This window comes from Flavobacterium xylosi, assembly GCF_042787345.1.
GTDB classification, from domain to species: Bacteria; Bacteroidota; Bacteroidia; order Flavobacteriales; family Flavobacteriaceae; genus Flavobacterium; species Flavobacterium xylosi.
This window is the reverse complement of the sequence record NZ_JBHZPZ010000001.1, coordinates 173,014-230,684: the sequence shown is the minus strand read 5'-3', so window position 1 is coordinate 230,684 and position 57,671 is coordinate 173,014. Positions and strand designations below refer to the sequence as shown.

Below are 57,671 nucleotides of genomic sequence, written 5' to 3'. Positions count from 1 at the left end.
AACCGGGCAGCGACCCAGTATTGATAAAGTTTTTCCTGATTTGAGAATTAATATCCATATTGACAAAGACCAAGTTTCGGTTGCATTGGATACTTCTGGAAATTCTTTGCATCAACGTGGATATAGAACGGCGACGAATATTGCTCCTATAAACGAAGTTTTAGCAGCAGGAATCTTGTTGCTTTCGGGTTGGGATGGTCAAGGCGATTTCTTGGATCCAATGTGTGGTTCCGGAACTTTTCTGGCTGAAGCAGCTATGATTGCATGTAATATTCCAGCAAACATTAACCGTAAAGAATTTGCTTTCGAAAAATGGAACGATTGGGATAATGATTTATTTGATAGCATTTCGGATAGTTTGTTGAAAAGAGTTAGAGAATTTCATTACACTATAAAAGGGTACGATAAAGCACCAAGTGCGGTTCAGAAAGCCAAAGACAATATCAAAAATGCGAATCTTGATGAGTATATAACCATCGAGGAAAAGAACTTTTTTGATACCGAAAAAACATCTCAAGGAAAATTGCATATGGTTTTCAATCCGCCTTATGATGAGCGTTTGGATATCCATATGGAAGAGTTCTACAAAAATATTGGAGATACGTTAAAGAAAAATTATCCGGGTACAAATGCTTGGTTTATCACAGCAAATCTTGAAGCACTGAAATACGTTGGCTTAAAACCTTCGAGAAAAATCAAACTTTTTAACGCCAGTTTAGAAGCGAGATTAGTGAAATACGAAATGTACGAAGGAAGTAAGAGAACGAAATTTCAAGTTGAGGATTTAGGTAGCACCGATCAGATTTCAGATAGCAGTTTGTAGTAATTAAATGGTTGCAACTTTAACTTTTTTAAACCTTTAACTTTAAACACAAAAATGACCAAATTACAAGTACGTGCCTTTTTATATCAATTAGGTTCTTTTGCAATATTTTTTATATCCTTTCGATATTTGGTGGATCGATATACAATGTTAAACGGTTTTTGGATTCCATTTACTGCTTTTGTAATTGGAACAATTTTAGCTCCAAAATTCCAAGCTGTAAAAACCAAAGACGGAGAGAAATTATTTATGAAATGGATTTTTATAAAGGGAATCAAAGAAATAGGGTAGAGTAGAAATTACGGATCTTCAGTTTTAAACATTTTTGGACTATTGACCGCTAATTCGCTAATTTTTTACATAAAAAAAAATTAGCGAATTAGCGGTTATTTTTTACTGTTGGATTTTTTAGAAACTACAAGAGGTTTTACCTTTTTCTTGTAAATAGGTACAAAATACGTAACGGTATAATTGAATCCTACTCCAAAATCTCCATTATAAGTTCTGTTGAATCCAGGAATGTATAAGTTTTCGAAATTATCAGGCTCTTTATTGCTGACTAATCGTTTCAATTGCAGACTAAAGCCCACAAACACATTATCAAAGACTTTTGCTTTTACGCCAGCTACCACTTCAATCCAGCTGGCTGTTAATCCGTTGAATTTTTGTCCGGAAGGAATTGGAGGTACTTCTCCAAAATAAGGATTGGCATTGTAAATCTTGTAGGAATTCAATTGTTGACTAAAAGTGCTAAAACCATAGCGCAGACCTACAGAAATTATATTTTCCATATTTAGCCAGTTCTGGTAGGCATTGTAATCAAAACCCGCTTTTAGATAGGAACCTTTTGTTGTTGAATTCAATCGGGTATCATCGGTAGTTTTATTTTCATTTCCGAGTTCGGCAGCCAAAAAATATTTTTTGGTCAACCGATAATCCCCTACAAATTCAATTCCTTTATAATTTTTGTCATATAAAGCTCTCGTCAATTTGTATAAATCAACACCCACACGCACGCCATAACGATCCGTTTTAACAGGAACAATAACAATGGAATCCTTTGTTTTTGCTGTTAAATCAACATTTTTAAAAGATTCAGGATTTTCAGGAATTACACCATCTGTTTTTGGTGTAGGCTGTTTCGTCAGCTCCCCTTTTGGTGTCGTGTCTTGTGCTTTTGCCAAAGAAATGGACAAAACGAGGCAAAAACTAAAAAAATATTTTAATGTGTGTTTCATTTTCGTTTTCTATATTACTTTTTTCAACCGAGATGTATTTTATCCATTTATCGGCGGCAATTGTATGTGTATAAGGATTTGTTGGGTTTAACGCAAATATCGTCTTAAAACCGCAAGCTCTAGATACAAAAACATCGCTTGTGGTGTAATCGAACTTTATGTTGTCAACATTGACTAATGCCGGATTCGAGTTTCCAGAATTCAAGGTGAAGGTATAACTCGTGGTAACATCTTTTGTTTTTAACGGAATCGAAATCTTGTTTCCGCTGGTGAGGTATTTTGAAGCATCTGTCGCACTGGCATTAAAAATAATTCCAACCGTCATTCCTTCGCCAACTACTTTTAAATCATTCACGTTTTGCAAAACCGAAGGATTTAAAATACTGTAAAAGCTAATCACCACACGAGGCGTTGTGGGTGTATTTGCATCGCAAATGTCATCTTTCTCACAACTGGAGAAGGATAATGTTACAACGAATATAAGTAAAAGTAATTTTTTCATAAATCTTAAAAATAGGAATGGCAATGGCAAAAAATAATTTCAACAACAACTGCTAACTGCGACTGAACACTGAATACTAATCTCTTCTTTCCAAAAGTACAACATTTTCCACATGATGCGTTTGCGGGAACATATCTACGGGACGCACACGAGTCACTTTGTATTTCTCATCCAACAATGCTAAATCTCTAGCTTGGGTGGCCGAATTACAACTTACATAAACCACTTTTTCAGGAGCGATTTTCATAATTTGTTCGATTACATCTTTGTGCATTCCGTCTCTTGGAGGATCTGTGATAATTACATCAGGATGCCCGTGTTGTGCGATGAAACTATCATTAAACACGACTTTCATATCTCCTACAAAGAACTCACAATTGGTAATTTCATTGCGTTCTGCATTCAGTTTAGCATCTTTAATCGCTTCGGGAACACTTTCTACACCAATTACTTTTTTGGCATTTTTCGAAACAAATTGCGCAATCGTCCCAGTTCCGGTATACAAATCGTAAACAACTTCACTTCCTGTTAAGCCAGCAAAATCTCTCGTTATTTTATATAATTCGTATGCTTGATCAGAGTTGGTTTGGTAAAAAGATTTCGCATTAATGCTGAATTTCAAACCTTCCATTTCTTCCAAAATGTAATCTCTTCCTTTGTATAATTTAATATCGGTATCGTATAAAGTATCGTTAGCTTTATTATTGATAACGTATTGTAGTGAAGTAATCTGAGGGAATTTTTCGTAAATATGATCCAGAAGTAATTCTCTATTGGCTTTGTCATTTTCAAAAAACTGAATCAAAACCATGATTTCACCAGTAGAAGCAGTACGCAACATTAAAGTACGCAACAAACCTTCGTGTGCTCGTGGATTAAAGAAAGTCAGTCCGTTTGCATTTGCAAAATCCCTAACTTCATTACGAATCGCATTCGATGGATCTTCCTGCAAATGACATTTGTTGATGTCCAGGATTTTGTCCCACATTTTCGGAATGTGAAAACCAAGTGCATTTCGGTTTCCTAAATCTTCGGTGCTGTCAATTTCCTTTTCGGTCAACCAACGGCTATTCGAAAACGAAAATTCCATTTTGTTTCTGTAGAAAAACTGTTTTTCCGAACCTAGAATTGGTTCAAATTCAGGAAGTTCTACTTTTCCTATGCGTTGCAAATGGCTTTTTACCTCATTTTGCTTGTAATACAACTGTTGGCTGTATTTCATATTCTGCCATTTACAACCTCCACAAACACCAAAATGCTCGCAAATAGGTTCAACACGATGCTCAGAATATTCGTGAAAATGAATCGCTTTTCCTTCGTAATACGCTTTACGTTTCTTGAACGTTTGCACATCAACCACATCGCCGGGAACGACATTCGGGATAAAAACTACTTTACCATCGGGAGCCTTTGCTACCGAAACGCCTTTTGCACCAGCATCAAGGACTTTTATTTGATGAAAGACAACTTTGTCTGTATTTTTCTTAGCCATAGCGCAAAAATAAGCGTTTGAATGGTTTTATAAATTCAAATTGTGAAATATTTTCAAAAAGCATTGATTTTTATTTGGGCCCAATCCCGCTTTCCGCTACAAACCCGCAAATCCGCAAGCAGGAACACTAAGTCCGTAAAGGGACTTCCTTTGTTAGCTCTTTACCGGCAAGAGTTCCAAAGCTTTCGGTGCTGCAGGTTTTTCGCTGCAAACAAAGTCACTGAACACATCTAAAAAATAATAATTAAGTGAAGTAATCGGGGGCAGTATTTCGTTTACAATTCGAATGGAGCAATCAGGAAACCGGATTGTCTTTTTTCTTGATTAATTCATAGTTAATTATCGTAGGCAGGTAGAAACATAAATCGGCAGTGATTTTCCCAAGAATAATTCCGAGAAAATAATTTCCGGTTAGTATGGGCATCCAATACATACAAGACGGACGAATAAAAAAGAAATCCAAAATAGCAGGATAGCCAAATTCCAATAACAAATTCTTTACCAATAAAAGTGTTTCCTTTAAAGTGGTTTTCTGCCCCAGTTCTTGATTCTTTTTGGTTAGCTTTTTATAAGATTGTAAAATAATAATTCCGTAAAATGTCAAATACTCTGCAAACGTAATCAAATAGGCTGTTGTCAAACCGCTGAGAATTCTGCTGAATTGGGAACTCAACAAAGCCGAACTTGTGGCCGCTAATTCTGCGTATTTGTATCGGTCAAACCATTCTTTAAAATTCGATTTATTAAACATCGAGGAAGTATTTATTTTTTATTAAAAAACAACCCAAAAAGGACGATTCTTAATTATTATTGTTTGTGAGTATGGATTGGAATCAGTGCGATTCTTGTGGTTTGTATTGTTGTTTTTTAATTGTCTGATTTGATTTTAGCAAACATAATCAATTATGCGCAAAATTAGAAGAAAGACTGGCTTTTTACCAGTAATCATGATTTAGTAAAGCTTCTATTATCTAAAAACACAAAAGCCCAAATCAATTGATTTGGGCTTTTGTGTGCGTCTTTTAAAATAACGTTATTTTAAAAATGCTAAAGGTGTTTGTACTTTAATTTTTATAGCATCAAAGTTATTAGAGTTTATTCCAACTAGACCATAAACAGTTTCTCCTTTTTTAATTGTTTTTCCATTGATATTGTAATCATTCAAATCAGCATTAAATTTTTTGTTAGCGGAACTAGCAACAATCATATTCCCACCTGCAATTCCAGGTCCAAGAATTAAACCTACAGGAAAAGAACTAGTCGTTCCAGGATTATTATAGGAATTAGTCTCGGTTTTGTAAATCTGTAAAGGTGATAAAAGTAAAAACCATAAATAAGAGGCTGGACTCTGTTTCAACGTTTTGTAAAGCGTTTCTTTTTCCATTAAATACAGAGTGGCATCATTTTCATAACTAAGCGAAATGTCTGTACCAAAAACTAAATCTCTGTCGCTGTTATTGGTAACTTTGATAGCAATCAGTTTTACGGTTTTACTCTTTTCTTTTTTGGCGTATTTATTATCTAATAAATCATATTTATATTCTAATGTAACGGAATTATTTATGTTTTTTGAAACGTAATTGATACTGCTGGGATTTATTGATTTGTAACCCGATGCACAACTGTTTAATAATAATGCGCAAGATGATAAAAAGATAATCTTTAAAATTTTCATAATTAATTTAGTTTTGTAAGTCCAATTTTGGTGGCGCAAACTTAGTAAATTTCTTAATAAAAAAACGAAGTTTAAAAATAAATATTGAATTATTTGTAGGGTTAATTAGATTTTGTTTGTTAAAATTATTTCGACTTCAAAACCAAAGCTATCGCTTTATCGACAAGTGGCTCCATTACCTGATAACCTGTTTTGTTGGGATGCACTCCATCATTGGAATAAGCAACTGTTAATCCTTTTTGTTCATCAACCATTGCCGAATAATAATCGACATACACGATTTCATTAGCAAGAGCATACTTCTGCAGGATTTCGTTCAATGCTTTGATTTTAGCAATCGGTTCTTGATTGGGTTTCCAGGGAAAGTCGTAAGCCGGCAAAACGGAACATAGAATTACTTTAATGTGGTTTGCTTTCGCCAATTCAATCATCGAGAAAATATTATCCCGAATCATTTCAATGGTCATAGGGCCTGTGTTTTCTGCAATATCATTGATTCCTGCAAGAATTACAACAGCAGTGGGTTGTAAGGCGATGACATCGGCTCTAAAGCGCAGTAGCATTTGTGGCGTGGTTTGTCCGCTAATGCCACGATTAACATACGGTTTGCCTGAAAAATATTCCGGATCAACGGTACTCCAAAATTCGGTTATGGAATCCCCCATAAAAACAATCCTTTTTTGTCCCGCTTCTGCAGGTTTTAAAACAGTGTTTTCATGATGGTAACGATTTAAATTAGGCCAGTCCTGAGCCTTTACTTTTCCTCCCATAAAGATTGATACTAATAGTAAACAGTAAAATAATTTTGTTTTTCTCATTTGTAACTAGTTTCGATAGTTATAAATTAATACGCGTTAGGTCTACCAAACGTAATGAATCTATATTTGGAAACCTAAGCAAAAAGAAACGGATCATCTTCAGGTTTTTAATTTAATCTTGCTCATTCAGACGCAATGAGTTTTATAAAATATTTTTTAAATTTTCGTTAAAAAAATCAGTTTCTGAAGGTGTTTTTTGACAAATGAACTAAATTTGAGTAAATTAAAAAATAGAATTATGAAAAGAAATGCAACCGCAGTTTGGAATGGTTCACTAAAAGAAGGAGCCGGAAAATTAACGACACAAAGTAAAACTTTAGAAAATACTCAATATTCATTCAAATCCCGATTTGAAGAAGGAGTAGGAACAAATCCTGAAGAGTTAATAGCAGCGGCGCACTCGGGCTGTTTTACGATGCAACTTTCGGCATATATTACTGAAGCCGGTTTTGAAATTGAAAATATCGAAACTAAATGTGATATTGATTTAGTAGATGGTACGATTGTAAGTTCTCATCTAACCGTGAGCGCCAAAGTCGAGGGGATTTCGGAAGATGCTTTTCAACAAGAAGTTACTAAAGCTGAGAAAAACTGTCCCGTCTCTAAAGTATTGAACGCAGCCATTTCTACCACTGCGACTTTAGTATAAAAATATAGATATATGTCAAAAAGGCTCGATTAATTGGTAAATCGAGCCTTTTTTAATTTTATATAAATGATTGATTAGTCAAATAAATCCGAAGACAAATAACGATCCCCGCGATCACAGATAATCGCCACAATCACTCCCGACTCTAAAGTGTTGGCAATCTTTATAGCTGCAGCTACAGAACCACCGCTGCTCATTCCGGCAAAAACACCTTCTTCTAGCGCCAAACGCTTGGTCATGTCACGGGCTTCTCGTTCTGTCACTTCAATAATCGTATCCACTTTTGAGGCATCAAAAATTTTCGGCAAGTATTCTTGAGGCCATTTCCTGATTCCAGGAATTTGGGAGCCGTCACTTGGTTGTGCTCCTATGATTTGAATGGCTGGATTTTTCTCTTTCAAATAAGTCGAAGTTCCAATTACGGTTCCTGTTGTCCCCATTGCAGCAACAAAATGAGTCACTGTTCCCTCAGTGTCATTCCATATTTCTGGTCCTGTCGTTTTATAATGCGCTTTCCAGTTGTCTTCATTTGCAAATTGATTGAGCATAATATAACCTCCTTCGGCCACTTTTTTATCCGCATAATCTCTGGAACCTATAATTCCTGTACTTGCTGGAGTTTGTATCACGGTAGCTCCGTAAGCACGCATGGTTTGGGTACGTTCTTTGGTTGAATCATCAGGAAGCACCAATTCAATTTCTAAATCGAATAATTGGGCTATCATCGCCAAGGCAATTCCGGTATTTCCGCTGGTCGCTTCTATAAGTTTGTCACCTTTTTTGATTTCTCCTCTTTCAAGGGCAGATTTAATCATGTTGTAAGCGGCTCTGTCTTTTACGCTGCCACCCGGATTGTTTCCTTCTAACTTCAATAAAAGTTTTACATTTTTATTTTGTACTAAATTGACACTTTCCACCAAAGGTGTATTACCAATGAGGTCTAATAATTTTTGTGGTTTCATATTATTTTATCTCTTTTATTTTTACTTCGGTGGTAGTAGTATTCAGCACGATTGATTTTGCAGGAATTGATTTTGTTAACCATGCATTTCCACCGATAATACTGTTTTTACCAATCACCGTTTCTCCGCCCAAAATAGTTGCATTGGCGTAAATGCAAACATTTTTCTCCACGGTGGGATGTCTTTTCGTGTTTTTCATATCTTTACTTACACTTAAGGCACCTAGAGTTACACCCTGATATATTTTCACGTTTTTTTCTATGACGGTGGTTTCTCCAATTACAATTCCCGTGGCATGATCAATAAAGATTGGGGATGCAATAGTCGCGCCGGCATGAATATCAGTTCCTGTGATTCGATGGGCATATTCACTCATCAATCTGGAAAACAATAAAAGATCCAAGAGGTACAATTCGTGACTCAATCTATAGATTGCAATGGCGAAAAACCCTGGGTAGGTCAGATATACTTCTTCGATGCTGTTTGAAGCAGGGTCATTTTCTAAAAAATAATTAGCATCTTGATTCAGTTTTTCAAGAACTAAAGGCAAGGATTCAAAAAAATTATTCCACATGGAATTGCAAAGCGAATGCGGTTTTTTGCAAGCTATGGCTGATATTTCTTTAAATTGTTTTTCGAGTTCCTCAATGCTTTTATTTAGTGGAGCATTGGTGTCAAATAAAGTAAAAAACAACAGCTCAGTAAAAGCCTCCGTTTTTGTTTTGATGCTATAATTGATCGTGAAACCGTTTTTTAAAGCACTGATATTTTTGATAATCAGATCTTTTGTCATGATTATAGAATTGAATTGTTAAATGAGAACCGTAAAAGTAAGGTGTTTTTAAGAAAAAGAAGCAAAAATCAGATAAAGAAATTTTTAGGATTTTTAGTAAATCAGCAGAATTGAAACTCTTTGTGATTATTCAAATTCATCAAATGATTTGAATTTCAATTTCATGGAAAATAAAAGGTTTAAATATGTAAATTAGCAGTAAAAATAATTTGCATGGATAAGAATACTACTTTCATAAGTGATGTCTCAAAAAAGGAATTCCCTATTGCTGATAAAGTTTCCGGAAAAACAATCAGGAATCCCATATTGGCATTAATCCAGAAAGATTATCCAGATTTCGACAGTGATAAATTTCTTGCGATTAGTGAGTTGAACTTGTATCGAGAAAAATATATTTCAAATTATTTATTGGTCGAAATAGGGGAGCTTTCTAATCTGGAAGCTAAGGTTATCGGTTCGTTTGAGGAAGACAAATCCCTGGTAAGTACCGTTGAAGAAGAGATTGGTATTCGCACTTTTGGTCAAATAGTAGCAGATAAAGTTGCTGCTTTTGGCGGAAGCTGGAAATTTATAATCCTTTTTGGAGTATTTATTGTTTTGTGGATTTTGGCAAATATTTATATTCTACTCAACAAGGGATTTGACCCTTATCCTTTTATTTTGTTGAATTTAATTTTATCCTGTCTAGCTGCTCTTCAAGCTCCGGTGATTATGATGAGTCAAAATCGTCAGGAAGATAAAGACAGAGAAAGAGCCAAAAAAGACTATATGATTAATCTGAAATCAGAACTCGAAATCAGAATGCTTCATGAAAAACTAGATCATTTAATTATGCACCAACAAGAAGAATTAATAGAAATTCAAAAAGTCCAAATCGAAATGATGAATGATATTTTGACTCGAATAAGTAAATAGGATTTAGTAGAATAAACCAGTTGGATGTAATTTAAGTTTCTTTTTTAAAACGCATAGAAACATAGTTTTTATATGTTTCTTTCGAGGCGTTTCACTTTATTATAGAAAATCATAACTTTGTGAACCCAAGAATTGGGCTATGCTAATCTTTTGTCTATGTTTCTAAGCGTTTGTTTTATTTTTTTTCTAAATTCGAAATTTTAAATAATTGCACCCAAAGGGTTAAAATAAGATAAAGTTATTTCTCAATAATGTTTGTACAAGTAACCGACAATCATAAAAAGACCATTAATAATTGCCATACCAATTAATAGATTTTTGTAGTTTCTCTTTTTGCCGATGAAGTGTAAACCCAAAATTCCTAAAAATAACAGCGTAGTATAAATGGCTGGATACATCTGAAAAGCAGCTGCAAAATTGCCTTGTAAAAGTAACAGTAATCCTCTCTGAAATCCGCATCCCAAACACTCCACGCCAAAGAGTGTTTTGCTCAAACAAGGAATCATATATTTTTCTAAATTCAATGGTTTTTGTTTTTACAATTTTACGAAAAAATAACAAACGGTTGAGATAATAAATTGATGCAATTTTAAATTTAGTACTTTTGGAAACTGATACGTAAAGAGATGAGAAAATTTATAATTCCAATAATGGTTGTGGCCATAATTATTGCTTTGTATGAGCAGGTGAGCGCCGAAAAAAATGTGTATGTAATGGTAATTGCAATCGTAGTTTTTATGATGGGAATGATGCAATTAAGTGCCAAGATACCAAGTAAAAATCAAGATAAAAAAGACGAAAATGTTTAGTAAAGGCGATAAGGTTTCAGTGCTTGACGAAGCTATAAATGGAGTAGTGCTATCAGTCAAAGATAATCAAGTTGAGGTAGAAACGGAGGATGGATTCACGATGACATTTTTTGTCAACGAGTTAATTAAGATAAACGATTCCAGTAACTTAATGGATTCTATTAGAAGAATTAATGTAGATGAAATTGCGAAAGAGAAAGAGATTCCAAAACCAAGAAGTTTCGTCAAAGAACGTAAAGATAAGCATGAAATTTCAGCTCCGGAGTTTGATTTGCACATCGAAAAATTGGTTCCTAATAAACGCGGAATGTCTAATTATGACATTCTGACTTTGCAAACGGAAACTGCAAAACGACACATTGAATTTGCCATTCGCAATCGCATTCCGAAGATTGTTTTTATCCATGGCGTTGGTGAAGGAATCTTAAAAGCGGAGTTGGATTTCTTATTGGGACGTTACGATAATATCGCTTTTCAAGAAGGAAATTATCAAAAATACGGACAAGGCGCAACAGAAGTTTTTATCAAACAAAACACCAAGTAATATTATTTTAGATTGTTTTTGACAATAAAAAAAACGTCAGTTAGAGTTATTTTCAAACGAAAATAGTCTCTTTAACTGACGTTTTTTTATGCTTAAAATGGAAATTTTTAGAGCTTGTTTTACCTGATATTTGCGGTTAATTAGTGGTGTAAAGATCACCATAAATGTAACTACCTCCGAGTTTAAAATCGTTACTTCCTTTCTTCATCGTAACATTTTTAAGCACTATTGTATGTTTGAATCCGGTGCCAAATGCAGTGGTAGTTACTTCTACAATTCCGCTTATATTCGAAACTCCAGCAACGGCAATCCATTCTTCGCTAACGACAGGAGTCGAAGGAATAATGGTGTTACAGAAATAACTTCCAGTTAGTAACCCGGAAAATAATCGATAAGTAAGCTTGTTGGCAGTATCACCAATAAGTCCGGTTCTTGGCGTATTTAATGGCGTTGCGGCACTTGCAATAAGTGTAGGATTTATGTCTAAAGTAAGCGCTTCACTACTGTTGTAATTATAAATTTGGTTAGATGAACTACATTTTTCTACGGTTTGGTCAAATCCGAAAGGTAATGCGGTTGCTGGGATAACGTAATCGCCAAACGGGAATGTTTCGTAAACCTGAGTTCCGCCATTTTTGGCAAAAGTTACATTCTTGAAAACGATATTGTGATTGTAACCGGTAATTCTCGTGCTGTTGTCCGTTGCGCTTGTAGTTTTTACTGCTGTGGTAAATATTTGTATTTTACCACCGGTAGCAGTCCATTGATCCGTTACAGCAGGAGTTATAGGAGGTATAGTTTCACAGATGTTTGCAGTAGATATGGTTCCGTTATAAAAGCGGTAAACTACTCTATTGGCGCTTTTAATGTCTATTATTGTTGGTGAACCAACCAAACTCGGTTCGTTAGTAAAAGAACTTTCTGGTATTTCAAGAATCAATACTTCTTTATCTTTCAGTTTGTAAATGATATTATTGGTATTGCAACTTTGTGTGGCAACATCTTCAAAACTAATATCTTCTTGAATTAAATTACCGTCGTCGCAACTATTCAGGAACAATGCAACAAACAATAGGCTTACAACTCTTTTCATTTTTATAATATTTGAAACAAAAATAGAATTTTTAATTTGTTCCAATTACATTCCGATTCAAAAACATGGAATTTAACAACATATTGGGTTTTTAAATTTCAAAGAAAGGCTGTTGAAGCTTTATCGAAATGGATGGATTACGGTAATTCAAAGCGAAAACAAATCAGTATCTTTGCCACAATTTATAGCATATATGAGACCTAACAAATATTATTTAGCCGCTTTTTCTGCCTTTTTTATTTGGGGATTTTTTAGCTTGGCCTTAAAACCTCTGCAGCATTATCCTTCTTTGGATATTTTATTTTACCGCGTTTTTTTTAGTGTTGTTACAATGCTATTGATTAACCTTTGCTTTAGAAAAAAAGTGCTGAAAAAAGACTGGAAGCAGTTCAAAAGTATGACCGCGAAACAAAAGCGAAGTGTTGTTGTATTGACACTCGGAGGTGGCGTATTTTTGTCTTCAAATTGGTTTGTTTTTATATATGTAATGAATCATATAAGTGTAAAAGCCGCCTCGTTAGCTTATTTAATATGCCCAATTTTAACTACGATATTAGCTTTTTTTATATTGAAAGAAAAACTGAGCAAGTGGCAATGGTTTGCTGTAATGATAAGTGTTTTTAGCTGTGTTTTATTATCATTAAACCATTTTGAAGATATCTTTTATAGCCTTATAACAGCAGTAACTTATGCTTTATATATTATCAGTCAGCGAAAAAATAGTGAAATGGATAAATTTTTGGTATTAACGATTCAGTTGGTCTTTACGGCCTTGATTTTGATCCCTTTTTATCCAAATTATAGCGGCTCGTTACCCACAGAATCTTTGTTCTATGGTTGTTTGTCAGTAATAGTAGTTTGTTTTACAATTATTCCTTTATTTTTAAATTTATACGCACTCAAAGGAATTAATTCTTCAGCCGTTGGGATTATGATATATATTAATCCGATTATTGGTTTTTTGATTGCTGTTTTTTATTACAAAGAACAAGTTACTGCCCTTCAATTGTTTTCTTATTTTCTGATTTTGGTTTCTATCGTGGTGTTTAATGAGAAACTCCTGTTTCCCAGAAAAGTTAAAGTAGTTCCAGCCGAAATAGAAGGCTTAAAATAATTTTATAATTTTCAAATAATGAAAAAAGTATATCTCGATAATGCCTCTACTACAGCCATTCGCCCTGAAGTGATTCAGGAAATGACCAAAGTAATGAGGGAAGATTTCGGAAATCCATCATCAACGCATAGTTTTGGTCGGAATGCCAAGAGCATTTTAGAACTCTCCAGAAAATCCATTGCAAAGCATTTGAATAGTACTGCACAGGAAATTATTTTTACTTCTTGCGGTACGGAAGCCAATAATTGGATTCTTCGTTCGGCAGTCAAAGATTTAAAAGTAAAACGCATCATAACCAGTAAGATAGAGCATCATGCCGTTTTATATACGCTGATGGCTTTACAAAGAGAATTTGAGATTCAAATCGATTATGTTGCGGTTAAACCAAATGGTGAAATTGATATCACTGATTTAGTGGAGTTGCTTTCGCAGGAAACAAAAACATTGGTTAGCTTGATGCACGTCAACAATGAGATAGGAACGGTTCTGGATTTAGAAAGAGTAGGGCGTATTTGCAAGCAATATAATGTGTTGTTTCATTCGGATACGGTGCAATCTTTAGGAAAAACGGAAATAGATTTACAAGCGATTCCTATTGATTTTTTAGTGGCAAGCGCACATAAATTTCATGGGCCCAAAGGCGTTGGGTTTGCTTTTGTTCGTAAAAACTCAGGTTTGCAACCTATTTTTTATGGTGGCGAACAAGAAAAAGGATTGCGAGCAGGAACTGAAGCGTTACACCAAATCGCCGGAATGGCAAAAGCTTTAGATCATTCCTATACCAACTTAGAAACCGAAAGAACTTATATTTCTGAATTAAAAAACTATCTGATTACTCAACTTGAAATTGAATTTCCAGCATTTGCAATAAACGGAACTATCGATGGTTTTTACAATATGTTGAATGTTTTACTGCCTTTTTCGGAAGATAAAACGGCAATGATTTTATTCCATTTAGATATGAAAGGGATTGCGGTTTCCCGCGGAAGTGCATGCCAGTCCGGGACTATAAAGCCATCCCATGTGTTAGCAGAAATGCTTTCAAATGAAGATCTGAAAAAACCAAGTTTGCGTATTTCTTTTAGCCATTACAATACAAAAGAGGATATTGATTTGCTGATAGAAGCATTGAAAAGTATATAAGGAAATTGACTGAAAAGGCTACAGTGTAGGAACAATTTTAAAATAAGACACAGATACAAAGATTAAACTGATTTTTAAATTGATGTTAAAAAGTTAAACACGAATTTCACTGGTTTGCACAAATTAATTCGTGAGAATATGTGAAATTCGTGTTTTATATCCACGGTTTTTATATTTTTATCAAGCAGGTATTACGATTTTTCTTCAGCATATTTTTCCATTATTAATCGGGCTTTAAAATAGCATAAAGTCGATTCTGCACCTTGGTTTATGTTGATGTGTGTATCTTCAAGTCCATCATAAGAAGCTCCATTTTCTGGATTATACATGATCTGTTTGAGATGATTATTTCCTAAAAACCACATAAAAGCCAGTTTAAGCTGTTCTTTGTATTTTTTATTTCTGGTTATTTCGTAAAACAAATCCAATGCAACGATTGTTGTAGCCACTTCAATAGGTTGTTCTCCATAGAATTTTCTTTCATTCTCTTTTTTAAACCATCCTCTATTCGAAATTACTTTTAATTGTCCTTTCATGAAATAATGGGACAATAGAAAATCAAAGGTTATTGTTGCGATTTTCTTGTACTTTTGTTTCTTTGTAACTAAATAACTGTACATCATCGCTTCGGGTAAAACATTGTTGGCATAGGTCATGTAGTCCTCATACCAACACCAATTTTCTTCTGAATTAATATTATAATGATTCAATAATTTATCTGCCAGTTGTTCAATATTGGTTTTTATATTTTCGCTTTTATATGCTGAATAGTAATTGTAAAGTCCTTTTAAGGCGTATGCAATCGCTCTGGGTGAAACAATATTATTGATCCTTTCTATTGACTTGTTCCAGCATCTTTCTGCTCGTAATACCATTTCTATCGGTAATATCTCTCTATGAGCTATTACAGTACCTAAACTCCATAAAGCTCTTCCATTTGCATCTTCCAGATTGACTTCTTCATTTTGCTTTGTTAATTCATGCTCAAAGTTCTTGTAATTATCGAACAAACCATTGTCTTGCTGAATTCCTTCTATAAAATTTAAATAGATATTTGCCAGTTTCAATACACCGGCATCTGGGTAAATTTTATAATACAGAATCATATTTATTAGCGCTCTCGCATTATCATCCAGCGTATAACCTGATTCGGGGTCCGGAAGACTAAATTTTGAAAATTGAAGAATTCCATAATCCGTCGTGAGTTTCTCAATGTGGTCTAATTTTATTGGAGGAAAATTAAACCTCAAATCTTCTTCTCTGTTTGTCAATTGGTCAAATAATAACCGATATTGAATAGCGATATTTTCCCATGTTGTGGCATGCGCCAATAAAAAAGCATTTTTTGCCATTGCAATTCGTTCCTCTTTATTTTCAATGAGATGCTGAATAGCTTGTTTAAATTCATCGGGTTTCTCAAAGTGTTTTAACAGTATTCCGTTGCCATTCACAAGTACTTCAACTGCGTGAGGTATTGGGGTAGAAATTACTGTACAGCCACAACTCATGGCGTACGCAAAGGTTCCGCTCACGGCCTGATTGGGGTCTTTCGAAGAAAATAAATAAATTTCGGACAAGGTTAAATATTCAAGCAGTTGTTTTAATTCAAGATATTCATCTATAAAAACAACATTATTTTCCAGATGGAGTTCTTTTACAATATTGATAAGCGTTTCTCTATATTTTTCACCTTCTCTTTTAATTACTTCGGGATGTGTTTTTCCAATCACCAAATAAATGACATCGGGATATTTAACAACTATTTCCGGTAATGCATTTAATACGGTTTCAATATTTTTATTCTGGCTGATTAATCCAAATGTGGACAATACTATTCTGTTATTGAATCCATATTTAGTTTTTAATTTTTTCTTTTGTTCCCAAAGTATGCTGTGAGTGCCATGAGGAATCACTATTGTTTTAGATATAGGGCAATCATAAAAGTTTATCAGAATCTCTTGGGATTTTTTTGTGAGTACAATAATCTGATCCGATAAATCGGTTATGGCGTGAACCACTTTTTTTCTTTTCTCATCTGGATTGGGAAGCACAGTGTGAAAAACAGTTACAATAGGTTTATTTAATGCCAGTATAAAAGACAGTATGTAATCGCCATATTCTCCGCCAAAAAGCCCAAATTCATGCTGGATGCAAACTAATCCAATATCATTTCGTTCGTTTATTTTTTCAGCAACCAGCCGATAATTATCTAAAGAAGATACCGGTAAAATATACTTAACCTCATCATCATATCGAAAATGATGTTCATTACTTTGCAAAGCGCATACTTCAATTGGCAGCGTATTGCCAAAAACTTTTTTCACTGCATTTACAATGTCATTTGAAAAAGTAGCTATTCCGCACTCCCTAGGCGGATAAGAACTTACAATTAGCATTTTTATTCCTTTTTCAAACTTCATGGTCATTCTTTTTTAAGGTTGTTTTCTCAATTCAAGAAGTAATTCGTTGATGTCTAATTTTGCTACAGCTATATATTTGTCTGCGGCGCCATAATATATGTAGAGATCATTTCCGAATAATGCGTGGCCAGTAGGGAAAACAACATCGCTGACTTCACCTTCAATTTCCCATTGTTTCGTAGGTGAAAAGAGCGGATAAGGTAACCTTGCTATTTCAATTTCCGGATTGTCCAATTGTAATAAAGCAGCCTTGGCATGATATATTTTTCCTGTTGTCGTTTCTTGAACGCCGTGATAAATCATCAACCAACCAAACTCAGTTTCTATAGGAGGACCACCTGCTCCAATGTAATTTACTTCAAATAGGTCTTTAGGATCAAGAACAATATGATAAGCCAAATTTTTAAGATAATCTTCCCAAAATGCTTCATTTAATTCTTTCCAATCCTCAAACTTTACAATCTGAATCCCTGGCCAAATGCGATGCAACATCACAAATTTGCCTTTTATTTTCCTTGGAAATAAGACAACATCTTTGTCTCTGAGTAATCGAAACTTGTCTTCCACTAATCCAATTTGTGAAAAAAGATTGTAATACTCATGATATTTAGGGTTTAGTTTGTCTTTGTAACAAATCACATAATTTTCATACTCTTGGTAATTGACGTGAGGTGTAATTAGTCCTTGTTTTTCAAAATGAATTAAATCTTTTGAAGTGGCAAGAGCTCCCATTGCATTAATGCCATCAAAAGCAGTGTAGGTTATATAATAAGTATCCTCAATTTTTACAATTCGGGCATCTTCCATTCCCTGTTTCTCATAATCAAAGTCCCGAATAATTAAAGGCTTTTCCATTCTTTCCACTATTTTCATAGGGCCTTCTGTCCTTGCATATCCAATCGTAGAGAAATTTCCTTGTTGTGTTGCTCGGTATAAAATATGAACGGTATTACCCTCCTGATAAATACCAGGATTTAAAACCCCTTTGTTTTCAAATTCTTTGTCCGTGGGGCTAAGGATAATGCCCAGTTTTTCTACTGTGACCATGGTTTGATATTCTTTTCTGATTCAATATTAATGTCATGAATCTATTTTTTTTGCTCTTTCAGTTTTGCTTTTTCCTGTTTTTTAAAATACCCCCGAAATAAGAAATTGTGTTTTAAAGCTTCCATGTTTTCGTTTAAACGGAAACTGGCTTCTTTGATATTTGTCATGGTAGAATCTATTTTAAAAACTAATTTTGGGTCATTTGAAAGATAATTTATAGCCCCTTTTCCTTCTTTAACATTTATGATGGTTGAGTTGAGATTGTTTACCACTTTATCTATTTCTGTACTGGATTTGTCTAAATTGCGTACGATTGTTTTAATATTATTGGCGACAGCCGTATCTTTCATAACACCAATCACATTATTTTTGTTGTCTAATGCGCCAATAAGAGTATTCAATTTTTTTACGGACTCCGAGGTTAATTTTCCTGTTATTTTTAAATAATGCATGGTTTCCTTTAAATCTTTTGCCAAAAGGGAATCTCTAATTAATAAACCTACAGTTCCTTTTCCTTCGGTTATTTCGGTTGTGATTTCAAGTAAATCGGCCGTAAGTTGCGCTGCGTTCCTATTCGTTATTCCTAGAGTATTCAACATTTCATCAGTCCGTACACGGTTTATGGATTTAATTTCGTCTCCAGGTTCAACCGGAAGTGCTGTTCCTTTACCCGGAATAATATTTATAATCACACTGCCCACCAGACCGTCAGAACCTATGATGGCTACCGCGTCTTTTTTTATATGACTAAAAAGGGTTTTATCAATAATCATATCCACTTCTATAACGGAATCGTTTACCATATTAATTCCTCGAACCGTTCCTGAATTTACTCCTGAATATCGCACGTTATTGCCTATTTGTAATCCGTTGACGTTATTGAAGACTGCTTTTAAATGATTTGTTTTTCCAAACATTTTTTGTTTGTCACCAATAAAATAAACTGCTACAATGAAAATTAGCAACCCAATAATTACAAAGAGTCCAAGGCGTATTTTTTGTGATGTTGTTTTTTTCATTTTTATACTTATTTAAAAAATGCTTGTACTTTAGGATCAGTTGAGATCGATAATTCCTCAAAAGTGCCTTCGATATAATTGGCACCATCAACCAATAAAATCATCCTATTCGAAATTACTCTGGCACAGTCCACATCGTGGGTAATTATGATAGACGATGTATTGTATTTTTCCTGAATAGACTTCATTAAAAGCAGAATTTCTTTTGCCGTAATAGGATCTAATCCAGTTGTAGGTTCATCATAAAGAATTATTTTGGGTTGAAGAATTAACGTTCTTGCCAAAGCAATTCTGCGCTTCATTCCGCCCGAAAGTTCTTCAGGCATTAAATTTATAGTATGTGCTAAACCCACATTTTCCAATGCTTCCATAACCAATGGCGTTGTGTCTTTGATGACTCCAAATTTTTTGGTGTGACGTCGCAACGGAAATTCCAAATTTTCTCTAACCGTCATTGAATCGTATAGCGCACTTCCTTGAAAAAGAAACCCAACTTCTGTTCGTAAGTCGTCTAATTCCTTCCGGTCGAGTTCACTTATCTCTTTTCCCATCACTTGAATAGAGCCACTGTCATGCTCTTCCAATCCAATGAGACATTTTATCATCACTGATTTTCCGGAACCAGATTTCCCCATGATAACCAGGTTTTCACCTTCATACAAGACCATGTTAAAACCATTTAATACATGATTTTCACCATAGCTCTTCTTAAGACCTTTGATTTCTATAATGGGTTTTAAATTTGGAATTGTTGTATCCATACTAATTTATAAATCATAAAAAATATCAGTAACAAAAACCGCGATAAAATCAATAATAAAAAGAAGCATCGAAGTAAAGACTACTGCTGAATTTGCTGCTAAACCTACACCTGCTGTTCCTTTTTTACAATAATATCCTTTAAAACATCCTACCAATCCTATGGCAAAGCCAAAGAAGAAGGTTTTAATTGTTGCAGGGATCAAATCGCTAAATTCCAAGGCATTAAATACCTGATTGAAATATAGCAAAAAAGAAACATTTCCCTTTATATTCTCTACCAAATACGAACCGAAAATGGCAATGAGATCTCCAAAAAAAACCAAGATTGGAAGCATAAAAGTGGTAGCCAAAATCCGGGTGACCACTAAATATTTAAAGGGATTTGTTCCTGAAACTTCCATCGCATCAATTTGTTCCGTAACTCTCATGGAACCCAATTCGGCACCAATTCCGGAACCAATTCTTCCCGCACAAATCAAAGCCGTTATGATAGGGCCAATTTCTCTAATAATCGAAATACTTACCATGGACGGCATCCAGGAAACGGCTCCAAATTCCTGAAGAGTAGGCCGCGATTGTAAGGTAAAAACTAAACCTATGATAAATCCGGTTACCGCAACAAGCAGCAAGGAACGATTTCCCATATAAAAACATTGGCGAAGAAATTCTTTATATTCTGAAGGGCGCTTAAATACTTCCTTAAAAAAACGTCCGGCAAAATAGGCGAGCTCACCCACTTCAAGCAGAAAATTTTTGAATAATTCTATTATTTTATAAATGCTATTCATAATTATATGAATTAATTTTTAACAGAAAATGGCTACTCAAATATACAATTATTATACTGATTATCAGTTGTTTTACGTGTTGTTCGTCTACTTTTTTGGTTGCTTTGTCGAAAAAATGACACTAAAAAACACATTGCTTAAATAAAGGCTTTTAAGAAGATGTTTTTTATGTCTAATAATTATTTTACTTTACCCAAACACATTGGTACAATTGAAGGATAGTCATAAAACACATTATATTAGTTGGAAGAAAAAAAGCTAATATTTAAAAAGGAGCATTCCAGAAGGAATCTGTTTTAGAATAGAAAAAAATCGTATTGGTTTTAAACTGAATTTTAAATGGAAAGGGTTGTACTTATTTAAGGAGGGTTTTTATCCATTTCTCCATTTCCACTGCCCAAAAAACAATGCTGGACACAGCCAGAGTTATTGCTAATTCTATATAGGTTAGCGGTTGCGTCTTAAAAACTAAATTAAGAAAAGGCAGATAAATAATCATTAATTGCAAGGAAACGGTTATTGCGATTGCCCCCAACATAGGTTTATTAGAGAATATACCCACTTTAAATATGGATTTCCAGTCCGAACGAGTAGCCATCACATGTCCCAATTGGCTAAAACAAAGCACGGTGAAAGCCATAGTTTGCCAATGTGATTTTTGATTGTGTATTGCCCATGCCTGCATTCCCAATGTTACGATTGTCATTAAAAACCCGACCCACAAAATATGTATTGCCATGCCTCCCGAAAAAATATTTTCCTTCGGATTTCTTGGCAATCGTTTCATGATATTCGCTTCGGCTGGCTTGGAGGCCAATGCTAATCCGGGCAGACCATCCGTTACCAGATTTATCCAAAGAATATTTATGGACATTAGTGGAATTGGCAAACCGAAAAAAGGAGCTAAAAGAATTACCCATATTTCACCTGAATTTCCAGTCATTATATACTTAATGAATTTCAGAATATTATCGAATATTTTTCGTCTATGCTTCACCGCAACAACGATAGTGGCAAAATTATCATCCAGCAAAATCATATCGGAAGCTTCTTTAGACACTTCGGTTCCGTTGATTCCCATTGCTATACCAATATCCGCATTTTTAAGCGCAGGCGCATCATTTACGCCGTCACCAGTCATGGCGACAAAGTGGTTTTTGGATTGTAAGGCATTTACAATGTTTAATTTTTGTTCCGGATTTACACGTGCATAAACGCGAATGTGTTCGACTATTTCGATGAATTCTTGCGGAGTCAATTTAGACATTTCGGGTCCTGTCAATACAAGGTCCTCTTTGGAGGAAATAATTCCCAATTTTTCAGCAATAGCTTTAGCAGTCAATTTGTGGTCTCCGGTAATCATTATGGGAATGATTCCCGCTTCCTTGCATTCTAAAACGGCTTGTTTTGCTTCTTTTCTCGGTGGATCAATCATTCCGGCAAAGCCTATGAATGTTAAGGAAGCTTCTATTTCATCGGGATTAAACTGATCAGGTAGGTAGGGAAGTGTTTTTACGGCATATCCTAATACCCGATACCCTTTTTCTGCCATTTCGTTTGCCTTGCTTTCGATTTCAGCTTTCATTGAATGCTGATTGTTGGCTAATTGTTGGCTAATTTATGCAACAATACATCAACGGCTCCTTTGGTAATCACGAGAATTCCATTTTCGAATTGATGCAATGTGGTCATCGTTTTCCTATTGGAATCAAAAGGTAATTCCGCAATTCTAGGATATTTAGCTTCTAAATTTACTCGTTCTAAATTTTTATTAAATGCAAATTGTGCCAAAGCAATTTCAGTTGAATTTCACAACCATATTCCGTTTTTATCTTTTGAAACATCATTGCTTAAAGCCATGGCTTGGAGCAGTAGATTTCCATTCTCAAAAACGGAACTATAAGCCGCATCGGAAGTTTCATAAATAGCTTCCACTGTCATTTTATTCAAAGTAAGCGTTCCGGTTTTATCGGTACAAATATGAGTCACCGATCCCAATGTCTCAACAGCCGGTAACTTTCGGATTAGTGCATTGCCCTTTACCAATTGCTTAGCGCCAAAAGCAAGTGCTATAGTAACCATGGCCGGAAGTGCCTCGGGTATGGCGGCCACGGCAAGTGAAATAGCTATAATCAACATTTTTAGTACCGATTCGCCTCGAATCCAGCCAATTAAAAAAATCAGGGTACAAATAATAAGTATGACAACCGATAATCGTTTTCCGAAAGCGGTTAATCTTTTTTGCAATGGCGTGATTGTTTCATCAGTTTGAATCATTTTTGCAATACGGCCTAATTCGGTATTCATTCCTGTTGCCACCACATAAGCAAGTCCTTTACCGCTAGTAACAAAGGTTCCTTTAAATCCTATGTTTGTAAGATCACCGAGTGAATATTCAGTATCAGGAAGTTCATCAGTGTTTTTTTCCACTTGGTGTGATTCGCCCGTAAGGGCTGATTCATCTACCGTTATTCGTTGGGTTTTAAAAAAACGAACATCTGCAGGAATGTTGTTTCCGCTTTCAAGAATCACTACATCTCCAGGTACAATATCAGTCACTGAGATATCAATTTTTTTACCTTCACGTAGAACATGAGCATGGTTGGGCACCATGTTTTTTAAGGCTTCCATAGCTTTTTCAGCGCGATATTCCTGAATAAACCCCACAAAGGCATTAATTATAACTATGCAATTATAATAACCGCATCTGTCAGATCACCTAATATACCGGAGATAATTGCCGCTATTATAAGGATGAAAATCATGAAACCCAATAACTGATGCAATAACATCTGTAAAATGGTTTTCTTTTTTTTGTTTACAATTTCGTTTTTCCCATGTTCGGTTAATAGGAGTGAAGCCGTACTGTGATAAATCCCTGTTGGGGTTGTATTTAACAACTTAGCTGTTTCTGAATGAGTGAGTACATGCCAGTTCATCACTTTATTTTTTACTTTTTAGAAGATAGTAAAATAGTATTGGGATTATCAAATCTCAACTTTCATACAACCGCAATCTATTTTTGACAGAAATTAACTCATTTTGTAAATCATCTATTTTTACTAATAGATTCAATACCACATCAATTCCTTCGATATTAACAGCTAGTTCCTGATGCATCCGAATCATTTTTTCGATTTCGTAGATCGCGTCAGGATGAATATATTTGGTTTCATCGATGGTAAGAATCTCGATTAAACCCATTTCATTTAAATTGAAAAAAAATGACATTTCTACATTATAATGATTGTATAATGAAGATAAAGGGATGAGGTTTTCTATATTCATGATTTTCTTAGCTTAGCAAGTTCCGTAAATAATTCTTTTTCTTTTTCGGAAAGATCAGTGGGGATTTTTACCTGATAAGTAATGTATAAATCACCAAATTCCCCTTCTTTTTTATAGACAGGGAATCCTTTTCCTTTCAGTTTAACTTTAGTTCCGTTTTGGGTTCCGGGTTTTATCGTCAGTTTTACTTTTCCGTCAAAAGTATCTGCGGTAATATCGCCCCCTAATAGGGCGGTATATAAATCTAAATCCACAGTGGAGTATAAATTGTGTTTTTCTAACTTAAAGTTAGTATGGTTCTCAACAGTGAACGTGATATATAAATCTCCTTTTGGTCCCTCACCCGAACCTTCACCGCCCATGCCGCTGATTTTTATCTGCTGACCATTCTCTACTCCGGCAGGAATAGTAATTCGGATATTTTTGCCTTTGATGTTTAAGGTTCGCTTGTGGGTGGTGTAAACATCTTTTAAATCAAGATGCAATTCCGTAGTGAAATCTTGTCCTTTGAATTGGGCGCTTCGTCCTCTTTGTTTTCCTGATGTACGACCACTAAACATTGATTCAAAAAAGTCTGAATAATCACCGCCACCGCCAAATCCGCCGCCTTCAAAACCACCTTGCTGCCCGCCTCTTGAATACTGTCCTTGCTGTTTTGCTTTTTCATACTGTTCAGCATGTTGCCAGTTTTCGCCATATTCATCGTATTTTTTACGATTTTCGGTATGGCTTAGTACCTCATTGGCTTCATTAATTTCCTTGAATTTTCTTTCGGCTTCCTTATCGTTTGGGTTTAAGTCAGGGTGGTATTTTCGGGCCATTTTACGATACGCCTTTTTTATCTCGGCTTCCGTTACTTTTTTATCCACTTCAAGGATTTTGTAATAGTCTATAAATGCCATCGTAGATTATTTTAATAATTATCATTGTTGCAATTAGGAGATTTTATTAGTCTGAATTCGTTCTGTTAGAAAAAAGTCTTTCTGTCATGATCTGATAGGAATAATATACACTGGTATTTTTGAATGTCGGACAATCTTTTCAGCTACACTGCCCATAATCAAATGTGAAATTCCGGTTCTGCCATGCGTACCCAAAACAATTATATCTGCATTCCATTCTTTGGCCACATTCAAAATTACTTCGTAGGGTATTCCTTCTTCAACAAAAGTCTTAATCTTGTATTCCTTAAAGACGGTATCAACAAGCATTTGTTGATTTTTTTTGTAGTCGTTTATTGCGAGATCTGCAAATTCCTTAGTAGAGACAGCACCTTCTGTTATGAGCATGGTCAAGTCAACGACACTGAGTAATGCAATCTCGGCATTTAGTTGTAGACCAAGTTGAAAACCATTTAAAGCAACTTTTTCCGAAGTGGGGTCATTGTCAACTGCGATTACTATTTTTTTCATGTTGTCCATGTTCTTTTATTTTTATAAATGCTGTTACAATTCCTTATGATATCCAGAAGTAAAATAAAATGTCCTGCTAATGAACGATTTCTACTATCAAATTTAATCAATTTTTTGTTTTTAAAGTAGGACTTAAGTATTTTATTATTAATCTATTAGTCCTGAAAAAGATGGTTTTTTTAGGACTACTCATGAGAAAAAATTTGTTTTCCAATAATTATTTTAGTCTTTATGATTGACAAGGTTTTTACATTTCATTAGAATAAATTTACTGTTTTGTAAATTCACTATCTGCTTTAATTTTTACTTCATCACTAATCATTGGCGCTGGGAATTTTGAACCGATGTGAAAATCGGAACGTTTAAGAATTCCGCTAAATTGAAAACCGGCGGTGATTGCTTTAGATTGCGGATTTGTTATAGTTCCTCTGTACCACATGTTGATGGTTACTGGTTTTGTTATTCCGTGTAACGTGAGATTTCCCGTTAGTTTGTATTTGCCTTTTTCTTTTCCGATTTTTTTTATAGATGTGCTTTTAAAAGTCATTTTCGGATATTTTTCCACGTCAAAGAATTCAGCACTTCGTAAATGATTATCGCGCATCTCCACTTCGGTATTGATAGAGGCGATCTCTGTTGAAAGTTCAAAGGTGGCGTCACTGAAATCAGCTTTTTTGGCTGTAGCGCTTATCTCAAATGTTTTGAATAACCCGGCGATATCAGAAATGCCGTGATGCACGGTGCTAAAAGTTAATTTTGAATGCATCGGGTCTGCTTTCCATGTGGTTTGTGCCAATAGAAAAGTAGAGAAAAATAAAGTTGCGATAAGGATTGTTATTTTTTTCATGGAAATGTTTTTAAATATCCGACAACGATTTTAAGAAGCTTTAGATGTATCCAAATCAATAATAAAAATGAATGTAATTTTTAGCTATTTGTCTATCAAATTTAATCAATTATTGAATGCTTAAATTAATTAAAGTGCTTTATTTCAGATATTTGCGAATTTTTAAAAAAAATTCGAATCAGAAATTTTTGAAAATTTTAATAATCACAATAATAATCAATTCTCCTTAATCCAGAAGTCGATAAATCGTTATTAGGAGAATAATTCCCATTATTCCGGTGTAGATTAATTTATTATGCTTGGCTAACCAATTAGGAAGATAGATATCAAAATTGTCTTTTGTAGAATCAGAATATTTACGAGCTAAAATAGTCAAAGGGCAAAAGAATTTAAATGCTAATAAGGTGATGCTTTCCAAAACGATTAAGCCATAACCTATCCAAAGCCACTTATCAAGTTTATTTATAATTACGGCATAAAGCATATAAAAAATCACTAAATTGAAAAATACCCAAATCAAAGTATGTATGATTTTAATAAGAATCAGTTTAGTTTTCATTAATTTTATTTTTTAAATATATAATCGAAACTATTCCATCTTTAGAAAATTAAAAAAAAACAAAAATGCTTAACGTGAGCCACAAAAATTGGATTGGCTATTAAACACGAATTTCACGAATTTGCACAAATTCATTCGTGAAAATTAGTGAAATTCGTGTTTGCCATTTTAATACCAACTTAAAAGTAAGTGTAAATCTCCTTAATCAGTGTTATCGGTGTCCTATTTTAGACTTGTTTCCAGACGGTTGCCAAAACGGAGTTTTTTATGATGTCATTTTCTCAAATTAGAAGTGCCGATTATTACATCAGCAATGGTTCGATCTTTTTTTTTTTTAATTCCTGTTTCTTTTTTAAGTCAATCAATATGGCTTTATAGCCAATGAATTCTAGATCTCGGGGGTTTATTTGCAACACAAAATTTATTTTTCCTAACAGATGTTCCAGATAATTCCTCTGGTCAATTTCTTTGTATTCCCGATGTTCGTCTATGCCAAATTTATTGATGTAGTACATGGCTTGTCTTAATTCATTGCGTTTATGAAATGTAACCTGTGTTTTTTCGTTGACTACAATGCCAGTTACGGTTTGACGCATATTGGGCGTCATGAGTTTTGTTTTAGCAGTATTAATATGAAGATCTAAATTTTCAACTATTGCTTTAACTTTTTCCAGCAGTTCCTTTTCGTCAAAATCACCTGAAAAACTCAAGTCATCTGCATAACGGGTATATCTTATTTTTCGTTCTTTGCAAAAATCAGCAATGAGAACATCAGCATCTTTAAAAATCAAATTGGAGAGTGACGGACTTGTTGGCGCGCCTTGTGGCAAAGTTTTATCTCTAGTACATAATTTTGCAAGCAGTCTTGATATCATTCGAGAATAGCCTAATTCAAGAAATACTTTTTCAATTGATTTAGCCGAAATAGAAGGGAAGAAATTTTCTAAATCTAACGTAAATACTTTAGGTTGTTTTTTATGAAATTTTAAGTTTTCTATAAGACCTGAATTTGGTTTATATGCTTTTGCAAAAGGACTTACGGGTATTTTATAAAGTATATTTCGCAAAATCCAGATTTGTATTTCTTTCAAGCTGGGAAGCGGTTCTGATATGGGTCTTTTTGATCCGTTTTTTTTGGCTATTTCAAAATCCCGATAAAAATATTTGGGATAAAGGGATGCTTTTTTGAGATATTTTTTATTGTATCCTACAAGAGTGGAAAGGTGGGTTATGTTATAAATTACCGGAACATCATGTGAAAATAGTACCGAAGCATAATCCAAACAACGTTGGATATTATGTTCTGAGAAGCTATTTTTAGAGGCTTCCTGTATAAAGGCGTCTTTGTAATGTGTAAAATCCATAACTACAAAATCGTTAATGGAGTAGGGACTATTTTGTCCCTAACCCCAATTAAGAATACCGGTTTAAAAGTTCGGAGCTCTGCGGAGGATCTTTTAAACCTGGTGCTTGAAAAAGCGTTCAAATGCAGAACAGTGACTCACGGTTCCGTCAGCTAGACAAGGCTAACTGAGTTCGTTAAAAAATGAACTAAAAGAATAATTCCTTTTGATTGGGAACAAATAGTATTCTCTTGTCCATTTTTGGAATTTTACTTTCTAAATCCTTTCGAATCCATTCCTCTTTTTTCTTGTTTTTTATTTTAGGTGGTTCCATTTTTTAAAGTCTGAATTTCTTTATAAAAAACCTTAATTATCTTGCTTTTAGCGTTTTGTGTTTTTTAATTATACCACTAAAGTTACAAAAAATATTTTATTAATAGTATTAATAATCATAAATTTGTATCCTTAATTATAGAATCGCCTATAGGGTGTAAAAGTGACAATTATTTCTATTATTCTCGTTATATAATAGGATGTCCAATTGATGAATTTGGTAAAAGATGTGTTATTAATCGCAAGTGTTTCAGTAGTTATTTTTTGACATTGAGTAATTATTTGGTTGAGGTGCTCCTGATACATCTTAGAAAATACAGTGGAATTTATTTCAACATTCATTTCGATACTTCCGTACGAACTTAAATTATTTAGGTTAAAAGAACCAATAGTCGTCCAATAATTATCTATCACCGCTGCTTTTCCATGTAAAATAGAATTATTCCATTCGTACAATTCTATATTGTAACCAAGAAGTTTGGAATAAAGATAGCAAGTGGCTCTTCTTGTTATGGGAAGATCTGATATGCCGGATAGAATTAATTTAATTTTCACCTTATTTTTAGCCGCTTTTTTCAAGGCTTGAATTATTTTTCTGCCAGGAAGAAAATAACTTCCCATTATTGTTATTTCTTCTTTTGCATTGCAAATTGATTTGATATAGGAATTACTTATTTCGTTTTTTCTTTTTAACCAGTCATTTTGAAGAATACGAACTGAGATATCCTCCTGAAGATGAAAAACAGATTTTATTTTTTCACTGTGTAATCGTCTTTTCTTTAGAAAAATTGCATTGCAAAGTTGTTGAATGGGTTTGGCAATTTCTCCGTTTAATTGAACTCCATAATCAAGCCAAGGGGCTTCGGTTGCCGTTCCATGATATTTATCGGCAATATTAATTCCGCCTATCAGAGCGACTTTGCGATCCGCAACCACTATTTTTTGATGTAACCGTCTACCCAGATAAAAGGTATAGGCAGAGAATAATGGAGCAAAAAAACGAAAGTTAATACCGCTTCGTTTTAGATCATTTCTAACTTCTGACGGGAATGAAAGAGAGCCCAATCCATCTAAAATAAGATATATTTTAACTTGGCGGGAAGCGGCTTCTTTTAATGCAGTTATAATCCTCTTTCCTGTTGCGTCATTTTCAAAAAGATAAATTTGTATGTGAATTTCAAATTGTGAATTCCGGATAATACTTTCCAGACGGGAAAAATAATCTTCGCCGCTATGCACAAGCGCTATGTTTTCAGATACAACATTGGAATTTTTATTATGCGGCATGGTCTTTTTTCAAATGTACCTCTTTTATTAAAATAAATTCTAAAAGATTCTCTGTGTCCAATGTTCCTATAAGTTCATTGTTTTCCATGACAAGCATTAGCGTTGATTTGTTTTTGTACATATCCTCAAAAACATTTTCTATTAGTGAATCGGCTTCAAGGAAAATCAAATTAGAATCCATTACATTAAGTATCGTTTCATCCTCTCCATTTTTAGCCAATGCCTTTATGATTTGATCTCGATTTAGTGTTCCAACGGGAATGGTGTTATCGGTTACTAAAAAATTCTTGTTTTGGCTGTCAAGTAATAGATCTATAGCTTTTTTTAGTTTTTCATGAGCGTCAATTTTAGGGTATTGTCTCATCAAAACATCCCTAACTTTATAGCCTTTCAAAATGTGTTTGGACTCTATGGAATCAGATTCAACTTGAGCGCCTATAATGACAAATATCCCAATGATGACTAAAAATGGATTGTATAAAAAACCTAACAGAATAAAACCTACCGCTATAAATTGTCCTATTCGGGCAGCGATTTTTGTGGCAACAGTTCTTTCTAGTTTAAAGGACAACAGCGCACGTAAAACTCTGCCGCCATCCATAGGGAAAGCCGGTATTAAATTGAATAGCGCTAACCAAAAATTGACGATGAAGAAATTGAGAAAAAAATTATCTGCATTTACACCGTTGGATAATTGAGCCATTAATTCATTTGAATCACTTGGGATAATAATAAATAGTCCGGTTAGGAAGGCCAAAGCGATATTTACAAGTGGCCCTGCAAATGCCACCACTAATTCTTCTATGGGTTTTTCAGGAATTCTGTCTAATCGAGCCAATCCGCCAATAGGGAGAAGTGTGATGTCTTTTGTGTTTATGTGATAATTTTTAGCGGCTAAAGCATGTCCTAATTCATGCAAAAAAACAGTGACAAATACGCTTAAAATAAAGAGAACGGACCATAGTATTTGTATCGGATTTTGACCGTTTTTATAGTTTGCAAAAATAATGAATATTATAAGCAGAGTGAATGTCCAGTGAACATACAATCCTATACCAGCTATTTTTCCGAGTTTTAATGATCCTTTCATTTTCTTGATTTTTTATAAAAAGTCTTCCGTAATACATTTAGACGAGGACGTTATAAAGATTTTAAAAGCAACAGATTAGAATCTTATAATTGTTGATTTCAACGCAATTCTACACCAAGTTACAAAAAAAAATCGAACTGGAATAAAAATTAAGTTTGAAGGTTAGCCCCTGATTTATTTATCGAAAAAATGAAAAATTGATTATAAAATAGGTTATCTGATTTCATTTTTGCAGATGCTATTATAAGCCCATTGATTTAAATTTGCAATTGTAGTGCTTGCAATTCCATGCAATACTTCTGTGGTCAAAAAGGATTGATGTCCTGTAATTAAAACGTTTGGATTTGAATTCAGTTTTAGGAACAATTCATCATTTATGGGAGTGCCGGTATGGTCTTTAAAAAATATTTCTTTTTCATGCTCATAGACATCTAAACCAGCCGCGGCAATGATCCCGTTATTTAAAGCTTTTAATAAATCAGCGGTATTTACGATACTACCATGAGCGGTATTTATAAAAATGACTTCTTTGCGCATCATTGCAAAAGTAGTTTTGTTAAACAGATGATTTGTTTTGCTGTTTAGTGAACAATGAACAGATATTATATCTGAATTCGAGCATAATTCATTGAATGTAGTATAAGAAATATCAGTTTGGAGCTTCAATTCCTCATCTTTTACAGGGTCAAAAGCTACAATTTTACAACCAAATCCGTGCATGATTTTTGCAAAAGCACTTCCTGTTTTTCCGGTTCCAATAATACCAACTGTTTTTCCATGCAAATTAAAACCTACTAAATGATCCAATCGATAATCGCCCAATTGCATCATTTTTTGACCTAATATCAGTTTTCTGTTCAAAGCTAATAATAAGGCTGTGGCATGTTCCGCAACCGCAGTTGAGGAAGATGTATTAGGGACATTGGCTACCTTAATTCCCAAGGCATGCGCTTTGTACATATCAATATAATCAGAACCTTCAGAGCGTAAGGCAATGTATTTTACATCCAAAGCATGTAATTTTTCCAAGACTATTGCTGAGGCATTATCTGAAGTGAAAATTGAAATGGCATCAAAACCTTTGGACATTTTTACGGTACTTTCATTTAGCGGCAGGTCGGTATAAGCCAAATCGAGGTTCCCATGCAACGCTTTTTCAATAAATGGTTTATCAAAACCGGATATACTATAAATTAAAGTTTTCATTTTTCTGATTTTTTAATATCAATAACCTAAAACACATTCGGGGGAAAGGAATTCAAATGATTTAAAATCAATAAATTAGGTATAAAGTTACATCAATTTAAACCAAAAATTTTATGTAATGGAATAATTTGATCTTGAAAATAAGAATTATTAATTCTAATCCTGGATTGGTTTATTATAAAATCCAATTGGTTAAAATGAACGTGTTCTTAGATTTTATTTTTTAAAGTTTTGATTGAATATTTTTTCCTTACGGCAAAATAAATACTGATGAAATAGGCGATAAAAAAGACAATTACTGTTGAAGTGTCGACAAAACTTTCTGAAAAATTAATCCCGGTTATTTTTAGAATGAGAAAATGAATATAAGAATTACTCTCATCGGTGTATCCTAAAAGTTGACGTACTTTCCAATGCCAATCCGTAAATGGACAATAACCAAACCCGTACCAAATTCCCAGTATGAACCACGAAAAAGCGGTAAGTGATAAAGTGATCAAATTTGCCAATCGCCATCGTGGAATAACCCAGCCAAACACATTGAACAAAGTGAGAACAGTATGAAAAAGAATAAAAAAATAATCAATAAAATACAGAATAAATTTACTCATAATAATGCTGTCATCTCGTCGAGGTTATTTTTTTTTATCCAAAATATAAGATACTAAAGTTTTTTGTGTAATGATTTTTTCATAATCCTGTTCCGGAATTTCAATTCCCATTTTTTATTAAAATACTTCAATTTCAACTAATCACTTTCGCTGATCTATTTTTTCGCTGGTATTGTTTTTTCATCAGTTGAATCATTTATTACTTTTCAAAAGGGTTATTTGTTTTTCCAACGACTTAATGTCGGTAAAATAGTTATGGCTTTTTGTATGGTATATATTGGAAGTTTTAATTTCTTCATTTGTGTTGATACGTTATTTTTCATGTCTTCCAAATTCATGGTTGGTTTTGTGAAAGCACCATCTTCGTAACAATATCTGCAATACTGATTATTCTTCAAACCATTTTGTTCTGTTCCTTTTATTTCTTCATTGCTAAGCGGCATTCCGCAACTTTGACATAATGCTATATATTCCATGGTCTTTTATTTTTAATACGTTCAATTGAATGTTATTCCGATTTTAACTTATGGAATTTTTATTCTCATTGTAAGCAAATTTTGTTAATTGGTTCAGCGGTTCCCAAGTTCCTGCTTGCGCAAAATCGACTGCCAACTTGATTTTAGTTTCTATTTTACATTCAAAGACTTACTTTCAGTAATCCAAAAGATGGTGCGCTATTTTATTTTTGATGCAAAGGATGCTTTTCAGTATTTTAGATTCCAATCGGAGTTTTAGACACGATAATCTCAGGATCCAGCAGTAATGGTGTTTTGATGGCATTAGAAATCAAACACACATTTTTACTCATTTCCAAAATATGTTTGGCTCTTTCCGGGTTTTGAGAATAGGGGATGACCACTTTCGGTTTTAATACAATTTCAGTTAAGGTGTATTTTCCTTTTATAAGTTCAACGGTACATATAGATTTACTTTCATAGCTTAAAAAATCAAGTTTAGAATTTTCGGCAATGGTCAAAAAAGTACTCATTAGGCAACTGTTTATTGATGCAATGAGTAAATGCTCAGGTGACCAGATGCCTTCCATACCTTTGTGATATTCCGGAGGTGTGGCTACTTCAATTTCCTTTGGTAAAATAGTGGAACTTAGAATCCCTTTTGTTTTGCCTGTCCATTTTAGGTTTACTTCGTATGTATGCATGATGCGATATTTTAAGAAAAATTTAAACAGATAGAATTATTGAGCCACAAACCCGCCATCCACGGCCATGGCAAGTCCGGTTATAAATGAAGCTTCGTCAGAGCACATCCATACCACTGCGTTTGCTATTTCTTCAGGCTCACCCATACGTCCAACGGGCTCTAAACCTGTAAACTGATCTTCAGCTTCTTTTTTACTTCCGGTGAGTCGATCCATCATCGGAGTTTTTATGACTCCGGGGCAAACTGCATTCACCCGGATTCCAAGTTTTGCATATTCTAATGCAGCAGTTTTCGTTAATCCGATGACGCCGTGTTTAGACGCTACATAAGCGGGTAAACCGGCAAATCCAACCAATCCGGCTACAGAAGAACAGTTTACGATAACTCCTTTTCCTTGTTTCAGTATTTTGGGGATTTCATATTTCATGCAAAGCCATATTCCTTTTAGGTTTACACCAATGGTTTTATCAAAATTTTCGTCAGTGCAATCCGAAGTCTTAGCTGTTGCTCCCTCGATTCCTGCATTGTTAAAAGCATAATCCAATCGCCCAAAAGCTGCAATTGTTTTTTCGACCATCGCTTTTACGTCAGCGGCTTTTGAAACATCGCATTTGACAAAAATTGCTTCACCGCCCGAAGCTTTGATGAGATTTAATGTTTCCTCATTTTCTATCCAATCCACCACGACAACTTTAGCTCCTTTTTCTGCGAAAGCGAGCGCTGTGGCTCTTCCAATTCCGAAACTGCCACCAGTAACAAGTGCCACTTTATCTTTAAATGTTGTTTCCATGACTTAATATGTTTAGGATTTCAGTGCGTTTTTCTTCATGTTTGGCCTCCGCTTTCAAGATATTTTCTATTCCTTTTATCAAAGCATCGGGATTGAAGGATATGCTACTGATGCCTTTTTCTACTAAAAACTGGGCATATTCAGGGATATCGCTCGGCGCTTGCCCGCACAATCCTACTTTAATTTTGTTTCGTTTGGCTGCGCGAATGGTTTCAGAAATCAAATGTTTAACCGCAGGGTTTTGTTCACTGAATAAATAGCTTACCAAGGAAGAATCCCGGTCGAGTCCCAGTGTAAGCTGAGTCAGGTCATTAGAACCAATAGAAAACCCATCAAATAATTTTGCGAATTCATTTGCCAATATCACATTACTTGGAATCTCAATCATAACATATACTTCTAATCCGTTTTCTCCCTGTACCAAACCATTTTTTTTCATTTCGTCTAACACTTTTTTTCCTTCTTCGATTGTTCTGCAAAAAGGAATCATCAGTTTTACATTATGAAGTCCCATTTGGTTTCTTACTTTTTTCATCGCTTCACATTCTAAGGCAAAACCTTTTCGATAAAAATCGCTGTAATAACGGGAAGCCCCCCGAAACCCAATCATCGGATTTTCCTCAACGGGTTCAAAATATTTTCCGCCTATCAAATTCGCATATTCATTACTTTTAAAATCACTCATCCGCACAATTACATCTTTGGGATAAAAAGCGGCGGCGACGATAGAAACTGCTTCTGACAGTTTATCGATAAAATAATTTTTGCCATCATCATAATCCTTGGTTAATGCTGCTATTTCAGACTGAACGTTCAGATCAGATATTTTTTCGGGTTCACAAAGTGCCAACGGATGAATTTTGATGGTATTCGAAATAGCAAATTCCATACGCATTAAACCAATGCCTTTATTGGGATAATGGCTTAATTCAAAGGCTCTTTCGGGGTCGGCAAGAATGAGCATGGGTTCTGTTTTAGGCATTGATAAGTGACTAAAATCATGTTCTTTTATTTCCCATTTTAATTCACCATCATAAACGTTTCCTTGCTTTCCTTCGGCACAGGATACCGTTATTTGCTGCCCATTTTTTATGATTGAAGTGGCGTTTCCGCATCCCACAACAGCAACGGTTCCCAGTTCACGGGCAACAATTGCAGCGTGGCTGGTGCGTCCGCCTTTGTTGGTAATTATTGCCGAAGCTCTTTTCATTATCGGATCCCAATCCGGATTGGTAAAGTCTGTAACTAAAATTTCACCATCAAGTAACTGATTTCCTTCTTGGGTATTTTGCAGGATTCGGGCTTTACCCGCAGCAATCTTGTCGCCAAGAGCAATTCCTTGGGTTAACAAAGTTCCTTTTTCTTTGAGCTGATAAATTTCCATCACCAGCTTATTTTCTTTGGCATGAACGGTTTCCGGTCGCGCCTGAACGATGTAGAGTTGTTTATTCAAAGCGTCTTTTGCCCATTCAATATCCATTGCTTTTTTATAGTGTTTTTCAATTTGATAACACCATTGTGAAAGCTGAATGACTTCTTTATCGGATAATGAAAACTCGTTTTGTTTTTCCAGAGAAGTTTCCGTGTTTACAATTGTATTTTCTGCAGATTCAGCACTTGATTTTTCAGCATAAAGCATCGTAAATTCTTTTCTTCCGCACTGTTTTTTTAAAATGGGATTCAAATTTTTATTTTCTAAAGTGGGTTTAAAGACCATCCATTCATCGGGGGTAACGGTTCCCTGAACAATATTTTCACCAAGACCCCAAATACTGTTTATTATAATTGCATTTTGAAATCCCGTGTCAGGATCGATGGTAAATGCGACACCGGATGAGGCTTTATCACTTCGCACCATTTGTTGTACGCCCACAGAAATGGCGACATCTAAATTTGCAAACCCCATATCATGGCGGTATTTTATAGCTCGGTCTGTAAACAGTGAAGCAAAGCAGCGATGTATGGCATCCATGACTTGATTCTCACCGCTAATATTCAGGAATGACTGCATTTGTCCCGCAAAACTCGCCGATGGTAAATCCTCTGAAGTGGCGCTGCTTCGTACCGCTACTCCTAGATTCTTCATGCCACATTGTTCACTAAGGGATTGATAAGCGCTGTGAATTTCAGCATAAATTTCCTCAGGAATGGGTGCCGATAAAATTAAGTCTCTTGCTTTCTCTCCAATTGCAGAAAGATTGGAGTATTTTTTTGTATCCAACACAAACAATAAATCATTCAATGGTTTTTCTAAATTATTTCGTTTGCGAAATAGGCGGTAGGCTTTAGCGGTCAGCGCAAATCCGTTAGGGATATTGATGCCTATTGGATTGAGCTGATTGTACATTTCACCCAAAGAGGCATTTTTGCCGCCAACCTTATTAATTGCGCCAATGCTGATTCTGTTGAAAAACAAGATGTATTTATACTTTTCCATTTAGATGTTTTTAAATAATAGCAAACCATTATTTTGTCAAAATAAGACAACAGAAAAATTTTTGGGACAGGCTTTTTTTTAGTTTTTAAAAAATAAAAAACAAGTTGTCCAAGCGTACTTTTAAATTAAAAATCGATTTTGGAGCTAAGACGCGAGAGTAGTAGGATTTCTCTTTTTGATGCAGCTTAATATAGTAAATTTAATAAAATAATGTTTTTATAGGTACAAAATACAACGTTTTTTTTTAATTTAAGTCTTTGTTATACAATGAATTGTGATTTTATTTTAATTTTTGACAGTCGTCGGATTTTTTGGTTCAATCATCGACTTTTTCTGAATTTTTACCTAAAAAATAAATTCAGATTCTGGTGGTTTTATTTTTATCACAAGTAATAATTTAATATGACTTTCCGCTTTGAGGACTAATATTGTTTTTTAAATCTGTAGCCAAAAGTTTTGTTTGGGATTAGTTACGGATAGTCATATAATTAAAAAGCAAAGCAACTTTTTTTGAATTGAATTTAATAAGGGAATTCCGCGAAGTATTTTTTTGGACAAAAAAATAGTGTTAATTGGTAGAGAATGTCTTATCCTATTTTGAGTTTATTACATTTCGATCACAATAATATCGATGCTTGCACCTAAATCCTGCAAGTCGTGGGCAATGCTTTGCACAAACTGGGTTGGTCCGCAGACATAAAAATGCTGCCCAAAGTCGGAAATATGATCAATCAGGTACGCACGATCAATTCTCCTTCCTCTAAAACCCAGCACATTCTCACGGGTGAACAGTTTGATGAAATTGTCTTTCAGCATCTCCTGCAATTCGTCTTGCATAATGACATCTTCGGAAGTTTTGTTGCTGTAAATAAGACTGTTGCCTTCAATCTGATTTTTTTGGTACAAATCACGGAATATTGAAATAAATGGAGTAATCCCAGCACCTCCGGCAATGAAAACACCCGGGCCTTTATATTGAATAGCCCCAAAGACATCATGCAAAATTAATTCGGCACCTGCATTGGTTCTTCCCAACATATTGGTTACACCTTCATGATCTCTGTAAATCTTAATCATAAATTCGAGATAATCCTGTTCTCTCAGGCAGGTAAAGGTAAAAGGACGTATTTGATTCTTCCATAATGGCAGATTTATGGAAACTTCGGTTGCCTGACCCGGAATAAAATTAAACCCAGCAGGTTTTTCAACTGTAAAGCATTTTACATCGTGCGAGATATAAACCGCTTTTATCACTTTAACAATATGCGTATCCATAAGAATTGGTTTAATCTTTTTTTTTAATTAACCGTATTTATGAAGTATAAATTTTTGTTGGGTTCAAAGATTTATTTGGATAAAAATTAGGTCAATAAATTTAATGAAATAAAACCGAATTTGATGCTATTTTATATTTAAGTTGTTGTTTTTAAGTATTTTGTGAGTATGTTTTTTTGTTTTCTGGAATTGAGAATTTGCCCTTTTATATTTTATCTCCGTTAAAATAATTCTACTGTTTTCTGATTGAAGAACATATTAATTAAAAACTTTTGAAATAATGATGATTATTAAGGATATTTAGTATGAAAAGAGACTTATAATTCAAAATTAATTTTATTTTTGTCAAGGTGCCCGATTCTTTTATGATTTGCTATTGCTTTATAAATAAGTAACGTAAGGATTATTGAATAGCTACTCTATCGCTAAATGGATTAGTTGTAGCGACAACTAAAAAAGAATAAACTCCTATAGATGAAAATACCACCATTACCGTTGAATGAATCTGACCGACTTAACGCCCTTGAAAGTTATTCAGTTATGGATTCTTTACCAGAAAAAGAGTATGACGCGATAACTCAACTTGCCTCTTATATTTGTGGAACACCAATAGCTTTAGTCAGTTTGTTAGATAAAGAACGACAATGGTTTAAATCAAGTGTTGGGTTAGGAGTTTCAGAAACACCAAGAGAGTTCTCTTTTTGCCAGTATGCCATTATGGGGGAAGAAGTGTACGAAGTTACTAATGCATTAGAAAATAAATTATTTACAGATAATCCTCTGGTTACCGGAAATTCTGACATTCGATTTTATGCAGGGGCTCCGCTAAAAGATGAAAATGGATTTAATTTAGGTTCACTTTGCGTTATTGATACAGTACCGAGAGAATTGAATGAAGAACAAAAAAATGCATTAAAACTACTGGCAAATCAAGTGGTTTTATTACTGGAATTACGAAAAAAGAATTTCGATCTAATTACTACCCAAAAAGAATTTCAGAATTTTCTTGAACTTTCAAAGGATTTGGTTTGCATTGCCAATGTAAACGGGATGTTTTATAAAGTGAATCCTGCTTTTACAACTGTATTAGGATATTCAAAAGAAGAATTAGAAGGGACACCTTTTATTGATTTTGTTCATACGGATGATTTAGAAAAAACTTTTAAAGAAGTTAAGAAATTGTCAATGGGACACCAAACGATCAGTTTTGAAAATCGGTACCGTTGTAAAAATGGAGAATATATCGTATTAAGTTGGAATACATCTCCGGATCCAATTTCTGGAAATCTATATTGTATTGCACGGGACATGACTTTTGAGAATAAGCAGAAAGAGGAACTGGTTAAAACAAGTGGAGAATTATCTGCCATTCTTAATTCGGCAGAGTTTTCAATTATTGCCACGGATCTTGATGGAACAATAAAAGAATTTAATAGAGGAGCTGAAATATTACTTGGATATACAGCAGATGAAGTTGTAGGCAAAAAAACTCCCGCTTTTATGCACGTTATCGAGGAAGTGGTAAAGCGAGCTGAAGACCTGACTATTGAACTTGATGAAAAAATTGAACCTGGATTTGATGTATTTGTTATAAAGGCAAAAAAATTCGGGATAGCCGATTCCCATGAATGGACCTATGTCAGAAAAGATGGCGGTACATTTCCAATACAATTATCCGTTACTGCTATAAAAAACAGCTTAGATGAAGTCACAGGATATCTTGGAATTGCGAAGGATATAACGAAAGAAAAAGAAGCAGAATTAAATTTAATAAACAGCAACAAATTATTTGATGAATCGCAAAGTATCGCCAAAACGGGGAGCTGGAAATTTGATTTATTCACAAAGGATTTGATTTGGTCAAAAGGGAATTATAAAATTTTCGAATTTGAAGAGTTGCCGGCAAATAAGTTATACGAAGCGTATCGAAAAATTCTTCGTCCAGAAGCCTTAGCTCGATTGGATAAAGCGATAGAAAAAAGCGCTACAACGGGGCAGGATTTTGAGTTTCTTAACAATATTGAATTTTCGAATAACAGAGTAAAATATATTTTAACTTTAGGTCAGATTATTAAAAATGAATTTGGAGACATAGTAGGCGCCCAAGGAAGTACTCAGGATATTACTGAAAAAATGCTAGCCGAACAAAATTTAGTAAATAGCAATAAGTTATTAGATGAATCTCAAAGTATTGCTAAAATTGGAAGTTGGAAATTTAATTTAATTACAAAAGATCTGCTATTGTCTAAAGGGCATTATGCCATCTTTGAATTGAATGATATACCTGCAGATCAATTGTATAAGGCCTATCGAGGCAGAATACACCATGATGATATACAGTTACTGGATAAATTAGATGAAAATGTTATAAAAACCGGTGAAGATTATAAAACCAATTATAGAATATTATTTCCTTATGACAGAATAAAATACATACAGGAAATAGGGCAACCTTTTAAAAATGAAAAGGGTGAGATAATTGGACTGCAGGGTTCTATTCTGGATATTACTGAAAAGGCGCTAGCTGAGCAAAAAATTGCTGAAAAGGCAAAAGAAATAAATGATGTCAGATCCGCATTAGATGAATCCGCGATTGTAACAATTACAGATCAAAAAGGGGTAATCACTTTTGTAAACGATAAATTTTGCTCTGTTTCCAAGTATTCAAAAGAGGAGCTAATTGGACAGTTTCATTATGTTAATAACCCGGAGTATCAATTAAATAAATTCATAAAAAATATCTGGATAACCATAGCCAATGGAAAAGTTTGGAAGGGAGATATTAAAAACCGAGCAAAAGACGGTTCCTATTATTGGGTGGATTCCACAATTGTTCCATTTTTGGATAATCAAGGAAAACCCTATCAATATATAGCCATAAGTTCCGATGTTACAGAACAAAAATTAGCCAAACAAAAATTAGATAACGTGTTAGTAGATCTTGAAAAAAAGAATAAGGAACTAGATCAGTTTGCTTATATCATTTCTCATGACTTGAAAGCCCCACTAAGAGCCATAAATAATCTTTCGGAATGGATTGTTGAAGATATGCCTGAAATGCCGGAGGCAGTAAATGCTAATTTTGGATTATTACGCGGTCGAATCCTGCGTATGGAAAATTTAATCAATGGAGTATTAGACTATTCACGCATTGGCAGGACAAAAATAGAAAAACAAACCACTGACTTGAAAAAAATGTTGTATCTGATTGTTGATTCAATTGTTCCAACGGAAAGATTTGAAGTTTATATTACTGATAATATTCCTGAAATTAAAATTGCAAGAATATTGTTTCAACAGATATTCAGTAATCTTATCAGTAATGCAGTAAAATATAATGATAAACCAATTGGGAAAATAGAATGTCTCTATGAATCGTTGCCTGATTTTCATCAATTCACCATAAAAGATAATGGCCCCGGAATTGCGGAAGAATACCATAAAAAAGTATTCAAAGTTTTTCAAACTATTGAAGCACGGGATAAAAAAGAAAGTACCGGTATCGGATTATCTATCGTTCAAAAGATAATTGAAGAAGCGGGCGGAAGCATTCGCATAGAATCTGAAGAAGATAAAGGAGCAAGTTTTATTTTTACAATTCCTATAGAAACCTAAAATGGCAGAGTCAGAAAAAAGTTGTCAGGATGAGTTAGCAGATCTTAAAAAGGAATATGAAGATTTTGTTTATATTGTTTCTCATGATATAAAAACACCTATGAGGGCAATTTCTAATATTGCAACATGGATTAAAGATGATTTAGGTCCCAATACCAATGTGGATATTTTAAATAATTTTAGTTTGTTAAAAAACAGAGTCTTGCGTCTTGAAAACATGCTGAACGCTTTACTGGAGCTCTCCAGAGTCAATAGAGGTGAAATGGAAATGTATGAAGTAAATATTCCTAAAGTTGTGGAGGAATGTATAGCAAGTTTGGATGACAAAATAAATGTTAAGTTTCATGTAAATTATGATTTGTCCAATGAAAACTGCATTACCTTAGGAAAAAAATTGAATAAAGTGATTTTTAATATTCTCGACAATGCGGTTCGATTTCATGATAAACAAATCAAAAACGTGTTTGTAGACGTCAGTGAAAATGAACTGGATTATGAAATAAAAATAAGTGATGATGGCCCTGGAATAGCAGCAGAATTAACGGAGAAAATTTTTTCCATTTTCTATACCGTTAATTCAAAAGATGTATTAGATTCTATAGGTGCAGGGCTGACCATTAGTAGCAAAATAATAGCAATGGTGGGCGGATCAATTCAATACACACCAGCAGTAAATAACGGTTCAATTTTTAAAATTAATTGGCCAAAAATAATAAGCTTAAAAAATTAAAATTATGATACAAAAATTGGTAAATATCTTATTAGTTGAAGACGATGAGGTTGATGTAATGAATGTAAAAAGAGCATTTACGAAAAACAATATCAAGAATGAACTTTTCGTTGCCGGAAACGGCGTTGAAGCCCTAGAGATGCTACGTGCCAATATTGTTCCATTACCACGAATCATTATTTTGGATATTAATATGCCAAAAATGAATGGTATTGAATTTCTAAAAGTGTTAAGAGAAGACGAAAATCTTAAAAATATATCTGTATTTGTAATGACTACTTCCAATGAGGATAGTGACAAGATTAATGCTTACAATCTGAATGTTGCGGGTTATATTTTGAAGCCATTGTCTTTCGAAAAATTTCTTACATCAGTTGCGACGTTAAAGAATTTTTGGTCTTTATGTGAGATGTAGTTTTTTTAAATCAATATAATCTATGGTAGGTTCAAACATTTTGTTCGTAGATAATTGTAAAACTTTTATCGAAAATGCTGTAAATGCTTTTTCTCAAATCGGCGTGCAATATACTTTGTGTTTTGCAGAAAGTGATACCGAAGCATGGTCACTGCTTCAAGGGGATCATCAATTATCCCCGCTACCCCAAATTATGTTGATTGATATTAATGCTGAAGGTATTAACGGAATTGATTTAATAAATAAAATCAGAAATAATTTTGAACTAAAATCAATTTTGATATTTGTGATTAGCAACATAAATAACAATGAAAACAAACTAGCTGCATTAAACTTGAATATTGCAGGATATATGAGTAAACCATTTGGAAACGAAGAAATTATCAGTTTTTTTTCCACTTTGAATGATTATTGGAATAGTATTGAATTTTCAAGCGAAAACAAATAAAAAAAATGACGGTTACTTTAAAAATATTAATAATTGATGACGATAAGGTCGATACGGTCACTATCGTTCGCTCAATATCTCATTCTGGAATAATAGCCAATGTTGAAAACGCGTTCTCAGCCAAAGAAGGGATTGAAAAAATTAAATCATTTAATTATGACTTGATTTTTTTAGATTACATGATGCCGGATAGTGATGGGATTTCTTTTCTGAAAAAACTCAGGGATTTAGGGATCGAAACCCCGGTTATTTTTGTGACTTCACAGGGAGATGAAAAAATTGCGAGCCAGGCTATTCTTGGAGGTGCCTCAGATTATATTCCGAAAACGTTATTGACTCCTGATGGTGTTTCACAAAGCATTAGAAATGCGATGAAACTCCATGAAAGTCTTGTTCTTCGTAAAAAGACTGAGTTAGCTTTGAAATTAAATGCAAAAAGACTTTTTGAGGCTCAGTTACTGGCTAAAATTGGAAGTTGGGAAATTAATCTAAATGACGGAGATGTTTTTATTTCAGATCAATTCTATACTATTTTTGAAATAGAGAAAGATAATGTCCCTTCTATCGCTCTTTTGAAATCACGTTTGATTAATTCGGAGGATGTTGACCTATTTGAAAAAAACCTCGTTTATGTCAAAGAAAATAATTCAGAAGTACAGTTTACCCATAGTTTAATCAGTAAAAATGGTACAATCAAATACATCAATGAATATATAAAATGCCTGAATGGAGAAGATAATAAACCCTTCAAGATTTTAGGGACCATTCAAGATGTCAGCGATCAAAAAGAAATTGAAAGGGAATTAATAAAAGCAAAAGATTTAGCGGAACAGTCGATTCGTGTAAAAGAGCAGTTTCTGACTAATATGAGTCATGAAATACGTACCCCAATGAACGGAATTATTGGGTTTGCTAAAATTCTGGAAGGCACTAATTTAGATAAAGAACAGAGACAAAGTGTAAAAGCAATAAAAAGAGCAGGTAAAAATTTAATGGTTGTTATTAATGATATACTTGATTTCTCCAAAATTGAAGCCGATAAAATGATATTTGAAGAATTGAATTTTTCTTTGTCAAAAAATATAAAAGCGGTAATGGAGCTTTTTTCTCCTATTGCAAAAGAAAAAAACATAAAACTGATTTCTAATATTGACAGTCAGATAAATGATTTTTTGGTTGGAGATCCTACAAGATTATCCCAAATTTTGATTAATCTAATTGGAAATGCCGTGAAATTTACGGATAAAGGGTATGTCGAATTAATTGTTTCCCAAGTGAAAGAAACCGAAACGGAAACTTTTTTGCAATTTGCAATAAGTGATAGCGGCTTAGGTATTCCTCATGATAAAATTGATTCTATTTTTGAAAGTTTTAATCAGGCGTCAAATGAAACGACAAGAAAATTTGGAGGAACCGGCTTAGGGCTTACCATTACACGAAGGCTTATTGAATTGCAAGGAGGATCAATTACGGTAGAAAGCGAAATTGATAAAGGAAGTAAATTTTCATTTTTAATTCAATTTAAAAAGGCCCAAAAAGGAATTGTTAAAACGATAAAATTAAAAAAAGAGAAATTATCGCCAGATTTCCTGAAAAATATCAATATTCTTTTAGTTGAAGATAATGAACTCAACCAGCTTTTAGCGATTAAAGTATTTGAGAAATTTGATAAAACAATTGATATTGCTGATAGTGGGAAAATTGCTATTGATAAAATAGAGAAAAACAATTATGATATTATTCTGATGGACATTCAAATGCCTGAAATGGATGGTATTGAACTCACGAAATATATACGAGCCAGCTTTGGATCAAAATCAAAAACGCCAATAATCGCATTAACAGCACATGCCACAGTGATTGAAGAAAAGCGATGCATGGATAGTGGGATGAATGATTACCTATCTAAGCCTTTTGATTTTAATGAATTACTTGAAAAAATACATTATAATTTAATGAATACCGATAACACCATTTTAATTGACGCAGCAAAACTGGAACAAAATGCACAGTCACTAGTCGATTTTACTTATTTAAACGAATTTGCTGAAGGTGACGCCGCTTTTATTCAAACAATGGTAGATTTGTTTATGCAAAATCTCCCTGTAGCTTTAGAAATAATATTAAATTCAAACGAGACGGATGGTATAAAAATTTTAAAAGCTGAAATCCATAAATTGAAATCTTCCATTAGTTTATTAGGGATTGCTAAGGCATCTAAAAGCATTGAGATAATTGAAAATGAGATTGAAATAAACCCTTTTGGACAGAAGAGAAAAGAAGAAGTTGAAAAATTTAATGAAATATGTCTACGCGTTTTTACAGAGTTGGAAATTCTGTATGGTTATTCTGAAAAATAGAGAATAAGTTTGATTTACAATGGTTTAATTTTGCGTTTAAATAATAAAAAAAATGAAAATACTGATTGCCGAAGATGATGAGATGATGTTGAAAACCATGGAGTTTAAACTAATTCGCGAAGGATATGAGGTCATTTCATGCAGTAATGGCAAAGAAGCATTAGAGAAAATCGTTTCTAAAAATCCAGACCTAATTATTTCGGACATAGAGATGCCATTTTCTTCGGGACTTGATATCGTAAATAAAGTAAAAGTGGAATTACAATTGGATATTCCAATTATTATTTTGTCGGCTGTAGGTTTAGAAAAAACAGTACTTAAGGCATTTGAATTAGGAACCGATGATTTTATAACAAAACCATTTAGTCCAAATGAATTGGTAGTCAGGATTAAACGGTTATTAATGCGTAAATAATGGTCGGTTTACCCATAGTTTCCGTCTTGTAAAGTATCGGATTTTAGCAAGCGATTATACCTGTTAATGCCCTTAAAAATAAATATCTAAAACAATATTTCTTTTAGAATTGTCAACTAGTTTTTCAATTCTGGAATAATAGATGTCATTTACCATTGGACAGCCAAAACTATAACCTATTGGTTTATCCTGTTCACCATAAGGCATTTTTATGTTTTTATGCAACACAATATTTCTTGCGAAGGCATTGTCGTTCGTAGGATCCAACCCATGTAATTTGTAGGCTTTCCCGTATTGTCCATTATAACTATTTCCTATAGCGTATTTCCCCAATGAAGTGCAAAGGGAATTATTTTCATTACTGAATTTTAATTTCCCCTCTGGACCAACTCTTGAACCAAAACCCTGAGCAACCAAACCCTGATCAATTATTTTATTTTTTTTTAAGTCGTAGATAAAAAATCTGTTTTTCCCAGACATGATTTCCATATCAACAAAAAAAGCAATTTCATTATTATAATTTGGATTTGTGCGTACCAATTCCTTTATAATAGTAACATGTTTTAAAAGCTTTTCTTCTGCAGAAGTGGTTAATTCAGAGATTTTAGCTGTTTTATTTCCCAAATCTTTTGATGAAATTGTGAAGCTCAATAGTAATGTTCCAATAAAAATTAAGGCAATAACGATTCTTCTCATTTTGTTGTTTTTTAAATTTACGTAAAGTCTATTTAGATTACCGCTAACTTCTTGTGGCTATGATGATTTGGGGAGTAATAGCCGTGTTTTATTTCCTTAACAAAATTATGAAAATGCAATTAATTCAACAAATAAGACCGTTTTAGGATTTGGTAGTTGTAATCAATTTCTATTTGATAAGATTATATAAACATTAAAATTTTTTATAAAATTCACTGATTTATGTTAATTATTAATCATTTTTTTTACCATTTTTTAAATTGAGATGCTAAAATGATAATTTATCTTAGGAACTGTTAAGTTTTCATTAAACCGCAATAAAGTAAGAGGAATATCATAAAAAAGGTTGTTTGAATTGGATTAATTTAAGACAAATGGGTAGCAATGGCGATTGGTGTTTGATTCGAATTTTTTTATATTCAGTTTGCTTTTTGCCAATTTATTACGGTGCGATAACGAAGATATAAAAATACCAAGCAAGGCTCAAAAATCTTGTGAGTAGCACTTTACAGACTAACAGAAAAAAAGAAATGACAGACAAGATTTTAAAACTATATTTGCGGCCTTGGTATTTCCGCTGAGATCGATACAAGTTTTTTTATGATGATGAAGAGTGAAATAGATAGTATGAGTGCAATTACCGCAGAAGAAATTGACAAGTGCATCGCAATCTTGGCACAATTGAATACAGATACAGACCAAATATTTGATATTCCTGCAGCCCAAAGGATAGCCCTGATTAAAGCGGCAGGCCAGTTTTCCAGACCAAATCGGGATGAGTTTTCACGCAGAGTTAAGGATGGTAAACTTGCAACCAAACGCAAAATGGAAAAGAGAGACAAAACAGCTCGTAAAGAAACCGGAATCCGCCATGCCCGAGAAGCAAGTGTTTTTGTTGCACCAAAGCTATTAGCTTCGAACGATTTGGCAAACAAAGAACAGTTAGAATTAGAGACGCCCAGAAATTGTTATGTTTGTAAAACAGAGTTTACTAAAATGCACCACTTTTACGATACTATGTGTACCGATTGTGGCGATTTTAATTATGCAAAACGTTTTCAAACTGCAGACGTAAAGGGACAAATTGCAGTGATAACAGGCTCTCGCTTAAAAATAGGATATCACATCACATTAATGCTTTTGCGAGGAGGAGCAACAGTAATTGCAACAACTCGTTTTCCGGTTGACTCGGCTTTGCGTTTTGCTAAGGAAGAAGATTTCATGGTATGGGGTCATCGCTTAAAGATTCACGGATTGGATTTACGCCATATTCCAAGTGTGGAAATTTTTTGCAATTTCATCGAGCAAAAATACAAGAGATTGGACATTCTAATCAATAATGCAGCGCAAACGGTGCGGCGACCAGCCGGATTCTATACTCATTTAATGGAAAACGAAGAGCGCCCAATAGCCTCTTTACCAAAATACGCCCAAGATTTATTACTGGATCACACCGATTGTTTGCAGGAATTAAAAGTATTGACAATGGGGGTTTCTTCCAACCAAAATATGCCGGTAACTTGGCATGGACCGGAACCGGGAATTGGATTGCGTGCTTCAGCTAAATTATCTCAAATTCCATACAGTTTTGATAATACACTGGTAGCAAATGAAGTTTTCCCGGAAGGGGAGTTGGATGCTGATTTGCAACAAGTGGATTTGAGGAAAACTAATAGCTGGCGTTTAAAGCTGGGGCAAATAGAAACTACAGAAATGATTGAAGTGCAGCTTGTGAATTCTGTGGCGCCTTTTGTATTGTGTAACCGCCTTTCTGAAGTAATGAAAAAAGACAATACGGGGCAAAAGCACATCATTAATGTGTCGGCAATGGAAGGGAAGTTTCATCGTTTTTTTAAAGAAGCTAGACATCCACATACTAATATGGCCAAAGCCGCTCTGAATATGCTTACCCATACCGCTGCAGGAGAATTGGCGAAAGTCGGGATTTTCATGAATGCGGTAGATACCGGCTGGGTAACCGACGAGGATCCGGCCGAACTAGCCAAAAAGAAGCAGGAATTAGAAGATTTTCAACCTCCGTTAGATATAGTGGACGGTGCGGCACGGGTTATGGATCCGCTGTTTGACGGTATTAATACAGGGAAACATTGGTGCGGTAAGTTCCTGAAAGATTACAATCCCATTCCATGGTAATATTCATAAGTTCATAAATATCAACGATATCCCAGTGAGGTTAATCTCTTTTTTGAGGGAGAATTTCGTGATAATTATAATTTGCTGCTTAAGGTTATTGGGTTCTCGAATTGGCACTTCATGGATTGTACTCTTAGAAGTAAAAAAAGAAGGTTAAATGTTGTTAAAGTGTAAGTAAGCAAAAATGTGTAATAAAAGCATCATTTTGCGTCTGCCCAACAATTACTCTTCTTTTTTATTTTTTTTAATCTTGTTGTTTTGCGTCAAACCTTTCTGTTAGAGTTGGCGAAACATGAATTTTTAAAAAAGTATTAATTTTTCGGTTGTGGGTCAGGCGCAAAGTTAGCATGTACCAATTTCCATTTCCCTCCTTGCTTAACATACACGCGCGTTGATTTGGCACGATTTGTTTTGATTTCTCCCTCTTTGTTTTTTGAAACGCCGGCAAAATTGTAAGTAAGAATGGCTGTATCCCCGTAAACCTGTACTTTGGAGTTCAACATTTCTGCTGCTGCAATGCGATTTGGGTCTTTTCCACTAGGTTCAGATAATCTCATCGCCATAGACTTACCATCAAGACGTGTAGAGTAGTCCGCATTAAATTCGGTGTAATCATGTGCGATGTTTTTAAACGCCTCCGCAATATTTCCCGGATCAGTCATTTAAGCTGCCCATTGTGCTTTAACGATGTTAATAATTTCATCAGTTGTTTGCTGATTTGCCTGCGCGTACATAGTGGATGGCATAAGAGCCATACCAAAAATCATAATTAATCCAGTAATTAAATTTTTCATTTTATTTTGCATTTAATTTATGCCTACTCTATTCGGTTTTCGGCTCCCCCTTTTTATTATTTTGTAGGATTACAGTTTTGTATCCATTACAAGTATCTTGAATTTTTTTTTTGTTGAAATATGGTAGGTTGGCAATAGGTCTTATTGATATCACTATTTACAAGTACTTCAGACAGAAAGGCAACTAACAGCGCTATGCTATCTAGTGAGTGCACAATGATTTTTTTTTGAGAACCATCAGCAAACATTTGATTACAAAAGCCATTTTTCAATAAATTGCTTGTTTCTCGCAAGCGGTTTTAAACAGTTCTTTTAATGAATTGGCACACACCTTCATAATGACATCGGAAGTATGCGAATGGTAGGAATACTGGTTCACCCACGCATTTTTTTGCAGTGTACGGTAATTTTGCAAGCTGAGGGTATTCCTTCGCAATTTAAATTAAAAAGGCGAGAGTGACTTGATAACGTGGGATAATCAAAACCGGTTTTGAATCAACGTTGAAGCAATTTTATCCTTTGGAAGCCATTGCCTCACCTTAAGAGTCGTAATATTCTCTGTGCTCATATAATTTACCATCTCTGAAATAGAATGCCATAGCCCAATCTCCAGAATAAGGGTTTCCTGTTTTCTTGGATTTTGCATCCCAATGTCCAAGGGCAATTACCTTATCGCCTTCTCCGATAAGTTCCTTCACATCAAATTTTGAAAAATCCTTATTTGCATATATAAGCCTAAAAAATTCCTCTATTCCTTTTTTTCCGTTTTAAACCTGTGCATAGGGCAGTATCTCTGTGGGTCCGGGACAGGTCCATTTAATATCATCGGTGACAAGGTCTAGAATAGCGGAAACATTACCTTGACCGAAATAGTCATAGACGGCTTGGGCAATCTTTTTGTTTGTCATTACTGTTGTTTCCATTTTTGATAGTTTTATAGTTAAAAATATGTTTCAGATGAAAAATTTTGCAGGGGACGTTTGCGCGGTCTATATCGATTGCTTTACCCAATTTTTAATACAAAACCAAGATTAAATTTATCAGCTATTTTTGGCGTAAATTCTTCCTCTAGTCATGCAAATAAATCAATGAAAAAGAAGTCATTATTGTGTATTTGAAAAACAGTAAAACTGGTCGGGCGTACCGATGCCATATCTTTTTTTGCAATTATTTGCATAGGGCGGATAAGAAAGAACTAAAGTACTACCTTATTGGCAATAAATAAAACATAAATATTTGATTTACAGTATTATAGTTTCTTTTGCAGAGATTTCGCTAGAGCAGAGTTTTACGAATTATTTCTAGAAATTACAGGGTCCACGAAAACCCATATAGGTTGGCAGTGAAAATATTTTTAGACAAAGCAGTGAAATAAGAAAAGATCGTAGCGACAGTTTGGCACGAATAGACAAGCCGTAAAAAACCCGTTTTATCCTATTCTGCTGAACAGGAACAAAACGGGTTTCTCATTTTAATTCTAGCCGTTATCTGCCGTGATAACCATCCTTTTTAGGTTGTAGAATAGTAATTTTAACCTCATTTTTTTAATTTTTGCTAAAGGTTAAAAAGTCAGTTACGCCATTTCTTAAGCTGTAATCCCTAATCTCGAAATAATTGGATGATTTTTCAATGTTTTCCCAACCATCGACCATTTTTACAAAATATATGGGATTCCCAAGGTTAATATTGAATTTTAATTTGGATTCGGTATTTTCTTGAATTTCTATAAGTGACCAAGTCCCCTTGTATGAATTTGTTTCATCTGTGACCGTGAGGACATCATTGGCTCCAAAACTAAAAGTAAATCCATTGAAATTAATCATTTCATTGTACTCGCTTTTCCAGTAACAGCTTATTTTCCAGCTCCCATTGGTCACAATTATGGCAATAATATCTTGCTCGTTTGATTGAGTTTTGCCTTCCGGACTGCCGTTGCTATCTGAATTGTGTTTGCCTTTTGGAATAATTGAAAAAATTACCATTATTAAAATCGGGTCTAAACTGAATTGTCTTAGTGTTTTCATAGCAAATAAATTAAAGGATTAGATTTTAATATATTCCTACATAAATAACATAACGCACTATTAAATTTACGAATTAATACTGGTTTATTTGTTAAAATGATGTGATATTTTTAATGGAGTTGCTGTTTTTTTTGTTGATTTAAAAGTATAAAAATCCGACTTGCTTTTCACAAATCGGATTAATAGATAGGATAATTGTAACCGGATGTATTTAAAATAGTTGGGATGAACCTTCCTATTGATTACTTGAAAATAATCCTGTTTTTTGAATTGATAACTTTACTGTAAAGTGTTTCAACAGCGTAGTTTTTAATAAAATAGGGTATCTTTTTTAATTCGTTAATTTGGTTTAGAGTCGAGCGTTTGATTGCACGGGACATTTTAATCAAATTGTCGGTATTATCTTCGATTTCGAGGGCTAATATGGATTGTAAGATTTCTTTTTTGATTGTGTGTCCAATCATGCCATGCGCTGTAACGGCATTTAATTGCTCGAATTTTTCTGCGATTTTTAGATTTTGGAGACCTTGATAGCTATAATTTGGCGCTCTATGCAAAAATGTCTTTTTCAATTGCGAAATTAAGGAACTGTTGGCGTGTGCGGCTTCTTCCGTTTCCACTTTTATAAGAGAAAGTGTAACAGGTATATTTTTTTTGAAATGTAAAATAGTATTTATACTTCGGGTACTGGTTACTGCTGCCGAATGGTGTTTTCTAAGGATTGATTTGTGTCCAGATATACCAAAGCTATGTTTGATGGATCCCTCAGTGCAGTACGCAAATAAAACAGAAGATTTACTTAATGGTTCAATACTTAGCAAGGTGTCATCAGAAAAAGTAATACTAGCCTGAATAGAGGTGATGCCATTTATAAAAGTTACAGCATCAATATTTCCCTTAATTAAATTGGAATCTAAGGCTAATTTAAATTCGTTATTGTTTGAATTTAAAATCCCTTTGAACGAGGTTTCAAGTTCATTAAAAACTTCATTTATTGTTCCGGTATTAAGATAAATATTTTTCATAAGACGTACTTTTACATAATTATAAAAAGAAAATGAACTCCGTTTATTTTAACTATTTTGATATATTCAAAGTACGTGATTAGACGATTTTTTTTTGTTACGAAATTATTTAGAAAAGTTTCATAATTAATTGATTAATAGATGTAATTAGATTTCTTGATAGATTTTTACCAATACAAGAATCCATAAAAAAATCCGACTTGCTTTCGCAAATCGGATTTATATTGTTTTGTGAAGACGCACTGTAGAGATGCACTGCAGTGCATCTCTACGCGTTTTATGTCTATAAATGGATTACTTCACCATAGGCATCAGCCACGGCTTCCATAACGGCTTCACTCATCGTTGGGTGTGGGTGAATTGATTTTAGGATTTCGTGTCCTGTAGTTTCCAGTTTACGCGCTACAACTGCCTCAGCAATCATATCTGTAACTCCGGCTCCAATCATGTGACAACCCAACCATTCGCCATATTTGGCATCAAAGATTACTTTTACAAAACCATCCGGTGTTCCGGCAGCTTTTGCTTTTCCAGAAGCCGAGAATGGGAATTTACCAATTTTCAATTCGTATCCTTTTTCTTTAGCTTGTTTTTCAGTTAAACCAACAGATGCTATTTCAGGAGTTGCGTAGGTACAACCCGGTACATTTCCGTAATCGATAGGTTCTACATGTAATCCTGCAATTTTTTCCACACAATTGATTCCTTCGGCAGAAGCTACGTGAGCTAATGCTTGTCCTGGTGTAACATCACCGATAGCGTAATAACCAGGAATGTTGGTTTGGCTATAATCGTTTACCAAAATTTTATCTTTGTCAGTAGCAATACCTACTTCTTCAAGACCTATGTTTTCAATGTTAGTTTTGATTCCAACAGCCGAAAGCAAGATTTCTGCTTCCAGAACTACTTCTCCTTTTGCTGTTTTTACAAATGCTTGCACACCTGCTCCAGTTGTGTCAATTCTTTCTACAGAAGAGTTGGTCATGACTTTGATTCCCGCTTTTTTCAAAGAACGTTCCATTTGTTTTGAAATGTCTTCGTCTTCAACAGGAACTACATTTGGCATGAATTCAACAATGGTAACATCAGTTCCCATCGAATTATAGAAATGTGCAAATTCTACTCCAATGGCTCCCGAACCTACGATTATCATCGATTTTGGTTGTGTAGACAAAGTCATTGCTTTACGGTATCCTATTACTTTTACACCATCTTGTGGCAAGTTAGGCAACTCACGAGAGCGTGCTCCAGTGGCAATGATGATATGGTCTGCTTCATATTCAGTAACTTTTGAATCTTTATCAGTAACATCAATTTTTTTTCCTGGTTTTAGTTTTCCAAAACCATCTAGCACGTCGATTTTATTTTTTTTCATCAGGAATTGAACTCCTTTGCTCATTCCGTCAGCAACTGTTCTGCTGCGTTGCACTACTGCGGGAAAATCTTTGTCAAATGATGAAACAGTCAATCCGTAATCAGAAGCGTGTTTTAGATAATCAAAAACCTGAGCTGATTTTAGTAATGCTTTTGTTGGGATACATCCCCAGTTTAGGCAAACTCCACCTAAGTTTTCTTTTTCAATTATGGCCACTTTAAAGCCTAATTGTGATGCTCTAATGGCGGTAACATATCCTCCAGGACCACTTCCTAAAACTATAATATCGTATTTCATTTCAAAGTTTTTTATTTGTTTTTTATTGGTGAATTGAATTCGTAAAAACTCATTTCATTTTCGTGTGTTTTTCTAAATTAATTGTGATGGCGAATTTAAGGATTTATTCTGTTTTGAGAAAGTTTCAAAGTAATAAAGTAACAAACTTTCAGAAAAACACCTTTGTTTTAAATAAATTGCAAGAGTGTAAATTTAGATTTGTTTTTTTAGCTTCTGCATCTTTGTAAAAAAGTAATATTAGATTTACGGCACCTAGATTATACTGATTTTACTCTTTCTCTCTTCATCTCTTTGTTGAAAAATTGGTATGCAGATTACATGGATTCAACAGATTTACACTTATTTTTTGCTCTTTATCTCTTTACTTCTTTTTAACAAAAAGTTCATGGCACACAAATTACACGGATTCAACAGATTTACACTGATTTTTTACTCTTTATCTCTTAACCTCTTTGTAACAAAAAACTAATTCGCCACCGAAAACTGGGAATCATACAAATTCTTGTAATACCCGCTTTCGCGGTTGATTAATTCCTGATGCGTTCCTTGTTCAACGATTAATCCTTTATCCATAACAACGATTTTATCAGCATTTACTATAGTTGCAAGTCGGTGGGCAATGACAATCGAGGTTCTTCCTTCGGTGATGGTTTCAGTGGCGCGTTGAATCAATTCCTCAGAATACGTATCGATTGAGGAAGTGGCTTCATCCAAAATCAAAATACTAGGATTGCTTACATACGCTCTCAAAAATGCAATCAGCTGGCGTTGTCCGGAAGAAAGCATAACACCTCGTTCCTTAACATCAAAATCGTAATTATCAGGCAAGCTCATGATGAAATTGTGTACCCCAATTTTTTTGGCTGCAGCCAAAACTTGATCGCGAGAAATAGCAGGATTATTTAAGGTGATATTATTGAAAATGGTATCGGCAAAAAGAAAAACATCCTGTAAAACTACCGCAATTTGATTTCGTAACGAACTTAAGGTGTAATTCTCGATGTTGTGATTGTCAATATAAATGGAACCGCTGTTGATTTCATAAAAACGGTTTAACAAGTTTATAATCGTTGATTTCCCGGCACCTGTAGAACCCACAATCGCAATGGTCTGGCCTGCATTCACTTCAAGATCAATTCCTTTAATCACATATTCTTCCGGAATATAACCGAAACGAACGTTTTCAAATCTGATATTTCCGTCAAAAAGAGGCGCTTCAATTGTTCCCGTATCCTGAATTTGATCTTGGGTGTCCAGAATATCAAAAACACGATTAGCGGAAATCATACCCAGTTGCATCTCGTTGAATTTATCCGCAATTTGGCGCAATGGATTAAATAGCATTCCTATAAACATGGTATAGGAAAACAAATCACCAAAAGTGGTAAAATGATCTCCGTTTAATATTTTCATTCCGCCGTATAAAACGATAAATCCTAAGGTCAGGGACGAAATAATATCAGCAATGGGAAAGAATATGGAGTTATAAAGAATCGTTTTTATCCATGCTCTGTTATGTTTATCATTGATTTCTTTAAATTTTTCGAACTCAATATCTTCCCTGTTAAAGAGTTGTACGATTTTCATTCCCGTCACGCGCTCTTGAACAAAGGAGTTCATATTGGCAATTTGCGTGCGCACTTCCTCAAAAGCCACTTGCATTTTCTTTTGGAATATTCGGGTGATGAAAACAAGAATTGGCATGGCAACAATCACAATCCAAGTCAGCGTCCAGTTCATGTAAAACATAAAAATTAGAACCACGAGCATTTTCATCAAGTCACTGATAATCATAAATAATCCCTGACTGAAAATACGGGCAATCGATTCAATATCCGAAACGGAACGGGTGACCAATTGCCCCACAGGAACATGGTCGAAATATTTCATTCTGAAACTTAGAATATGGCGAAATAATTTGGTTCTAATGTCTTTCACAATGTCCTGTCCAAGCCAGTTGGCCCAATAAACAAAGAAAAATTGCGAAAATACTTCCATCAAAAGTACAATTCCCATCAGGATTACATACAGTAATAGTCCGTGCTGATCTTGGGTTTTAATGTAACCATCAACGGTTTGCTTTAGTAAATACGGGCGCAACGCCGCAAATACCGAAAGCGAAATGGCAAAAATAATCACGCCATTAAAACGCCATTGGTAGGGTTTAGTATATTGTAATATTCGTTTGAATAATCGGGTATCAAATGCTTTTGCTTTCATGTTTTTTAGATTAATCCTGATTGTTTTCAGGAGCTATTTGCTTCGCCATTTCGCTTCGCTCGTGTCCTGCTATACGTTGCAATGTTTTTAGTCCTGAACTTGTTTCAGGATCCTGAAACAAGTTCAGGACTAAAAAGGATTTCTCCCGAAATTTCGGGACTATCAGGGCTATTTTGTAATGTAATCGTATTCTATTTCGGTTAAATATAAACCATGCGCCGGAACCGAAAAACCAGCTTTATCTCTGTTTTTGCTTTTTATAATAGCATTAAAATCAGCTAATGTAATCTTGTGTAAACCAATATTTATCAAAGTGCCCACAATGGCACGAACCATATTTCGTAAAAAACGATTCGCCGAAATGGTAAAAATTAGCTTTCCGTTTTCTTGTTTGTCTGCGCCCTGTTCGGCTGTGACTCGAGTCCAAATGGCTTCAAAAATCGTGCAATCAAATGTATTCACATCGGTATTTACTTTAGAGAAACATTGAAAATCCGTGTAATTAAACAATAACTCAGCAGCTTCGTTCATCAAATCGATATCTAGCGGCTGATGAAAATACCAACTTTGTTCTTGCGAAAAAGGATCTTTAAAAATGTTGATGTGGTATTCGTATGTTCTTTTTGTCGCGTCAAAACGAGTGTGCGCTTCCTCGTGAACGGGAATAATGTCATAAACAGCGATGTCTTTTGGCAAGTAGGAGTTGAGCTTGTGTATTAGATTGGGAATATCAAAAGACGTTTCGAAATCAAAATGGGCATACATTTGATTGGCGTGAACACCGGTATCCGTTCGTCCGGCTCCCATGAGATTAATCTCGGTATTCAATAGGGTAGAAACGGCTTTGTTCATCTTTTC

General features: G+C 34.3%; 60 protein-coding genes (2 of these 60 only partly in view). 15 read left to right on the top strand and 45 right to left on the bottom strand.

Going from position 1 to position 57,671, the window contains the following annotated elements; genetic code table 11:
* A protein-coding gene (locus ACFX5E_RS01055; protein ID WP_379853311.1) for a THUMP domain-containing class I SAM-dependent RNA methyltransferase crosses the window boundary here: on the top strand, positions 1–823 show its 3' portion. Its footprint begins 377 nt before the window's first position; 823 of the gene's 1,200 nt are visible here — the last part of the coding sequence; the start codon falls outside the window, past its left edge; the stop codon is at positions 821–823.
* 54 nt (positions 824–877) lie between these two features.
* The gene (locus tag ACFX5E_RS01050; RefSeq protein WP_379853310.1) at positions 878–1,114 is read left to right on the top strand and encodes a hypothetical protein; all 237 of its coding nucleotides are present in this window, start codon (positions 878–880) and stop codon (positions 1,112–1,114) included.
* Positions 1,115–1,209: 95 nt separating this feature from the next.
* Here the strand turns inward: ACFX5E_RS01050 and ACFX5E_RS01045 are convergent, their stop codons facing one another.
* The 6 genes from ACFX5E_RS01045 to ACFX5E_RS01020 all read right to left on the bottom strand — a co-directional run bounded on the left by ACFX5E_RS01045 (position 1,210) and on the right by ACFX5E_RS01020 (position 6,548).
* Positions 1,210–2,061: a DUF6048 family protein gene (locus ACFX5E_RS01045; protein ID WP_379853309.1), complete on the bottom strand. Its 852-nt coding sequence runs from the start codon at positions 2,059–2,061 to the stop codon at positions 1,210–1,212.
* Positions 2,033–2,563, bottom strand: a complete 531-nt coding sequence (locus ACFX5E_RS01040) for a DUF6452 family protein (RefSeq protein WP_379853308.1) — start codon at positions 2,561–2,563, stop codon at positions 2,033–2,035. The genes ACFX5E_RS01045 and ACFX5E_RS01040 overlap by 29 nt, the downstream gene beginning before the upstream one ends.
* A gap of 76 nt (positions 2,564–2,639) precedes the next feature.
* On the bottom strand, positions 2,640–4,055 hold the full coding sequence (gene rlmD / locus ACFX5E_RS01035) for a 23S rRNA (uracil(1939)-C(5))-methyltransferase RlmD (RefSeq protein WP_379853307.1): 1,416 nt from the start codon (positions 4,053–4,055) through the stop codon (positions 2,640–2,642).
* A gap of 295 nt (positions 4,056–4,350) precedes the next feature.
* Positions 4,351–4,806, bottom strand: coding sequence for a hypothetical protein (locus ACFX5E_RS01030; RefSeq protein WP_379853306.1), 456 nt, complete (start codon positions 4,804–4,806; stop codon positions 4,351–4,353).
* A gap of 282 nt (positions 4,807–5,088) precedes the next feature.
* Positions 5,089–5,730: a hypothetical protein gene (locus ACFX5E_RS01025; RefSeq protein WP_379853305.1), complete on the bottom strand. Its 642-nt coding sequence runs from the start codon at positions 5,728–5,730 to the stop codon at positions 5,089–5,091.
* Positions 5,731–5,855: 125 nt separating this feature from the next.
* Positions 5,856–6,548 carry an SGNH/GDSL hydrolase family protein gene (locus ACFX5E_RS01020; RefSeq protein WP_379853304.1) on the bottom strand — a complete coding sequence of 231 codons (693 nt, stop codon included), beginning with the start codon at positions 6,546–6,548 and terminating at the stop codon, positions 5,856–5,858.
* A 238-nt stretch (positions 6,549–6,786) separates the two neighbouring features.
* On the opposite strand from ACFX5E_RS01020, the gene ACFX5E_RS01015 reads away from it, so the two are divergent.
* Entirely contained in the window at positions 6,787–7,197 is a 411-nt protein-coding gene (locus ACFX5E_RS01015) for an OsmC family protein (protein WP_379853303.1), read from the top strand.
* 74 nt (positions 7,198–7,271) lie between these two features.
* Here ACFX5E_RS01015 and cysM read toward each other — a convergent pair whose 3' ends face one another.
* Both cysM and epsC read right to left on the bottom strand, forming a co-directional pair.
* Entirely contained in the window at positions 7,272–8,159 is an 888-nt protein-coding gene (cysM, locus tag ACFX5E_RS01010; RefSeq protein WP_379853302.1) for a cysteine synthase CysM, read from the bottom strand.
* Position 8,160: 1 nt separating this feature from the next.
* On the bottom strand, positions 8,161–8,952 hold the full coding sequence (epsC, locus tag ACFX5E_RS01005; RefSeq protein WP_379853301.1) for a serine O-acetyltransferase EpsC: 792 nt from the start codon (positions 8,950–8,952) through the stop codon (positions 8,161–8,163).
* A gap of 213 nt (positions 8,953–9,165) precedes the next feature.
* Here epsC and ACFX5E_RS01000 point away from each other — a divergent pair, with 213 nt between their 5' ends.
* Entirely contained in the window at positions 9,166–9,867 is a 702-nt protein-coding gene (locus ACFX5E_RS01000; protein WP_379853300.1) for a DUF1003 domain-containing protein, read from the top strand.
* Positions 9,868–10,112: 245 nt separating this feature from the next.
* Here the strand turns inward: ACFX5E_RS01000 and ACFX5E_RS00995 are convergent, their stop codons facing one another.
* The gene (locus ACFX5E_RS00995; RefSeq protein WP_379853299.1) at positions 10,113–10,391 is read right to left on the bottom strand and encodes a DUF2752 domain-containing protein; all 279 of its coding nucleotides are present in this window, start codon (positions 10,389–10,391) and stop codon (positions 10,113–10,115) included.
* Between the two features lie 102 nt (positions 10,392–10,493).
* Here ACFX5E_RS00995 and ACFX5E_RS00990 point away from each other — a divergent pair, with 102 nt between their 5' ends.
* Complete coding sequence (locus ACFX5E_RS00990; RefSeq protein ID WP_379853298.1) at positions 10,494–10,676, top strand: hypothetical protein; 183 nt, start codon at positions 10,494–10,496, stop codon at positions 10,674–10,676.
* The gene (locus ACFX5E_RS00985; protein WP_379853297.1) at positions 10,669–11,220 is read left to right on the top strand and encodes a Smr/MutS family protein; all 552 of its coding nucleotides are present in this window, start codon (positions 10,669–10,671) and stop codon (positions 11,218–11,220) included. Before ACFX5E_RS00990 ends, ACFX5E_RS00985 begins: the two co-directional genes overlap by 8 nt.
* Positions 11,221–11,356: 136 nt before the next feature.
* Here ACFX5E_RS00985 and ACFX5E_RS00980 read toward each other — a convergent pair whose 3' ends face one another.
* Positions 11,357–12,313 carry a hypothetical protein gene (locus ACFX5E_RS00980; protein ID WP_379853296.1) on the bottom strand — a complete coding sequence of 319 codons (957 nt, stop codon included), beginning with the start codon at positions 12,311–12,313 and terminating at the stop codon, positions 11,357–11,359.
* 112 nt (positions 12,314–12,425) lie between these two features.
* Between ACFX5E_RS00980 and ACFX5E_RS00975 the strand changes: the two genes are divergently transcribed.
* Together ACFX5E_RS00975 and ACFX5E_RS00970 are read left to right on the top strand one after the other, a co-directional pair.
* Positions 12,426–13,427, top strand: a complete 1,002-nt coding sequence (locus ACFX5E_RS00975) for an EamA family transporter (RefSeq protein ID WP_379853295.1) — start codon at positions 12,426–12,428, stop codon at positions 13,425–13,427.
* Positions 13,428–13,445: 18 nt separating this feature from the next.
* Entirely contained in the window at positions 13,446–14,570 is a 1,125-nt protein-coding gene (locus tag ACFX5E_RS00970; RefSeq protein ID WP_379853294.1) for a cysteine desulfurase family protein, read from the top strand.
* 191 nt (positions 14,571–14,761) lie between these two features.
* Here ACFX5E_RS00970 and ACFX5E_RS00965 read toward each other — a convergent pair whose 3' ends face one another.
* The 25 genes from ACFX5E_RS00965 to ACFX5E_RS00845 form a co-directional block, all read right to left on the bottom strand.
* Positions 14,762–16,990 carry a glycosyltransferase gene (locus tag ACFX5E_RS00965; RefSeq protein ID WP_379853293.1) on the bottom strand — a complete coding sequence of 743 codons (2,229 nt, stop codon included), beginning with the start codon at positions 16,988–16,990 and terminating at the stop codon, positions 14,762–14,764.
* A gap of 12 nt (positions 16,991–17,002) precedes the next feature.
* The gene (locus ACFX5E_RS00960; protein ID WP_379853292.1) at positions 17,003–18,037 is read right to left on the bottom strand and encodes a glycoside hydrolase family 130 protein; all 1,035 of its coding nucleotides are present in this window, start codon (positions 18,035–18,037) and stop codon (positions 17,003–17,005) included.
* A 41-nt stretch (positions 18,038–18,078) separates the two neighbouring features.
* Complete coding sequence (locus tag ACFX5E_RS00955) at positions 18,079–19,056, bottom strand: MlaD family protein (RefSeq protein ID WP_379853291.1); 978 nt, start codon at positions 19,054–19,056, stop codon at positions 18,079–18,081.
* Positions 19,057–19,064: 8 nt separating this feature from the next.
* Entirely contained in the window at positions 19,065–19,817 is a 753-nt protein-coding gene (locus tag ACFX5E_RS00950) for an ABC transporter ATP-binding protein (protein ID WP_379853290.1), read from the bottom strand.
* Positions 19,818–19,823: 6 nt separating this feature from the next.
* Positions 19,824–20,606 carry an MlaE family ABC transporter permease gene (locus ACFX5E_RS00945; protein WP_379853289.1) on the bottom strand — a complete coding sequence of 261 codons (783 nt, stop codon included), beginning with the start codon at positions 20,604–20,606 and terminating at the stop codon, positions 19,824–19,826.
* 355 nt (positions 20,607–20,961) lie between these two features.
* The gene (locus tag ACFX5E_RS00940) at positions 20,962–22,191 is read right to left on the bottom strand and encodes a cation-translocating P-type ATPase (RefSeq protein ID WP_379853288.1); all 1,230 of its coding nucleotides are present in this window, start codon (positions 22,189–22,191) and stop codon (positions 20,962–20,964) included.
* A gap of 17 nt (positions 22,192–22,208) precedes the next feature.
* Positions 22,209–22,397, bottom strand: coding sequence for a hypothetical protein (locus ACFX5E_RS00935; protein WP_379853287.1), 189 nt, complete (start codon positions 22,395–22,397; stop codon positions 22,209–22,211).
* 18 nt (positions 22,398–22,415) lie between these two features.
* On the bottom strand, positions 22,416–23,237 hold the full coding sequence (locus tag ACFX5E_RS00930; RefSeq protein WP_379853286.1) for an HAD-IC family P-type ATPase: 822 nt from the start codon (positions 23,235–23,237) through the stop codon (positions 22,416–22,418).
* Positions 23,238–23,290: 53 nt separating this feature from the next.
* Positions 23,291–23,545 carry a cation-transporting P-type ATPase gene (locus tag ACFX5E_RS00925; protein ID WP_379853285.1) on the bottom strand — a complete coding sequence of 85 codons (255 nt, stop codon included), beginning with the start codon at positions 23,543–23,545 and terminating at the stop codon, positions 23,291–23,293.
* 55 nt (positions 23,546–23,600) lie between these two features.
* Positions 23,601–23,894: a chaperone modulator CbpM gene (locus ACFX5E_RS00920; RefSeq protein WP_379853284.1), complete on the bottom strand. Its 294-nt coding sequence runs from the start codon at positions 23,892–23,894 to the stop codon at positions 23,601–23,603.
* Complete coding sequence (locus ACFX5E_RS00915; RefSeq protein WP_379853283.1) at positions 23,891–24,796, bottom strand: DnaJ C-terminal domain-containing protein; 906 nt, start codon at positions 24,794–24,796, stop codon at positions 23,891–23,893. Before ACFX5E_RS00915 ends, ACFX5E_RS00920 begins: the two co-directional genes overlap by 4 nt.
* A gap of 84 nt (positions 24,797–24,880) precedes the next feature.
* Positions 24,881–25,315 carry a universal stress protein gene (locus ACFX5E_RS00910; protein ID WP_379853282.1) on the bottom strand — a complete coding sequence of 145 codons (435 nt, stop codon included), beginning with the start codon at positions 25,313–25,315 and terminating at the stop codon, positions 24,881–24,883.
* A gap of 259 nt (positions 25,316–25,574) precedes the next feature.
* Positions 25,575–26,153 (bottom strand): YceI family protein, encoded by a 579-nt coding sequence (locus ACFX5E_RS00905; protein ID WP_379853281.1) that lies wholly within the window; start codon positions 26,151–26,153, stop codon positions 25,575–25,577.
* Between the two features lie 226 nt (positions 26,154–26,379).
* The gene (locus ACFX5E_RS00900) at positions 26,380–26,712 is read right to left on the bottom strand and encodes a hypothetical protein (protein ID WP_379853280.1); all 333 of its coding nucleotides are present in this window, start codon (positions 26,710–26,712) and stop codon (positions 26,380–26,382) included.
* Positions 26,713–27,014: 302 nt separating this feature from the next.
* The gene (locus ACFX5E_RS00895) at positions 27,015–28,076 is read right to left on the bottom strand and encodes a retron St85 family RNA-directed DNA polymerase (protein ID WP_379853279.1); all 1,062 of its coding nucleotides are present in this window, start codon (positions 28,074–28,076) and stop codon (positions 27,015–27,017) included.
* A 187-nt stretch (positions 28,077–28,263) separates the two neighbouring features.
* Complete coding sequence (locus ACFX5E_RS00890) at positions 28,264–28,389, bottom strand: hypothetical protein (protein WP_379853278.1); 126 nt, start codon at positions 28,387–28,389, stop codon at positions 28,264–28,266.
* Positions 28,390–28,520: 131 nt separating this feature from the next.
* The gene (locus tag ACFX5E_RS00885; RefSeq protein ID WP_379853277.1) at positions 28,521–29,675 is read right to left on the bottom strand and encodes a phospholipase D-like domain-containing protein; all 1,155 of its coding nucleotides are present in this window, start codon (positions 29,673–29,675) and stop codon (positions 28,521–28,523) included.
* On the bottom strand, positions 29,665–30,765 hold the full coding sequence (locus tag ACFX5E_RS00880; protein WP_379853276.1) for a site-2 protease family protein: 1,101 nt from the start codon (positions 30,763–30,765) through the stop codon (positions 29,665–29,667). The genes ACFX5E_RS00885 and ACFX5E_RS00880 overlap by 11 nt, the downstream gene beginning before the upstream one ends.
* A 213-nt stretch (positions 30,766–30,978) precedes the next feature.
* A complete protein-coding gene (locus tag ACFX5E_RS00875) occupies positions 30,979–31,971 on the bottom strand; it encodes an NAD(P)-dependent oxidoreductase (RefSeq protein ID WP_379853275.1) in 993 nt (330 codons plus the stop codon).
* 209 nt (positions 31,972–32,180) lie between these two features.
* On the bottom strand, positions 32,181–32,582 hold the full coding sequence (locus ACFX5E_RS00870) for a DUF2784 domain-containing protein (protein ID WP_379853274.1): 402 nt from the start codon (positions 32,580–32,582) through the stop codon (positions 32,181–32,183).
* A gap of 215 nt (positions 32,583–32,797) precedes the next feature.
* The gene (locus tag ACFX5E_RS00865) at positions 32,798–33,058 is read right to left on the bottom strand and encodes a zinc ribbon domain-containing protein (RefSeq protein WP_379853273.1); all 261 of its coding nucleotides are present in this window, start codon (positions 33,056–33,058) and stop codon (positions 32,798–32,800) included.
* A gap of 236 nt (positions 33,059–33,294) precedes the next feature.
* Positions 33,295–33,741: an OsmC family protein gene (locus ACFX5E_RS00860; RefSeq protein ID WP_379853272.1), complete on the bottom strand. Its 447-nt coding sequence runs from the start codon at positions 33,739–33,741 to the stop codon at positions 33,295–33,297.
* A gap of 36 nt (positions 33,742–33,777) precedes the next feature.
* Positions 33,778–34,533, bottom strand: a complete 756-nt coding sequence (locus ACFX5E_RS00855; RefSeq protein ID WP_379853271.1) for an SDR family oxidoreductase — start codon at positions 34,531–34,533, stop codon at positions 33,778–33,780.
* On the bottom strand, positions 34,517–36,970 hold the full coding sequence (gene ppsA / locus ACFX5E_RS00850) for a phosphoenolpyruvate synthase (RefSeq protein ID WP_379853270.1): 2,454 nt from the start codon (positions 36,968–36,970) through the stop codon (positions 34,517–34,519). Before ppsA ends, ACFX5E_RS00855 begins: the two co-directional genes overlap by 17 nt.
* 606 nt (positions 36,971–37,576) lie before the next feature.
* The gene (locus tag ACFX5E_RS00845) at positions 37,577–38,245 is read right to left on the bottom strand and encodes an FAD-binding oxidoreductase (protein ID WP_379853269.1); all 669 of its coding nucleotides are present in this window, start codon (positions 38,243–38,245) and stop codon (positions 37,577–37,579) included.
* A gap of 474 nt (positions 38,246–38,719) precedes the next feature.
* Between ACFX5E_RS00845 and ACFX5E_RS00840 the strand changes: the two genes are divergently transcribed.
* From ACFX5E_RS00840 to ACFX5E_RS00815, 6 genes are read left to right on the top strand one after another with little or no spacing between them, the layout of a single operon-like run.
* Positions 38,720–41,860 carry a PAS domain S-box protein gene (locus ACFX5E_RS00840; protein WP_379853268.1) on the top strand — a complete coding sequence of 1,047 codons (3,141 nt, stop codon included), beginning with the start codon at positions 38,720–38,722 and terminating at the stop codon, positions 41,858–41,860.
* A gap of 1 nt (position 41,861) precedes the next feature.
* The gene (locus tag ACFX5E_RS00835) at positions 41,862–42,590 is read left to right on the top strand and encodes a sensor histidine kinase (RefSeq protein ID WP_379853267.1); all 729 of its coding nucleotides are present in this window, start codon (positions 41,862–41,864) and stop codon (positions 42,588–42,590) included.
* Between the two features lie 4 nt (positions 42,591–42,594).
* Positions 42,595–43,005 (top strand): response regulator, encoded by a 411-nt coding sequence (locus ACFX5E_RS00830; RefSeq protein ID WP_379853266.1) that lies wholly within the window; start codon positions 42,595–42,597, stop codon positions 43,003–43,005.
* Positions 43,006–43,027: 22 nt separating this feature from the next.
* A complete protein-coding gene (locus tag ACFX5E_RS00825; RefSeq protein WP_379853265.1) occupies positions 43,028–43,453 on the top strand; it encodes a response regulator in 426 nt (141 codons plus the stop codon).
* Positions 43,454–43,458: 5 nt separating this feature from the next.
* Positions 43,459–45,813: a response regulator gene (locus ACFX5E_RS00820; RefSeq protein WP_379853264.1), complete on the top strand. Its 2,355-nt coding sequence runs from the start codon at positions 43,459–43,461 to the stop codon at positions 45,811–45,813.
* A 52-nt stretch (positions 45,814–45,865) separates the two neighbouring features.
* Positions 45,866–46,228, top strand: a complete 363-nt coding sequence (locus ACFX5E_RS00815) for a response regulator transcription factor (protein WP_379853263.1) — start codon at positions 45,866–45,868, stop codon at positions 46,226–46,228.
* 72 nt (positions 46,229–46,300) lie between these two features.
* Here the strand turns inward: ACFX5E_RS00815 and ACFX5E_RS00810 are convergent, their stop codons facing one another.
* Entirely contained in the window at positions 46,301–46,924 is a 624-nt protein-coding gene (locus ACFX5E_RS00810; RefSeq protein WP_379853262.1) for a murein L,D-transpeptidase catalytic domain-containing protein, read from the bottom strand.
* A gap of 627 nt (positions 46,925–47,551) precedes the next feature.
* On the opposite strand from ACFX5E_RS00810, the gene ACFX5E_RS00805 reads away from it, so the two are divergent.
* Positions 47,552–49,078, top strand: coding sequence for an SDR family oxidoreductase (locus ACFX5E_RS00805; RefSeq protein ID WP_379853261.1), 1,527 nt, complete (start codon positions 47,552–47,554; stop codon positions 49,076–49,078).
* Between the two features lie 311 nt (positions 49,079–49,389).
* On the opposite strand, the gene ACFX5E_RS00800 is transcribed toward ACFX5E_RS00805, so the two are convergent.
* The 9 genes from ACFX5E_RS00800 to truA form a co-directional block, all read right to left on the bottom strand.
* Positions 49,390–49,740 carry a nuclear transport factor 2 family protein gene (locus ACFX5E_RS00800; protein WP_379853260.1) on the bottom strand — a complete coding sequence of 117 codons (351 nt, stop codon included), beginning with the start codon at positions 49,738–49,740 and terminating at the stop codon, positions 49,390–49,392.
* Positions 49,741–49,872: a hypothetical protein gene (locus tag ACFX5E_RS00795; RefSeq protein ID WP_379853259.1), complete on the bottom strand. Its 132-nt coding sequence runs from the start codon at positions 49,870–49,872 to the stop codon at positions 49,741–49,743. It abuts the gene before it with no gap.
* Positions 49,873–50,411: 539 nt separating this feature from the next.
* Positions 50,412–50,624: a nuclear transport factor 2 family protein gene (locus ACFX5E_RS00790; RefSeq protein WP_379853418.1), complete on the bottom strand. Its 213-nt coding sequence runs from the start codon at positions 50,622–50,624 to the stop codon at positions 50,412–50,414.
* Between the two features lie 15 nt (positions 50,625–50,639).
* On the bottom strand, positions 50,640–50,795 hold the full coding sequence (locus tag ACFX5E_RS00785; RefSeq protein ID WP_379853258.1) for a nuclear transport factor 2 family protein: 156 nt from the start codon (positions 50,793–50,795) through the stop codon (positions 50,640–50,642).
* Between the two features lie 621 nt (positions 50,796–51,416).
* On the bottom strand, positions 51,417–51,896 hold the full coding sequence (locus ACFX5E_RS00780) for a hypothetical protein (protein ID WP_379853257.1): 480 nt from the start codon (positions 51,894–51,896) through the stop codon (positions 51,417–51,419).
* Positions 51,897–52,138: 242 nt separating this feature from the next.
* Positions 52,139–52,921 (bottom strand): hypothetical protein, encoded by a 783-nt coding sequence (locus ACFX5E_RS00775; protein WP_379853256.1) that lies wholly within the window; start codon positions 52,919–52,921, stop codon positions 52,139–52,141.
* Between the two features lie 283 nt (positions 52,922–53,204).
* Positions 53,205–54,593, bottom strand: coding sequence for a dihydrolipoyl dehydrogenase (lpdA, locus tag ACFX5E_RS00770; RefSeq protein WP_379853255.1), 1,389 nt, complete (start codon positions 54,591–54,593; stop codon positions 53,205–53,207).
* Between the two features lie 465 nt (positions 54,594–55,058).
* The gene (locus tag ACFX5E_RS00765) at positions 55,059–56,813 is read right to left on the bottom strand and encodes an ABC transporter ATP-binding protein (RefSeq protein ID WP_379853254.1); all 1,755 of its coding nucleotides are present in this window, start codon (positions 56,811–56,813) and stop codon (positions 55,059–55,061) included.
* A 168-nt stretch (positions 56,814–56,981) separates the two neighbouring features.
* On the bottom strand, positions 56,982–57,671 hold the 3' portion of the coding sequence (gene truA, locus ACFX5E_RS00760) for a tRNA pseudouridine(38-40) synthase TruA (protein WP_379853253.1). 81 nt of this gene lie beyond the right edge of the window; the window shows 690 of its 771 coding nt (coding positions 82–771); its start codon lies beyond the right edge, outside the window — the gene reads right to left on this strand; its stop codon occupies positions 56,982–56,984.

What these genes read in the sequence shown, in the direction of transcription:
- ACFX5E_RS00965 (WP_379853293.1), bottom strand. Translation starts at nt 16,990, where the DNA reads ATGAAGTTTGAAAAAGGAATAAAAATGCTAATTGTAAGTTCTTATCCG.
- ACFX5E_RS00895 (WP_379853279.1), bottom strand. Translation starts at nt 28,076, where the DNA reads ATGGATTTTACACATTACAAAGACGCCTTTATACAGGAAGCCTCTAAA.
- rlmD (WP_379853307.1), bottom strand. Translation starts at nt 4,055, where the DNA reads ATGGCTAAGAAAAATACAGACAAAGTTGTCTTTCATCAAATAAAAGTC.
- ACFX5E_RS00815 (WP_379853263.1), top strand. Translation starts at nt 45,866, where the DNA reads ATGAAAATACTGATTGCCGAAGATGATGAGATGATGTTGAAAACCATG.
- ACFX5E_RS00910 (WP_379853282.1), bottom strand. Translation starts at nt 25,315, where the DNA reads ATGGACAACATGAAAAAAATAGTAATCGCAGTTGACAATGACCCCACT.
- ACFX5E_RS00915 (WP_379853283.1), bottom strand. Translation starts at nt 24,796, where the DNA reads ATGGCATTTATAGACTATTACAAAATCCTTGAAGTGGATAAAAAAGTA.
- ACFX5E_RS01000 (WP_379853300.1), top strand. Translation starts at nt 9,166, where the DNA reads ATGGATAAGAATACTACTTTCATAAGTGATGTCTCAAAAAAGGAATTC.
- ACFX5E_RS00920 (WP_379853284.1), bottom strand. Translation starts at nt 23,894, where the DNA reads ATGAATATAGAAAACCTCATCCCTTTATCTTCATTATACAATCATTAT.
- ACFX5E_RS00775 (WP_379853256.1), bottom strand. Translation starts at nt 52,921, where the DNA reads ATGAAAAATATTTATCTTAATACCGGAACAATAAATGAAGTTTTTAAT.
- ACFX5E_RS00930 (WP_379853286.1), bottom strand. Translation starts at nt 23,237, where the DNA reads ATGGAAGCCTTAAAAAACATGGTGCCCAACCATGCTCATGTTCTACGT.
- ACFX5E_RS01030 (WP_379853306.1), bottom strand. Translation starts at nt 4,806, where the DNA reads ATGTTTAATAAATCGAATTTTAAAGAATGGTTTGACCGATACAAATAC.
- ACFX5E_RS00785 (WP_379853258.1), bottom strand. Translation starts at nt 50,795, where the DNA reads ATGGAAACAACAGTAATGACAAACAAAAAGATTGCCCAAGCCGTCTAT.
- ACFX5E_RS01015 (WP_379853303.1), top strand. Translation starts at nt 6,787, where the DNA reads ATGAAAAGAAATGCAACCGCAGTTTGGAATGGTTCACTAAAAGAAGGA.
- lpdA (WP_379853255.1), bottom strand. Translation starts at nt 54,593, where the DNA reads ATGAAATACGATATTATAGTTTTAGGAAGTGGTCCTGGAGGATATGTT.
- ACFX5E_RS00960 (WP_379853292.1), bottom strand. Translation starts at nt 18,037, where the DNA reads ATGGTCACAGTAGAAAAACTGGGCATTATCCTTAGCCCCACGGACAAA.
- ACFX5E_RS00835 (WP_379853267.1), top strand. Translation starts at nt 41,862, where the DNA reads ATGGCAGAGTCAGAAAAAAGTTGTCAGGATGAGTTAGCAGATCTTAAA.
- ACFX5E_RS00840 (WP_379853268.1), top strand. Translation starts at nt 38,720, where the DNA reads ATGAAAATACCACCATTACCGTTGAATGAATCTGACCGACTTAACGCC.
- ACFX5E_RS00820 (WP_379853264.1), top strand. Translation starts at nt 43,459, where the DNA reads ATGACGGTTACTTTAAAAATATTAATAATTGATGACGATAAGGTCGAT.
- ACFX5E_RS00855 (WP_379853271.1), bottom strand. Translation starts at nt 34,533, where the DNA reads ATGGAAACAACATTTAAAGATAAAGTGGCACTTGTTACTGGTGGCAGT.
- ACFX5E_RS00875 (WP_379853275.1), bottom strand. Translation starts at nt 31,971, where the DNA reads ATGAAAACTTTAATTTATAGTATATCCGGTTTTGATAAACCATTTATT.
- ACFX5E_RS00900 (WP_379853280.1), bottom strand. Translation starts at nt 26,712, where the DNA reads ATGAAAACTAAACTGATTCTTATTAAAATCATACATACTTTGATTTGG.
- ACFX5E_RS00780 (WP_379853257.1), bottom strand. Translation starts at nt 51,896, where the DNA reads ATGAAAACACTAAGACAATTCAGTTTAGACCCGATTTTAATAATGGTA.
- cysM (WP_379853302.1), bottom strand. Translation starts at nt 8,159, where the DNA reads ATGAAACCACAAAAATTATTAGACCTCATTGGTAATACACCTTTGGTG.
- ACFX5E_RS00870 (WP_379853274.1), bottom strand. Translation starts at nt 32,582, where the DNA reads ATGAGTAAATTTATTCTGTATTTTATTGATTATTTTTTTATTCTTTTT.
- ACFX5E_RS00955 (WP_379853291.1), bottom strand. Translation starts at nt 19,056, where the DNA reads ATGAAAAAAACAACATCACAAAAAATACGCCTTGGACTCTTTGTAATT.
- ACFX5E_RS00970 (WP_379853294.1), top strand. Translation starts at nt 13,446, where the DNA reads ATGAAAAAAGTATATCTCGATAATGCCTCTACTACAGCCATTCGCCCT.
- ACFX5E_RS00845 (WP_379853269.1), bottom strand. Translation starts at nt 38,245, where the DNA reads ATGGATACGCATATTGTTAAAGTGATAAAAGCGGTTTATATCTCGCAC.
- ACFX5E_RS00940 (WP_379853288.1), bottom strand. Translation starts at nt 22,191, where the DNA reads ATGAAAGCTGAAATCGAAAGCAAGGCAAACGAAATGGCAGAAAAAGGG.
- ACFX5E_RS00950 (WP_379853290.1), bottom strand. Translation starts at nt 19,817, where the DNA reads ATGGATACAACAATTCCAAATTTAAAACCCATTATAGAAATCAAAGGT.
- ACFX5E_RS00980 (WP_379853296.1), bottom strand. Translation starts at nt 12,313, where the DNA reads ATGAAAAGAGTTGTAAGCCTATTGTTTGTTGCATTGTTCCTGAATAGT.
- ACFX5E_RS00795 (WP_379853259.1), bottom strand. Translation starts at nt 49,872, where the DNA reads ATGAAAAATTTAATTACTGGATTAATTATGATTTTTGGTATGGCTCTT.
- ACFX5E_RS01050 (WP_379853310.1), top strand. Translation starts at nt 878, where the DNA reads ATGACCAAATTACAAGTACGTGCCTTTTTATATCAATTAGGTTCTTTT.
- ACFX5E_RS00800 (WP_379853260.1), bottom strand. Translation starts at nt 49,740, where the DNA reads ATGACTGATCCGGGAAATATTGCGGAGGCGTTTAAAAACATCGCACAT.
- ACFX5E_RS01025 (WP_379853305.1), bottom strand. Translation starts at nt 5,730, where the DNA reads ATGAAAATTTTAAAGATTATCTTTTTATCATCTTGCGCATTATTATTA.
- ACFX5E_RS00905 (WP_379853281.1), bottom strand. Translation starts at nt 26,153, where the DNA reads ATGAAAAAAATAACAATCCTTATCGCAACTTTATTTTTCTCTACTTTT.
- ACFX5E_RS00810 (WP_379853262.1), bottom strand. Translation starts at nt 46,924, where the DNA reads ATGAGAAGAATCGTTATTGCCTTAATTTTTATTGGAACATTACTATTG.
- ACFX5E_RS01040 (WP_379853308.1), bottom strand. Translation starts at nt 2,563, where the DNA reads ATGAAAAAATTACTTTTACTTATATTCGTTGTAACATTATCCTTCTCC.
- ACFX5E_RS00890 (WP_379853278.1), bottom strand. Translation starts at nt 28,389, where the DNA reads ATGGAACCACCTAAAATAAAAAACAAGAAAAAAGAGGAATGGATTCGA.
- ACFX5E_RS00945 (WP_379853289.1), bottom strand. Translation starts at nt 20,606, where the DNA reads ATGAATAGCATTTATAAAATAATAGAATTATTCAAAAATTTTCTGCTT.
- ACFX5E_RS00985 (WP_379853297.1), top strand. Translation starts at nt 10,669, where the DNA reads ATGTTTAGTAAAGGCGATAAGGTTTCAGTGCTTGACGAAGCTATAAAT.
- epsC (WP_379853301.1), bottom strand. Translation starts at nt 8,952, where the DNA reads ATGACAAAAGATCTGATTATCAAAAATATCAGTGCTTTAAAAAACGGT.
- ACFX5E_RS00830 (WP_379853266.1), top strand. Translation starts at nt 42,595, where the DNA reads ATGATACAAAAATTGGTAAATATCTTATTAGTTGAAGACGATGAGGTT.
- ACFX5E_RS00880 (WP_379853276.1), bottom strand. Translation starts at nt 30,765, where the DNA reads ATGAAAGGATCATTAAAACTCGGAAAAATAGCTGGTATAGGATTGTAT.
- ACFX5E_RS01045 (WP_379853309.1), bottom strand. Translation starts at nt 2,061, where the DNA reads ATGAAACACACATTAAAATATTTTTTTAGTTTTTGCCTCGTTTTGTCC.
- ACFX5E_RS00990 (WP_379853298.1), top strand. Translation starts at nt 10,494, where the DNA reads ATGAGAAAATTTATAATTCCAATAATGGTTGTGGCCATAATTATTGCT.
- ACFX5E_RS00765 (WP_379853254.1), bottom strand. Translation starts at nt 56,813, where the DNA reads ATGAAAGCAAAAGCATTTGATACCCGATTATTCAAACGAATATTACAA.
- ACFX5E_RS00865 (WP_379853273.1), bottom strand. Translation starts at nt 33,058, where the DNA reads ATGGAATATATAGCATTATGTCAAAGTTGCGGAATGCCGCTTAGCAAT.
- ACFX5E_RS00925 (WP_379853285.1), bottom strand. Translation starts at nt 23,545, where the DNA reads ATGAACTGGCATGTACTCACTCATTCAGAAACAGCTAAGTTGTTAAAT.
- ACFX5E_RS00825 (WP_379853265.1), top strand. Translation starts at nt 43,028, where the DNA reads ATGGTAGGTTCAAACATTTTGTTCGTAGATAATTGTAAAACTTTTATC.
- ACFX5E_RS01020 (WP_379853304.1), bottom strand. Translation starts at nt 6,548, where the DNA reads ATGAGAAAAACAAAATTATTTTACTGTTTACTATTAGTATCAATCTTT.
- ACFX5E_RS00805 (WP_379853261.1), top strand. Translation starts at nt 47,552, where the DNA reads ATGAGTGCAATTACCGCAGAAGAAATTGACAAGTGCATCGCAATCTTG.
- ACFX5E_RS00860 (WP_379853272.1), bottom strand. Translation starts at nt 33,741, where the DNA reads ATGCATACATACGAAGTAAACCTAAAATGGACAGGCAAAACAAAAGGG.
- ACFX5E_RS00885 (WP_379853277.1), bottom strand. Translation starts at nt 29,675, where the DNA reads ATGCCGCATAATAAAAATTCCAATGTTGTATCTGAAAACATAGCGCTT.
- ppsA (WP_379853270.1), bottom strand. Translation starts at nt 36,970, where the DNA reads ATGGAAAAGTATAAATACATCTTGTTTTTCAACAGAATCAGCATTGGC.